49 protein-coding genes, 1 tRNA gene and 1 pseudogene (2 of these 51 cut by a window edge) are annotated in these 57,671 nt (G+C 63.9%); 27 read left to right on the forward strand and 24 right to left on the reverse strand.

Annotation, left to right across the window (positions count from 1 at the left end; all coding sequences use genetic code 11):
- On the reverse strand, positions 1–1,335 hold the 5' portion of the coding sequence (gene pafA / locus RHP72_RS15285) for a Pup--protein ligase (protein ID WP_007729869.1). 24 nt of this gene lie to the left of the window's left edge; only the first 1,335 of its 1,359 coding nucleotides appear in the window; it begins with the start codon at positions 1,333–1,335; the stop codon falls past the left edge of the window.
- A gap of 144 nt (positions 1,336–1,479) precedes the next feature.
- On the opposite strand from pafA, the gene RHP72_RS15290 reads away from it, so the two are divergent.
- Positions 1,480–2,898 (forward strand): bifunctional phosphatase PAP2/diacylglycerol kinase family protein, encoded by a 1,419-nt coding sequence (locus tag RHP72_RS15290; RefSeq protein WP_007729871.1) that lies wholly within the window; start codon positions 1,480–1,482, stop codon positions 2,896–2,898.
- Between the two features lie 37 nt (positions 2,899–2,935).
- Here the strand turns inward: RHP72_RS15290 and prcA are convergent, their stop codons facing one another.
- The 4 genes from prcA to dop form a co-directional block, all read right to left on the reverse strand.
- Positions 2,936–3,703 (reverse strand): proteasome subunit alpha, encoded by a 768-nt coding sequence (gene prcA, locus RHP72_RS15295; RefSeq protein ID WP_003945006.1) that lies wholly within the window; start codon positions 3,701–3,703, stop codon positions 2,936–2,938.
- Positions 3,700–4,578 (reverse strand): proteasome subunit beta, encoded by an 879-nt coding sequence (gene prcB / locus RHP72_RS15300; RefSeq protein ID WP_030536341.1) that lies wholly within the window; start codon positions 4,576–4,578, stop codon positions 3,700–3,702. Before prcB ends, prcA begins: the two co-directional genes overlap by 4 nt.
- On the reverse strand, positions 4,575–4,769 hold the full coding sequence (locus RHP72_RS15305; protein WP_003944925.1) for a ubiquitin-like protein Pup: 195 nt from the start codon (positions 4,767–4,769) through the stop codon (positions 4,575–4,577). The genes prcB and RHP72_RS15305 overlap by 4 nt, the downstream gene beginning before the upstream one ends.
- Before the next feature lie 148 nt (positions 4,770–4,917).
- Positions 4,918–6,417: a depupylase/deamidase Dop gene (dop, locus tag RHP72_RS15310; RefSeq protein WP_003944852.1), complete on the reverse strand. Its 1,500-nt coding sequence runs from the start codon at positions 6,415–6,417 to the stop codon at positions 4,918–4,920.
- Between the two features lie 58 nt (positions 6,418–6,475).
- Between dop and RHP72_RS15315 the strand changes: the two genes are divergently transcribed.
- Positions 6,476–7,033 (forward strand): NUDIX domain-containing protein, encoded by a 558-nt coding sequence (locus tag RHP72_RS15315; RefSeq protein WP_054828098.1) that lies wholly within the window; start codon positions 6,476–6,478, stop codon positions 7,031–7,033.
- A gap of 51 nt (positions 7,034–7,084) precedes the next feature.
- On the opposite strand, the pseudogene RHP72_RS15320 reads toward RHP72_RS15315, so the two are convergent.
- Positions 7,085–7,762, reverse strand: a pseudogene (locus RHP72_RS15320) (TIGR00266 family protein).
- 118 nt (positions 7,763–7,880) lie between these two features.
- Positions 7,881–9,656: a proteasome ATPase gene (gene arc / locus RHP72_RS15325; protein ID WP_003944870.1), complete on the reverse strand. Its 1,776-nt coding sequence runs from the start codon at positions 9,654–9,656 to the stop codon at positions 7,881–7,883.
- Positions 9,657–9,851: 195 nt separating this feature from the next.
- Between arc and RHP72_RS15330 the strand changes: the two genes are divergently transcribed.
- Positions 9,852–10,376, forward strand: a complete 525-nt coding sequence (locus RHP72_RS15330) for a hypothetical protein (RefSeq protein WP_003944789.1) — start codon at positions 9,852–9,854, stop codon at positions 10,374–10,376.
- Positions 10,377–10,440: 64 nt separating this feature from the next.
- Here the strand turns inward: RHP72_RS15330 and RHP72_RS15335 are convergent, their stop codons facing one another.
- On the reverse strand, positions 10,441–11,364 hold the full coding sequence (locus RHP72_RS15335; RefSeq protein WP_007729892.1) for a tRNA (adenine-N1)-methyltransferase: 924 nt from the start codon (positions 11,362–11,364) through the stop codon (positions 10,441–10,443).
- Between the two features lie 138 nt (positions 11,365–11,502).
- Here RHP72_RS15335 and RHP72_RS15340 point away from each other — a divergent pair, with 138 nt between their 5' ends.
- Both RHP72_RS15340 and RHP72_RS15345 read left to right on the forward strand, forming a co-directional pair.
- The gene (locus RHP72_RS15340; RefSeq protein WP_397517587.1) at positions 11,503–12,393 is read left to right on the forward strand and encodes a RecB family exonuclease; all 891 of its coding nucleotides are present in this window, start codon (positions 11,503–11,505) and stop codon (positions 12,391–12,393) included.
- Position 12,394: 1 nt separating this feature from the next.
- Entirely contained in the window at positions 12,395–13,204 is an 810-nt protein-coding gene (locus tag RHP72_RS15345; RefSeq protein ID WP_003944950.1) for a thioesterase family protein, read from the forward strand.
- 46 nt (positions 13,205–13,250) lie between these two features.
- Here the strand turns inward: RHP72_RS15345 and hisG are convergent, their stop codons facing one another.
- The 6 genes from hisG to metH all read right to left on the reverse strand — a co-directional run bounded on the left by hisG (position 13,251) and on the right by metH (position 20,574).
- Positions 13,251–14,102: an ATP phosphoribosyltransferase gene (gene hisG / locus RHP72_RS15350; protein WP_003944905.1), complete on the reverse strand. Its 852-nt coding sequence runs from the start codon at positions 14,100–14,102 to the stop codon at positions 13,251–13,253.
- A 97-nt stretch (positions 14,103–14,199) separates the two neighbouring features.
- A complete protein-coding gene (locus tag RHP72_RS15355; RefSeq protein WP_003944933.1) occupies positions 14,200–14,463 on the reverse strand; it encodes a phosphoribosyl-ATP diphosphatase in 264 nt (87 codons plus the stop codon).
- Between the two features lie 59 nt (positions 14,464–14,522).
- Complete coding sequence (locus RHP72_RS15360; protein WP_047270562.1) at positions 14,523–15,383, reverse strand: pseudouridine synthase; 861 nt, start codon at positions 15,381–15,383, stop codon at positions 14,523–14,525.
- Between the two features lie 57 nt (positions 15,384–15,440).
- Entirely contained in the window at positions 15,441–16,301 is an 861-nt protein-coding gene (locus tag RHP72_RS15365; RefSeq protein ID WP_311093564.1) for a rhodanese-related sulfurtransferase, read from the reverse strand.
- Between the two features lie 12 nt (positions 16,302–16,313).
- A complete protein-coding gene (locus RHP72_RS15370) occupies positions 16,314–17,012 on the reverse strand; it encodes an HAD family phosphatase (protein ID WP_042450985.1) in 699 nt (232 codons plus the stop codon).
- Positions 17,005–20,574: a methionine synthase gene (metH, locus tag RHP72_RS15375; protein WP_047270513.1), complete on the reverse strand. Its 3,570-nt coding sequence runs from the start codon at positions 20,572–20,574 to the stop codon at positions 17,005–17,007. Before metH ends, RHP72_RS15370 begins: the two co-directional genes overlap by 8 nt.
- 168 nt (positions 20,575–20,742) lie before the next feature.
- Between metH and RHP72_RS15380 the strand changes: the two genes are divergently transcribed.
- From RHP72_RS15380 to RHP72_RS15405, 6 genes are all read left to right on the forward strand, one after another.
- Positions 20,743–21,597, forward strand: coding sequence for a PAC2 family protein (locus RHP72_RS15380; RefSeq protein WP_223257810.1), 855 nt, complete (start codon positions 20,743–20,745; stop codon positions 21,595–21,597).
- Positions 21,594–22,754, forward strand: a complete 1,161-nt coding sequence (locus tag RHP72_RS15385; protein WP_397517588.1) for an MFS transporter — start codon at positions 21,594–21,596, stop codon at positions 22,752–22,754. Before RHP72_RS15380 ends, RHP72_RS15385 begins: the two co-directional genes overlap by 4 nt.
- A 146-nt stretch (positions 22,755–22,900) precedes the next feature.
- A complete protein-coding gene (locus RHP72_RS15390) occupies positions 22,901–23,986 on the forward strand; it encodes a hypothetical protein (RefSeq protein ID WP_081557899.1) in 1,086 nt (361 codons plus the stop codon).
- A gap of 33 nt (positions 23,987–24,019) precedes the next feature.
- Positions 24,020–25,525 carry a TIGR02677 family protein gene (locus RHP72_RS15395; RefSeq protein WP_007733760.1) on the forward strand — a complete coding sequence of 502 codons (1,506 nt, stop codon included), beginning with the start codon at positions 24,020–24,022 and terminating at the stop codon, positions 25,523–25,525.
- Positions 25,522–26,964, forward strand: coding sequence for a TIGR02678 family protein (locus RHP72_RS15400; RefSeq protein ID WP_063316380.1), 1,443 nt, complete (start codon positions 25,522–25,524; stop codon positions 26,962–26,964). Before RHP72_RS15395 ends, RHP72_RS15400 begins: the two co-directional genes overlap by 4 nt.
- Positions 26,961–31,136 carry a TIGR02680 family protein gene (locus RHP72_RS15405; protein WP_209908718.1) on the forward strand — a complete coding sequence of 1,392 codons (4,176 nt, stop codon included), beginning with the start codon at positions 26,961–26,963 and terminating at the stop codon, positions 31,134–31,136. Before RHP72_RS15400 ends, RHP72_RS15405 begins: the two co-directional genes overlap by 4 nt.
- A 57-nt stretch (positions 31,137–31,193) precedes the next feature.
- On the opposite strand, the gene mshC is transcribed toward RHP72_RS15405, so the two are convergent.
- Together mshC and RHP72_RS15415 are read right to left on the reverse strand one after the other, a co-directional pair.
- A complete protein-coding gene (gene mshC / locus RHP72_RS15410; RefSeq protein WP_063316379.1) occupies positions 31,194–32,435 on the reverse strand; it encodes a cysteine--1-D-myo-inosityl 2-amino-2-deoxy-alpha-D-glucopyranoside ligase in 1,242 nt (413 codons plus the stop codon).
- Positions 32,436–32,445: 10 nt separating this feature from the next.
- Positions 32,446–34,536: an MMPL family transporter gene (locus tag RHP72_RS15415; protein ID WP_225320402.1), complete on the reverse strand. Its 2,091-nt coding sequence runs from the start codon at positions 34,534–34,536 to the stop codon at positions 32,446–32,448.
- A 127-nt stretch (positions 34,537–34,663) separates the two neighbouring features.
- Here RHP72_RS15415 and RHP72_RS15420 point away from each other — a divergent pair, with 127 nt between their 5' ends.
- On the forward strand, positions 34,664–35,125 hold the full coding sequence (locus RHP72_RS15420; RefSeq protein ID WP_003946187.1) for a MarR family winged helix-turn-helix transcriptional regulator: 462 nt from the start codon (positions 34,664–34,666) through the stop codon (positions 35,123–35,125).
- Here the strand turns inward: RHP72_RS15420 and RHP72_RS15425 are convergent.
- Genes RHP72_RS15425 through RHP72_RS15440 form a run of 4 tightly spaced genes read right to left on the reverse strand, consistent with a single transcriptional unit; the run spans position 35,122 to position 38,187 of the window.
- Positions 35,122–35,928, reverse strand: a complete 807-nt coding sequence (locus RHP72_RS15425) for an SCO1664 family protein (RefSeq protein ID WP_030537533.1) — start codon at positions 35,926–35,928, stop codon at positions 35,122–35,124. The two genes, RHP72_RS15420 and RHP72_RS15425, sit on opposite strands and share 4 nt — an antisense overlap.
- Before the next feature lie 4 nt (positions 35,929–35,932).
- Complete coding sequence (locus RHP72_RS15430; RefSeq protein WP_003946200.1) at positions 35,933–36,532, reverse strand: DUF3090 domain-containing protein; 600 nt, start codon at positions 36,530–36,532, stop codon at positions 35,933–35,935.
- 55 nt (positions 36,533–36,587) lie between these two features.
- Positions 36,588–37,283 carry a histidine phosphatase family protein gene (locus RHP72_RS15435; RefSeq protein ID WP_003946173.1) on the reverse strand — a complete coding sequence of 232 codons (696 nt, stop codon included), beginning with the start codon at positions 37,281–37,283 and terminating at the stop codon, positions 36,588–36,590.
- Between the two features lie 58 nt (positions 37,284–37,341).
- Positions 37,342–38,187 carry an undecaprenyl-diphosphate phosphatase gene (locus RHP72_RS15440; RefSeq protein ID WP_030537531.1) on the reverse strand — a complete coding sequence of 282 codons (846 nt, stop codon included), beginning with the start codon at positions 38,185–38,187 and terminating at the stop codon, positions 37,342–37,344.
- A 228-nt stretch (positions 38,188–38,415) separates the two neighbouring features.
- Between RHP72_RS15440 and RHP72_RS15445 the strand changes: the two genes are divergently transcribed.
- From RHP72_RS15445 to RHP72_RS15465, 5 genes are all read left to right on the forward strand, one after another.
- Entirely contained in the window at positions 38,416–39,351 is a 936-nt protein-coding gene (locus RHP72_RS15445) for an aldo/keto reductase (RefSeq protein WP_003946175.1), read from the forward strand.
- Between the two features lie 92 nt (positions 39,352–39,443).
- On the forward strand, positions 39,444–40,130 hold the full coding sequence (locus RHP72_RS15450) for a heme oxygenase (biliverdin-producing) (protein ID WP_192712386.1): 687 nt from the start codon (positions 39,444–39,446) through the stop codon (positions 40,128–40,130).
- Positions 40,127–41,134 (forward strand): hemin ABC transporter substrate-binding protein, encoded by a 1,008-nt coding sequence (locus tag RHP72_RS15455; protein WP_042450998.1) that lies wholly within the window; start codon positions 40,127–40,129, stop codon positions 41,132–41,134. Before RHP72_RS15450 ends, RHP72_RS15455 begins: the two co-directional genes overlap by 4 nt.
- A gap of 63 nt (positions 41,135–41,197) precedes the next feature.
- The gene (locus RHP72_RS15460) at positions 41,198–42,295 is read left to right on the forward strand and encodes an iron ABC transporter permease (protein WP_030537529.1); all 1,098 of its coding nucleotides are present in this window, start codon (positions 41,198–41,200) and stop codon (positions 42,293–42,295) included.
- The gene (locus tag RHP72_RS15465; protein WP_007733386.1) at positions 42,292–43,155 is read left to right on the forward strand and encodes a heme ABC transporter ATP-binding protein; all 864 of its coding nucleotides are present in this window, start codon (positions 42,292–42,294) and stop codon (positions 43,153–43,155) included. Before RHP72_RS15460 ends, RHP72_RS15465 begins: the two co-directional genes overlap by 4 nt.
- Here RHP72_RS15465 and RHP72_RS15470 read toward each other — a convergent pair.
- On the reverse strand, positions 43,136–43,558 hold the full coding sequence (locus RHP72_RS15470) for a hypothetical protein (protein ID WP_007733387.1): 423 nt from the start codon (positions 43,556–43,558) through the stop codon (positions 43,136–43,138). The genes RHP72_RS15465 and RHP72_RS15470 overlap by 20 nt on opposite strands.
- Positions 43,559–43,741: 183 nt before the next feature.
- Between RHP72_RS15470 and RHP72_RS15475 the strand changes: the two genes are divergently transcribed.
- From RHP72_RS15475 to RHP72_RS15485, 3 genes are all read left to right on the forward strand, one after another.
- Entirely contained in the window at positions 43,742–44,767 is a 1,026-nt protein-coding gene (locus tag RHP72_RS15475) for a hypothetical protein (protein WP_064444622.1), read from the forward strand.
- Positions 44,767–45,015 (forward strand): DUF5703 family protein, encoded by a 249-nt coding sequence (locus RHP72_RS15480; protein WP_003946171.1) that lies wholly within the window; start codon positions 44,767–44,769, stop codon positions 45,013–45,015. The genes RHP72_RS15475 and RHP72_RS15480 overlap by 1 nt, the downstream gene beginning before the upstream one ends.
- A 75-nt stretch (positions 45,016–45,090) precedes the next feature.
- Positions 45,091–46,161 carry a quinone-dependent dihydroorotate dehydrogenase gene (locus RHP72_RS15485; protein WP_311093565.1) on the forward strand — a complete coding sequence of 357 codons (1,071 nt, stop codon included), beginning with the start codon at positions 45,091–45,093 and terminating at the stop codon, positions 46,159–46,161.
- A gap of 58 nt (positions 46,162–46,219) precedes the next feature.
- Here RHP72_RS15485 and RHP72_RS15490 read toward each other — a convergent pair whose 3' ends face one another.
- Positions 46,220–46,756 carry a YbhB/YbcL family Raf kinase inhibitor-like protein gene (locus tag RHP72_RS15490; protein ID WP_054827756.1) on the reverse strand — a complete coding sequence of 179 codons (537 nt, stop codon included), beginning with the start codon at positions 46,754–46,756 and terminating at the stop codon, positions 46,220–46,222.
- A gap of 65 nt (positions 46,757–46,821) precedes the next feature.
- Positions 46,822–48,174 (reverse strand): M20/M25/M40 family metallo-hydrolase, encoded by a 1,353-nt coding sequence (locus tag RHP72_RS15495; RefSeq protein ID WP_003946170.1) that lies wholly within the window; start codon positions 48,172–48,174, stop codon positions 46,822–46,824.
- 118 nt (positions 48,175–48,292) lie between these two features.
- Between RHP72_RS15495 and RHP72_RS15500 the strand changes: the two genes are divergently transcribed.
- The 7 genes from RHP72_RS15500 (at position 48,293) to RHP72_RS15530 (ending at position 57,250) form a co-directional block, all read left to right on the forward strand.
- Positions 48,293–48,378, forward strand: a tRNA-Leu gene (locus tag RHP72_RS15500).
- 108 nt (positions 48,379–48,486) lie between these two features.
- Positions 48,487–50,028, forward strand: coding sequence for an SDR family NAD(P)-dependent oxidoreductase (locus RHP72_RS15505; RefSeq protein ID WP_074447104.1), 1,542 nt, complete (start codon positions 48,487–48,489; stop codon positions 50,026–50,028).
- 157 nt (positions 50,029–50,185) lie between these two features.
- Positions 50,186–50,617, forward strand: coding sequence for a universal stress protein (locus RHP72_RS15510; protein WP_003946198.1), 432 nt, complete (start codon positions 50,186–50,188; stop codon positions 50,615–50,617).
- A gap of 44 nt (positions 50,618–50,661) precedes the next feature.
- A complete protein-coding gene (locus RHP72_RS15515) occupies positions 50,662–51,912 on the forward strand; it encodes a trans-acting enoyl reductase family protein (protein WP_042924714.1) in 1,251 nt (416 codons plus the stop codon).
- Between the two features lie 152 nt (positions 51,913–52,064).
- Positions 52,065–54,248: a malate synthase G gene (locus RHP72_RS15520; RefSeq protein ID WP_007732004.1), complete on the forward strand. Its 2,184-nt coding sequence runs from the start codon at positions 52,065–52,067 to the stop codon at positions 54,246–54,248.
- Positions 54,249–54,407: 159 nt separating this feature from the next.
- Positions 54,408–56,102: a VWA domain-containing protein gene (locus RHP72_RS15525; RefSeq protein WP_311093566.1), complete on the forward strand. Its 1,695-nt coding sequence runs from the start codon at positions 54,408–54,410 to the stop codon at positions 56,100–56,102.
- A complete protein-coding gene (locus RHP72_RS15530; RefSeq protein WP_311093567.1) occupies positions 56,102–57,250 on the forward strand; it encodes a metallophosphoesterase in 1,149 nt (382 codons plus the stop codon). Before RHP72_RS15525 ends, RHP72_RS15530 begins: the two co-directional genes overlap by 1 nt.
- A gap of 22 nt (positions 57,251–57,272) precedes the next feature.
- Here the strand turns inward: RHP72_RS15530 and gcvP are convergent, their stop codons facing one another.
- On the reverse strand, positions 57,273–57,671 hold the 3' end of the coding sequence (gcvP, locus tag RHP72_RS15535; protein WP_058226778.1) for an aminomethyl-transferring glycine dehydrogenase. Its footprint extends 2,460 nt past the window's final position; the window shows 399 of its 2,859 coding nt (coding positions 2,461–2,859); its start codon lies beyond the right edge, outside the window; it ends in the stop codon at positions 57,273–57,275.

The raw sequence follows: 57,671 nt of genomic DNA on the forward strand, positions 1-57,671 counted from the left end.
GACACGCTCGTCGACGGAGCGGAACGGGTCCTTGCACAGCACCGTTCTCTGCGCCTGATCGTTGAGCTTGAGGTGAACCCAGTCGACTGTGAAGTCCCGGCCTGCTGCCTGGGCTGCGGTGATGAAGTCGCCCCGCAATTTGGCGCGCGTGGTCTGCGGCGGATTCTCGACGGCGTCGTCGATCGTTTCGTCCTCGGTGACCCGCTTGACCAAGCCCTTGCGCTGGAGAACGTCGAAGACACCCCGGCCGCGTTTGATGTCGTGGTACGCCAAGTCGAGCTGCGCGATCTTGGGATCGGACAGATCGAAACCGTGACGGTCCTGGTAGCGCTGGAACAGCTTGCGCTTGATGACCCAGTCGATCTCCGTGTCGACCTTCGCAAAATCCTGAGCTTCGACGGCATCGAGGGTGCGACCCCACAGGTCGACAACCTGCTCCACCTGCGGGTCCGGTTCGCGGTTACGCAGATGTTCGACTGCCTTGGCGTGGTATTCGCGTTGAATATCGAGGGCACTGGCCTGACGTCCACCAGCAAGGCGAACCGGCTTTTTACCGGTCACGTCGTGACTGACCTCGCGGATGGCACGAATCGGGTTGTCCAGCGCGAAATCGCGGAACGACACCCCGGCTTCGATCATCTCGAGCACCAGTGCGGCAGAACCGACCTTGAGCATCGTCGTCGTTTCGGCCATGTTCGAATCGCCGACGATCACGTGCAGGCGGCGGTACTTCTCGGCGTCCGCGTGCGGTTCGTCGCGGGTGTTGATGATCGGACGCGAGCGAGTGGTAGCCGACGAGACGCCCTCCCAGATGTGTTCCGCGCGCTGCGAGAGGCAGAACGTCGCGGCCTTCGGAGTCTGCAGTACCTTTCCGGCGCCGCAGATCAACTGGCGCGTGACGAGGAACGGCAACAAGACATCCGAAATGCGGGAGAACTCACCGGCGCGCGCGACGAGAAAGTTCTCGTGGCAGCCGTACGAGTTTCCGGCCGAGTCGGTGTTGTTCTTGAAGAGATAGATGTCGCCACCAATACCCTCCTCGGCGAGTCTCGCCTCGGCGTCGATCAGCAGTTCTTCGAGCACACGCTCACCGGCACGGTCGTGATTGACCAGCTGGATGAGGCTGTCGCACTCGGCCGTCGCGTACTCCGGGTGCGAACCCACATCCAGGTACAAGCGAGCTCCGTTACGGAGGAAGACGTTGGAGCTGCGACCCCACGACACGACACGACGGAAGAGGTAACGAGCAACCTCGTCGGGGCTCAGTCTCCTGTGCCCGTGAAAGGTGCAGGTAACGCCGAATTCCGTCTCGATACCCATGATTCGTCTCTGCACACTTCGACAGTACAACCAGAATGCGAGGTTCACCCGTGTACTTCGATCGCGTCGTAAGTCACGACTCGACAACGTCGGGCGGCAGCATAGTGTGACGGTGTGAGCCTTATTCGCCGAAAAGTTGTCCGAAGCGACGTCAAAGTCATGGAAAGCACTGGAGCACTGCGCCCTTCCGTGCTCGACCCGACCATGCGGTTTCTCTCCAGAGCCGCCGATCACGGCGTTTTGTGGATGGTTGTCGCCGCCTTGCTCGCGATGATCGGCGGGCGGCCCCGTAGGGCAGCAGCACGCGGGCTGCTCGCACTGGCCGGTTCCAGCGCGCTGGCCAACGGCATACTCAAGCCCCTCTTTCCCCGCCGACGCCCACCGGCACGCGTCTGGCTGAGCCCGAAGCGAGGCGTCGACATACCGACGTCGTCCTCGTTCCCCTCCGGACATTCGTCTTCGGCCGCGGCATTCACCGCGGCAGTGGCCATGGAGTCCCCGGTTGCTGGAGCTGCTCTCGCACCACTGGCCGCAGCAGTGGCGTACTCACGCGTCCACAACGGAGTCCACTGGCCGTCCGACGTCTTCGCAGGCCTCGCGGTCGGCGGTGCTATCGCTGCCGGCACGCGTCGTTGGTGGGCGGTACGCGACGAAGAGCCCGCCGAACTCGGACCCGAGTGCGTGGTTCCCGCGCTCCCGCGCGGAGAAGGCTTGTTGGTCTTCACCAATCCTGGTTCAGGCTCCGAGGACGACGGGATCGTGGAATCGATTCGAGAACTACTACCGGAAGCGATCGTCTACGAGTTCGACGCGGACATCGACTTCGACATGCAGATCGATGCCAAGATCCCCGAGCTCTCGCCGAAAGCGTTGGGTGTATGCGGCGGCGACGGAACAGTGGTCACGGTCGCGACCGCGGCGACAAAGCACGAGCTACCACTTGCGGTTTTTCCCGGCGGAACATTGAACCATTTCGCCCGCGACGTCGGGGCGGTGAATGTCGAGGAGACCGCACAGGCAGTCGAGTCCGGTCAGGCGGCATTCGTCGACCACGCGGTGGTGCGCACGGATTCCGGAGTGACTGCACGGTTTCTCAACACAGCCAGCCTCGGTGGATACCCGGATGCTGTGCGCCTGAGGGAAAAATGGGAACCACGATTCGGTAAGTGGCCGGCCGCAGGAGCCGCGATGATCCGGGTTCTCGCAGCGGCGGAGCCGATGACGGTGACCATCGACGGGAAGCGGACCACAATCTGGATGCTGTTCGTCGGAAACGGGCGATACTCCCCCGCCGATCAGGTGCCGATGTCGCGTCCGGAGATGAACCGTGGACTACTCGACGTCCGCTATCTGCGCGCGGACAAGAAATTCTCGCGCTCACGTCTGCTGTTTGCGGCTGCCACAGGAACATTGGGCAGCTCGCGGGTCTACGTTCGCGAACTCGTCTCGTCGATGTCGGTTCGAGTCGCCGATTCACCGGTAGCCATCGCCACCGACGGTGAAGTGGTGGCAGACGCGCGCCGGTTCGATTTCGACACCGAACCGGGCGCGGTGGCCGTCTACCGAGTCACTCAGTAACTCCAGACCTGCAGTAACTCCCAGACCTACGGAGTATCTACGAGGGTGCGTCGCCGTTTGCCGGCGGCGCATCCTCGACTGCTGCCGGAGCTGGAAGCATCTCTTCCAAAACCGTTCCAGCGATCCGTTTGAACGCACGGCGTGGACGATTGCTGTCGAGTACGGCAACCTCGAGTGCACTCACATCGAGAGTTCGTGGTTCCGCCTCAGTGGTTCCGGCCGGTGCCGGGCCGCCCTTTTGGAGCGCCCCGACTGCAATCCGCACTGCGGATTCGAGGTCGAGGTCTCGCTGGTACGACTCGCGCATCGCCGTCACGATCGGTTCGGTCGTGCCGCCCATGACCACGAATTCCTGCTCGTCCGCGATGGATCCGTCGTACGTGATCCGGTAGAGCTGAGCCGGCGTACTGCTTCCGAAGCGACCGATCTCGGCAACACAGATCTCGACCTCGTACGGCTTGGGCTGCTCGGTGAAGATCGTTCCCAGGGTTTGTGCGTACGCATTGGCGAGAGAACGCCCGGTTACGTCCCGACGGTCGTACGAGTACCCACGCATGTCTGCGTGGACGATGCCCGCGCGGCGCAGATTCTCGAACTCGTTGTACTTGCCCACTGCCGCGAATCCGAGACGGTCGTACAGTTCGCTGACCTTGTGCAGAGCACGCGACGGGTTCTCGGCGACAAAGAGCACTCCGTCGCGGTAGGTGAGAACGACGACGCTGCGCCCGCGGGCAATTCCCTTGCGCGCCAATTCCGAACGATCGCGCATGATCTGTTCGGCTGATGCGTAGTACGGCATCGTCATAGCGCAGACTCCCCTTCCGGACTCGCGGTCGCCGTGCGAGCCGCGACGATCTCCCGGGCGATCTCGGCAGCCCTGCTGGGCGACAACTCCACAGCGCCGGCCGAGGTGATGGTGACCGCCGTCGGATAGATCCCTCGTGTCAGATCAGGACCACCGGTAGCCGAATCGTCATCTGCCGCGTCGTAGAGCGCCTCGACGGCGAATCGAAGCGCGGTGTCCTCGTCGATTCCCGGTGAATACAGCTTCTTGAGCGCCGATTTCGCGAACAGGGAGCCGGATCCGACTGCGTGATAGCCCGCGCGCTCCTCGTATCGCCCACCGACGACGTCGTAGGAGACGATGCGACCGGCGGTGGACGGATCGACCGCGTCCAGGTCGTAACCCACGAGCAGTGGCACAACCGCCAAACCTTGCATCGCTGCTCCGAGATTTCCTCGAACCATCGACGAAAGTCGATTGGCCTTGCCGTCGAACGTGAGTGGGACGCCTTCGATCTTCTCGTAATGTTCGAGCTCGACCGCGAAGAGCCGGACCAGTTCGATTGCGATCCCGGCCGTACCGGCAATACCCGCAGCCGAGTAGTCGTCCGTGACGTACACCTTCTGCACGTCACGGCTGGCGATGAGATTGCCCATCGTCGCTCGGCGATCACCCGCGAGCAGAACACCACCCGCATAGCTGATCGCGACGATGGTGGTGCCGTGCGGAGCTACGTCTCCCCCGCCCATGACAACACCTCCTGTGTCGGCGAAGCGGTTCTGCGGAAGATGCTCCGGTGCATGCACCCGAAGGTATTCCGAGAATGACGACAGATTCGAGCCGAAGCTCAACCGTGTGTCCCCGTCTGTGATCCGGGGCGCGCGATCCACCGTCACTGGCCGCCCTTCTGGACGTAGGCACGGACGAAGTCCTCGGCGTTCTCTTCCAACACGTCGTCGATCTCGTCGAGCAGGTCGTCGGTTTCTGCAGCGAGCTTCTCGCGACGTTCCTGGCCGGCACTGCCGTCGCCACCAGTGGTTTCGTCGTCTTCGCCGCCACCGGCACGCTGCGTCTGTTCTTGAGCCATCGCCGTCGACCTCCTTGTGTGAAGGGAGCTCTCGCGAGCATCCTGTTCGGCCCAGCAGAGTCGGTAACTGATCCCGCTCGGACCTTCACCCTACCGAGCGGCACCGTCAGGTGTGGAGAGACGCGACGGCGAGCCGCATCGGCTGATTTCAGTGAGTGAGCTGATCAACCAGTTCCGCGGCGCTGTCCACGGAGTCGAGCAACGCTCCGACGTGCGCTTTGGTACCTCGAAGCGGCTCGAGGGTGGGGATACGGATCAACGATTCACCGCCGAGATCGAAGATGACCGAATCCCAGCTCGCGGCCGCGATATCGGCCCCGAATCGGCGTAGGCACTCGCCCCGGAAGTATGCGCGAGTGTCGGTGGGAGGGTTCGTGACCGCGTCGAGAACCTGCTGTTCGGTGACAAGCCGCTCCATGGAGCCGCGAGCAACCAGGCGGTTGTACAGGCCCTTGTCGAGTCGCACGTCGGAGTACTGCAGATCCACCAGATGCAATCGCGGCGCCGACCACGCGAGTCCCTCACGATTGCGGAACCCTTCGAGCAGACGCAGTTTGGCCGGCCAGTCGAGGATGTTCGCGCACTCCATGGGATCGCGCTCGAGGAGATCGAGAACCATCGCCCACTTGGCGACGATATCGTCCGCTCGCGGATCACGATCGGTCTCACGGTCGAGGAACTTCGAGACACGTTCGAGGTAAATGCGTTGCAGCGCAAGCCCTGTCAGTTCACGTCCGTCGGCCAGCGCAACGGTCTTGCGCAGAGTGGGGTCGTGACTGATGTGGTGGACGGCCGTGACCGGACGCGCCAGTTGCAGATCGGTGAGGTCGACACCTGCCTCGATCAGGTCGAGTACCAGCGCCGTTGTTCCAACCTTGAGGTACGTCGACATCTCCGCGAGGTTCGCGTCACCGATGATGACGTGCAGGCGGCGATACTTGTCCGCATCCGCGTGCGGTTCGTCGCGGGTGTTGATGATTCCGCGCTTGAGAGTGGTCTCGAGGCCTACTTCGACCTCGATGTAGTCGGATCGCTGCGAAAGCTGGAATCCGGCCTCGTCGCCGGACTGACCGAGACCCACACGACCGGAACCGCAGATCACCTGCCGGGACGCGAAAAACGGCGTCAATCCGGTCACGATCGAGGCGAACGGGGTCTCACGTGAGCAGAGGTAGTTCTCGTGCGTGCCGTACGAGGCACCCTTGCCGTCGACGTTGTTCTTGTACAGCTGCAGCCGTGGCGCACCCGGCACGCTGGATGCGTGCCGCGCAGCCGCTTCCATGACGCGTTCGCCGGCCTTGTCCCAGATCACGGCGTCGAGCGGGTCGGCGACCTCGGGCGCCGAATACTCCGGATGGGCGTGATCGACGTACAACCGTGCCCCGTTGGTGAGAATCATGTTCGCGGCGCCGATCTCGTCCGCGTCGATCACCGGCGCGGGACCGCTCATTCGCCCCAGATCGAAGCCTCGGGCATCTCGCAGCGGAGATTCGACCTCGTAATCCCAGCGTGTGCGCTTGGCCCGTGGCACGCCCGCTGCGGCGGCGTAGGCAAGCACCGCCTGGGTTGAAGTGAGAATCGGATTCGCCGACGGCTCACTGGGTGAAGATATTCCGTATTCGACCTCGACACCGATGATCCGCTGCATGACACAAGAGCCTATGTGATTGCGGCGCGGCACCCACAGGCGTGGCACAGTTGGAGGAATGCACCAACCTCTCACCGCAGACCTGAATCCCGCGGACGAGGTAGTCGCCGTGTACGACCGGACGGGTAATCCGATCGGCCGAGCACCACGTTCCGTCGTCTACTCGGGTGGGCTCTGGCACGCGAGTGCGGGCGTCCTGGTTCGTACCGGGGACGGCTCCCGCATCTACGTCCATCGCCGAACCGACACGAAAGCGGTGTTCGGGGGCTATCACGACTGTCTGGCCGGAGGTGTCGTCGATCCAGGTGAGACGCCGCAGGAAACTGCGATCCGTGAAGTCGGTGAAGAACTCGGAATCTTCGGAACGGCAGACCAGCCACTCCAACTGACGGAGATCGCTCGAAAATCCTGGGACGGCGAGTGGAACAACTCTCCGTTGCGCTGTCACCTGTTTGCGTTCGAACTCAGATACGACGGGCCGATGGCACATCAGCCCAGCGAGATCGCCGAAGGTTGGTGGTGGACGCCGAAAGAACTCGGCGCCCACCTGCAGGACCCGTCGTGGCCGTTCGTTCCGGACTCACGCGCGCTGCTGGCCGACTATTGCTGGAGCTGAACACCGCTGGGACTGAACACCGCTGGGACTGAACACTGGTGGGACCTGTGATCAGCCCGGGGTGATCGCCGAGAGCCACGCAGCGAACGCGCTGGGGTTGCGGGTCTGCGCGAGAACGCGTCCTGGGCCGGTGAAGTCGAAGACAAATCCTTCACCGGACTTCATCGACTGAATGGTGCGCCCCTGAACGGCGCGCCGCATGTTGAAGTTCATCCCGAGGTCGTAGGCGACCACGTGACCGGTATCGATCGTGACCGTCTCGCCTGGCTGCAAGTCGATGACGTCGATCGCGCCGTAGACGGCCAGCACTACTTCACCGTCGCCACTTGCCCGCAGGCCGAAGCCGCCCTCACCGCCGAAGAGGTTGGACATGCCGCCCCACTTGGACTCGACCGTCACACCGTAGGAGTTGGCCAACCAGGTTCCACGGTTGAGGAAGAACGGGCGATCAGAGGTGATGGTCAGCGGGATCAGATCTCCGGGAAGCACGCCAGTCACGTCGACTCAACCACCTTGCGGCGGAGCGGTATACGTCGTGACGAAAAATGATTCGCCGCTCAGCATCGACCGCTTGAGTCCCTGCAGGACGCCGCCCTGCGCCTTCGCTTCGAGTACTACGCCGGCAGAATGCGCGAGCATCGCCCCGCTCTCCACGCGCAGCGGTTCGCCGGGCGCGAGGTAGCAGCGAGCGACTGTGGACGACGGATTGTGTCGAAGATGTATCTGCACGGCGGGACTCTAAACCAGCGCGACCGACCGGTCCAATCGCAACGAAGTCAACGGCAGCGACGCAGAGATCGGGCCGACAACTCTCGCGGAGTGGCCGGCCCGATCGATGTTCGTTTCGCTACAGGTACTGGCCCGTGTTCGACTCCGTGTCGATCGCGCGGCTTGCACTGGCGTTCTTGCCCGTGACGAGAGTGCGGATGTAGACGATCCGCTCCCCCTTCTTGCCCGAAATACGTGCCCAGTCATCAGGATTGGTGGTGTTGGGCAGATCCTCGTTCTCGGCGAACTCGTCGACGATGGAATCGAAGAGGTGCTGCACACGCAAGCCCGGAGCACCGGTGTCGAGCACAGACTTGATCGCGTACTTCTTGGCGCGGTCGACGATGTTCTGGATCATCGCCCCCGAGTTGAAGTCCTTGAAGAACAGAACTTCCTTGTCGCCGTTGGCGTACGTGACCTCGAGGAAACGATTCTCTTCGCTCTCCGCGTACATGCGATCGACGACGCGAACGATCATCGCCTTCAAGCAGGCAGTGCGATCTCCACCGAACTCTGCCAGGTCGTCTGCATTGATCGGCAGACCGTCCACCAGGTACTTCGAGAAGATGTCCTGAGCGGATTCCGCGTCGGGGCGCTCGATCTTGATCTTCACGTCCAGTCGGCCCGGACGCAGGATGGCCGGGTCGATCATGTCCTCACGGTTGGAAGCGCCGATGACGATGACGTTCTCGAGCCCTTCCACACCGTCGATCTCGCTGAGCAGCTGCGGAACAACCGTTGTCTCGACGTCGGAGGAGACTCCCGAACCACGGGTACGGAAGATCGAGTCCATCTCGTCGAAGAAGACGATCACCGGAGTGCCCTCGGACGCCTTCTCACGAGCACGCTGGAAGATCATCCGGATGTGACGCTCGGTTTCGCCGACGAACTTGTTCAGAAGTTCCGGGCCCTTGATGTTCAGGAAGTAGGACTTGGCGTCCTTGCTGTCCTGACCGCGGGCTTCGGCGATCTTCTTGGCCAACGAGTTGGCGACGGCCTTGGCGATGAGCGTCTTGCCGCAACCAGGCGGACCGTAGAGCAGTACACCCTTCGGCGGCCTCAGCGAATACTCGTGGAACAGATCCTTGTGGAGGAACGGGAGTTCGACGGCATCACGGATCTGCTCGATCTGACGCCCGAGACCACCGATGTCGTCGTAGTGAACGTCCGGAACTTCTTCGAGAACCAGATCTTCGACCTCGGCCTTCGGGATGCGCTCGAAGGCGTACCCGGCCTTGGTGTCGACGAGCAACGAGTCGCCCGGACGCAGTTTCCTGGTCGGAGAATCGGCGTCGTACGCGATGATGTCGGCTTCGGGGTCGGCGAAGACGGCTGCCAACGGCGCTGCGAGCCAGACGATGCGCTCTTCGTCGGCATGACCGACCACCAGTGCGCGCAAGCCGTCGTCGAGTACCTCACGGAGCGTGCTGATCTCACCGACCTGCTCGTAGGTGCCGGCCTCGACGATGGTGAGTGCCTCGTTGAGGCGAACCGTCTGCCCGAGGGCGAGGGTGTCCGTGTCGATGTTCGGTGAGCACGTCAACCGCATCTTGCGACCCGACGTGAACACGTCGACGGTCTTGTCCTCGTGTACCGAGAGAAGGACTCCGTAACCGCTCGGCGGTTGACCGAGTCTGTCGACTTCTTCACGAAGCGCGATGAGCTGCTGACGGGCCTCTTTGAGGGTGTCCATCAACTTGCTGTTTCGGATGGACAACGAGTCCACCTTCGACTCCAGCTCACGCACCTGCTCCGGCGATTGTGCAAGTTGTCGGCGCAGTACTTGTGCTTCCACTCGTAGCGCGTGGAGTTCTTCTGCTGCCGCAACCGAATCCGGGTTCTCTGTCGAGCTCATGTGCGTCTCCTCCCAGTGCGATCCATCAACGCTACCGGCATAAGGCCCCAACTGTCGCCAGACACGGTGCGCGAGTGCGAATTCACACCTGCGCGCGGACCGTGCCGACTGGTCTCGAGCCAGAATTTGGTCATGTTAGCCTTGCCTACAAGATGGAGACAGCGCCTGTCTCTCTTTACAACGAAAGGTAACGCTGTGATCATCCGCAAGACTCTCATCAGCGCTTGTGCTGTCGCTGCCGTCCTGACCATGGGTGCATGCAGCTCGGACGACAACAAGGATTCGACGGCTGCAAGTTCGACTTCCGCCGCCGCCTCGAGCACCACGGCGAAGGCCTCGGCTTCCGCCACGACGTCAGCTGCCGCTGCCGCAGCGGCTCCGACGGCCGAGGAGCTCAACGCTTCGCTCGTCGCTCTGATCGATCCGGCCAAGCCGATCGAGGAGAAGACCGCTCTGGTGGTCGACGGAACCAAGCGTCAGGCCAACATCGAGACGATGAGTGCTGCGCTGGGCGGTAACCCTGCCTACGCGATCACGTTCAACGTGGACAACGTCAAGGTCGACGGTCAGACCGCAACCGCAGACGTCGCCGTCGTCAGCCCGCACGGCGCCGCCCCGGCCACCCCGTGGACCTGGGAGCTCGAAGACGGCTCCTGGAAGCTGTCCGACACCTCGGCATGCGTGCTCCTGGAAATGGGCCGCGCTTCCTGCACCGCATAACTTCCAGCTACTACAAGAGCGGCGATCCGGATACCGGATCGCCGCTCTTGTTGTTTTCGTGTGACTACTTCGCCGCGGTGTTCGAGCCCTTGCCCGCACGCCGCTGCGGCTTCGGGGTGACAGTTCCTTCGGCGAGACGACGAGCGCTCACGAGGAACGCGGTGTGGCCTTGCATCCGATGTTCGGGCCGCACCGCCAAACCGACGACGTGCCAACCGCGCACGATCGATTCCCACGAGCGGGGCTCGGTCCAGCATTCCTGCTCCCGCATCGCCTCGACGACCTTCGAGAGCTGAGTAACGGTCGCGACGTAGACGATCAACACGCCGCCCGGCACGAGTGCCTTCGAGACGGCGGGCAGGACGTCCCACGGGGCCAGCATGTCGAGGACGACGCGATCGACCTTGCCTCCGTGCGCTTCCGGATCGAACTCGGCGAGATCGGCGATGGTCAGTTCCCAGTTCGGCGGACGTTCCCCGAAGAAGGTCTCGACGTTGCGAACCGCATGTTCGGCATGATCGTCGCGGACCTCGTAGGAGATGACCTTGCCCTCGGGTCCGACGGCACGCAGCAGCGAACATGTCAGTGCGCCGGAGCCGGCTCCGGCCTCGAGCACGCGTGCTCCTGGGAACACGTCGCCTTCGTGGACGATCTGAGCTGCGTCCTTCGGGTAGATGACCTGGGCACCGCGCGGCATGGACAGCACGTAGTCCACCAGCAGGGGGCGCAGTGCTAGATAGGGCGTGCCGTTGACCGACTTGACGACGCTGCCCTCGTCGGCACCGATCAGATCGTTGTGAACGATTCCGCCCTTGTGGGTGTGGTATTCGCGGTTCGCCTCGAGAACGATCGTGTAGTGGCGTCCCTTGCCGTCGGTCAGCTGTACTCGGTCGCCGACGCGGAACGGACCTGACGGCCGCTTGCCCGGCGCAGTGAGATCAGCTTCTGGAAGCTCTTGTTCGGGAATCTCGGCGACAGCGGACTGCACAACCTCATCCACTTCGGTCGTGCCTTCTTCTGGTTGCAGCTCGTTCGCCATGCGCAGATGATCCCTGTTCGCTTGTTTCCGGTGTCCTCGCCACCGGCTCCGACGGAGTTGTCGGACCAACCGCATAGCCTGCCAGGTGTGAGCTCTGTCGAATTGCCAACCCCCACTCCAACGGGTGCAACATCACACGAGCGCCCGCGTAGTCGGCCGGCGCTCTCTCCGTCTCGGGCGGGTGACTACAAACAATGCCCCCTGCTCTATCGCCTCCGAGCAGTCGACAGAATTCCGGAAACGCCAACCAGAGCCCAGGTCAGAGGCACCGTCGTACACGCGGCACTGGAAGCACTGTTTGCACTCCCGACCGGTCACCGGGTTCCCGATCGCGCAGCCGAACTCGTCCGTCCCGCGTGGGAACGTGTCAGTGCCGAGTCTCCCGAGGCCGCTGACCTTGTTCCGGAGGGCGAGCTGGATTCGTTCCTCGACGAAGTCGGCAAGCTCGTCGCGACGTACTACACGCTCGAAGATCCCACTCGATTCGATGCCGAGGCGTGCGAGGTCTACGTCGAGACCGAATTGGAGAACGGCGTTCGACTCCGCGGCTTCGTCGACCGGATAGACGTTGCACCGACGGGTGAGGTGCGGGTGGTCGACTACAAGACCGGAAAAGCGCCTCGCGAGTTCACCGAATCCAAGGCGCTCTTCCAGATGAAGTTCTACGCGCTCGTACTGCTGCGCACTCGCGGAATCGTTCCCGCACAACTGCGCCTGATCTATCTGGCCTCCGGCTCGATTCTCACGTACGCCCCGGATCACGACGAGCTCATCCGATTCGAGCGAACCCTCTCCACCATCTGGAAAGCGATCCTCGCAGCAGGTGCGACCGGAGACTTCAGACCCAAGCCTGGCAAACTGTGCGACTGGTGCGATCACAAGTCGCTGTGCCCCTCGTTCGGCGGAACACCTCCGCCCTATCCAGGTTGGCCGGACCTGCTGAGCACCGAACCTGTTGCCGCAAAGGAGAATTCATAACATGACGGACAGTTCGTACTACCGCTACCTCGGAACGACGGAGGAAGGGCACGAGCGGTTCGCGAGCACGCAGGCAACTGTCAGCATCTGGGGCCCGACACTGCAGCACGGCGCTCCCCCGTCGGCGCTGTTGGTACGAGCCCTCGAGCGGTGCGGTGCGCGCGACGAAACCCGTCTGACGCGCGTCGTCGTCGAGATTCTCGGACCGATTCCGATTGCCGACCTCGAAGTCCGGTCCTGGATCGAACGACCCGGTCGCCGAATCGAATTGATCGTCGCCGAACTGTGGGCAACCACCGCCGACGGATCTGCACGCGCGGTTGCGCGCGGTACGGCGTGGCGGATGGAGACGGTGGATACCGGCGACGTCGTCCACGTAGTCGATCCCCCGCTCGAACCCCGCGACAGCGGCACCCCGGGCGTTCTCGAGGGTCTGTGGAGCGTCGGCTATCTCAAGACCCTCGACTGGTCCTGGATTGCTCCGATCGGGTGCGTGGGAACCGGCAAGGTATGGGCGCGCCCCAAGCCAGAGCTGGTCGAGGGTGAGAAGATGTCTGCTCTCGAGCGTTTGTTCGCGGTGGCCGACATCTCAAACGGGGTCGGCGCCAAGCTCGACCCGGAGCACTGGACGTTTCTCAACACAGATCTCACGGTGCATATCTTCCGTGTGCCCGAGGGAGAGTGGGTCGGTGTCGCCGCCGAAACCACAACGGGTCCGGACGGCGTCGGCATGTGTGCGGGCGTGCTCTACGACGAGCAGGGTGCCGTGGGCCGTATCGCCCAGACTTTGCAGATTCGCGCCCGTTCCTGATTTCCAGGAACGGGCGCGAATGCGCGTAAATCTATTCAGGCAGTGATCAGAAAGCGCGTACCGAGCGGATGTTCGACGCGAGGATGGCCTTGGCACCGAGTTCGGCCAAGGCATCCATCACCTGGTTGTGTCCCTTGATCGGGACCATCGCGCGAACCGCGACCCAGTCGGGATCGGCCAACGGTGAGAGGGTCGGCGATTCCATACCGGGAGTCATCTTGATGGCGTCGTCGAGGATGGTGCGCGGGCAGTCGTAGTCGATCATCAGATTCTGCTGCGCGAAGACAATTCCGCGTACGCGTTCGATGAGCTGGTTGCGGGCGGGATCGTCCTGCGGAGCGCCGGTGCGCTCGATCAGGACACCTTCGGAATCGCAGAGCGATTCACCGAAAGCCACGAGGTTGTGTTGGCGGAGAGTACGACCCGATCCGACCACGTCGGCGATCGCGTCGGCGACGCCGAGCTGAATCGAGATTTCCACTGCTCCGTCGAGACGGATGACGGTGGCGTCGAGTCCGCGATCTGTGAGGTCCTTACGGACCAGGTTCGGGTACGACGTTGCAATGCGCAGGCCGGACAGATCCTCGACGGCCCAGTCCTTGCCGGCAGGTGCTGCGTAACGGAACGACGAACGGCCGAAGCCCAGTGACAGACGCTCGGATACGGGAGCACCCGAGTCGCCGGCGAGATCACGACCGGTGATGCCGAGATCCAGCTCACCGGAGCCGACGTAGATCGCAATGTCCTTGGGGCGCAAGAAGAAGAACTCGACCTGATTGGCCGGATCGAGGACTGTCAGATCACGGGAATCGGTGCGTCGACGGTAGCCGGCCTCGCTGAGAATCTCGGCGGCGGACTCGGACAGTGAGCCTTTGTTGGGAACTGCTACGCGCAGCATGGTGGATGTCCTTTCGGAAGGTGTGGGTGACGTGAGACGACATGAATCGGAAGCCCTGGACGAGCGAGACGGAGTACATCTCGCTGGTCAGCTCCGATCACAGATGTCGGTACACGTCCTCGAGGGTCAGTCCGCGACCGACCATCAACACCTGCGTCCAGTACAGCAGCTGGGAAATTTCCTCGGCTAGCTGCTCATCGCTCTGGTATTCCGCAGCGATCCACACTTCACCGGCTTCCTCGATGACCTTTTTGCCCTGAGCATGCACACCGGCGTCGAGGGCGGCGACAGTGCCGGACCCCTCGGGGCGAGTAGCAGCGCGCTCGGTCAATTCGGCGAACAAGGATTCGAAGGTCTTCACGGGTAGCTATTCTTTCACGAGGACGGAAGCGGTTTTCACACGCCCACGAACAGCGGTGTTCACAGGCCTGCGTCGAGGCTGCGCGAACTCACGAACCTGCGGGTCTGCCCGGTGATCGGATCCGGGTACTCCAACGCTCGCGCCAACAATCGCAACGGAGTCGAGAAGTCACCGGGCACTGCGGGCAGATACTCCGGATAGTAGTTGTCACCGACGATCGGGACGCCCAGCGAGTTGAGGTGCAGCCGAAGCTGATGGGTCCGGCCGGTCCGTGGGAGCAACCTGTATCGCCCGAGCGTCCGGCCGGCCGAGTCGGTGATCACCTCGATCAGTTCGATCGACGTCTCACTGTTCGGCTCGCCCGCGATTTCGGTAGCCGTCATCTCGCCGTGAACTTTGTTGATGCGGCTGCGCACCGTGCGAGGGAAAGTCAGTTCCGGATCGAAGCCCGCAATCGCCTCGTACTCCTTGACGATCCGCTGCTCGGCAAAAAGTTCCTGGTACGGCCGTCGTAGGTCCGGTGTCACGGTGAACACGATGACACCCGCCGTCATCCGGTCGAGGCGGTGAACTGGCGCAAGATCCGGAAGGTCCAGGTCACGACGCAGGCGCACGACTGCGCTTTCGACGATGTGCGCTCCCCGTGGAATGGTCGCCAGGAAGTGCGGTTTGTCGATCACGAGAATCGAGTCGTCGCGGTACAAGATCTCGATCTCGTGCGGAACCGGAATCTCGGGGGCCGGCTCGCGGTAGAAGTACACGAACCGGGTCGGCTGATAGGGCGTTCGGCTCGTGATCTTCCGCCCGTGCTCGTCGACGACGTCCCCGGCGCTGACGAGGTCCGCCCACAGGTCCCGCTCCCCGGGATGCTCGCCGACCAGGTGCTCGAGGACGGTCCGCGCCGACGACTCCGCCGGCATCCGCAGCCGGTCAGGTCCGAGACCGTTTCGGATCGGCAACGGAGCCTTGGGCACAGCTCAGTCCTGCTCGAGGTCTGGTGAACAACTCTCGCAGAGCAATTCGAGGGTTCGGCCGTCGCCGTCGATCCGGTTGCGGTACCGCGGGGTCGCAGTACCACAATCGACACACACGCCGAGTGTCTTGGCTTCGGATGAGAACTCGATGTTCATCCGCTTGTCGAACACGTACAGGGAACCGTCCCAGAGGCCGCGGTCGCCGAAAGTCTCGCCGTAACGGACGATTCCGCCGTCCAACTGATAGACCTCGTCGAAGCCACGTGAGCGCATCAGCGAAGACAACACCTCACAGCGCACTCCGCCGGTGCAGTACGTGACCACGGCTTTGCCCTTGAGATGGTCGTATTTGCCACTGTCGAGTTCGTCGACGAAATCCCGAGTGGTGGCGACGTCCGGAACTATCGCATCTCGGAAACGGCCGATCTCGGCTTCGAAGGCATTGCGCCCGTCGAAGAACACGACGTCGTCACCGCGAGTGTCGACGAGTTCGTGTAGTTCCTTGGGCACCAGGTGAACTCCTCCGCCGACCACACCGTTCTCGTCGACTTTCAGCTCGTCGGGGGCACCGAACGTCACGATCTCCGAGCGCGCCTTGACACTCAGACGAGGGAAATCGTTCCCGAGGCCGTCCGACCACTTGATGTCAGCGGTACGGAAGGGTTCGTAACCACGCGTACCACGGACATATCGCTTGACATCCTCGATGTCTCCGCCGACCGTCGCGTTGATCCCGTGCGGCGAGACGATGATCCGGCCCGTCAGGTTGTTGGACTCGGCCAGGCTGTGCTGCCACAGCTTGATCGCTTCCGGGTCCGCCAACGGCGTGAACTGGTAGAAGAGAACAATTTTCGGAATAGCCACAGCAAATCCAGCCTAACGTGCCGCGCTCGAGTGAACGTCGTGAAGATCGTGAATGGACAAGTCCACCAGAGACTCTCGAAACACACGTCCAGGGCCGGCCGGGACGTCGACCTCACACGGAACGACGAGCACCGCGCAACCCGCAGCGCTGGCCGACGCCGTGCCGGTCGGCGAGTCCTCGATCGCAAGGCACTGCGCAGGCTCGAGTCCGAGCAGATGCGCGCCGCGCAGGTACGGATCCGCTGCCGGTTTCCCGTTGGGGACCTCGTCGCCACACACCGAATGGTCGAAGAACTCACGGCCGAGCATGCCGAGTGCCCGATCGACCAGAACTCGCTCGGTGTTGGTGACCAGTGCAGAACGCAAACCACCGTCACGCACGGTCGACAGTGCGTCGCGAGCACCCGGCCGCCAGGTCACGCCGTCCTCGAACAGATCACCGACGCGGGTGTACATCCAGTCCTTCGCCTCGGCGATGGCATCGGGATGCTTCTCCAGGCCGAGCGCGTCGAACACCGTCGCAAGGGCGAAGGGACTCGACGCACCGATGACGGCAACGCGTGTCGCTTCCGTCATCGGTCCGCCCAGGCGTAGGGACAGCTCACGAAGCGCGATGTCCCACAGCTTCTCCGAATCGAGCAGGGTGCCGTCCATGTCCCACAGGACACCACCGAGCGTTGATTCGGATACTTCGGTCAACAACTCAGACATTGAAATACTTTGCTTCCGGGTGGTGCAGGACAAAAGCGTCCGTGGACTGCTCGGGATGCAGCTGCAGCTCCTCGGACAATTCGACGCCGATTCGTTCGGGTTCGAGCAACGCAACCAACTTGGCTCGATCCTCGAGATCCGGGCACGCGCCGTATCCGAACGAATAACGAGCGCCGCGGTACTCGAGATCGAAGTAACCGGCAACCTCGGTGGGATCCTGCTCCGCGACGGTGTGACCCTCGGGAAGCACTAGCTCTTCACGGACGCGTCGATGCCAGTACTCGGCCAGAGACTCCGTGAGCTGGACACCGATTCCGTGAACCTCGAGGTAATCGCGGTACGAGTTCGATGCGAACAACTCGTTGGCGAAGTCCGCGATCGGCTGACCCATCGTCACCAACTGGAACGGGAGTACGTCGACCTGCCCGGTGGCCTCGGCGTCCTTGCGCGAGCGAACGAAGTCCGCGATGCACAGGAAGCGGTCGCGGTGCTGGCGCGGGTAGGTGAATCGGAACCTTTCGGGTGCATCCGGTTTCGGCTCGGTGAGCACGATGACGTCGTCGCCCTCCGAGATCGCCGGGAAGTACCCGTACACGACCGCGGCATGCGCGAGGATGCCCTCGGACGTCAGCCGATCGAGCCAGTACCGAAGTCGCGGACGGCCTTCCGACTCGACCAGTTCCTCGTACGTCGGACCGTCGCCCTTGCGCTGACCGCGAAGGCCCCACTGGCCGAGGAAAAGAGCGCGCTCGTCGAGCAGCCCCGAGTACTCGGACAGCGAGATTCCCTTGACGATGCGCGAGCCCCAGAAGGGAGGTGTCGGCACCGCGATGTCGGTTGCGACATCGGAACGCTCCGGCAGGACCACGGGAACCGCTGCAGCCTTACGCTTTTCGGCGATGCGCTTGGAACGCTCGTGACGTGCCTTACGCTCGGCAGCCTTCTCGCGAGCAGCGATGGCCTCCGGGCTGTCCGGCGCCGGGCCGCCACCACGCTTGGTCGTCATGATCTGGTCCATCAAGTTCAGACCCTCGAAGGCGTCGCGGGCATAGCTGACGTCGCCCTCGTACACCTCCTGCAGGTCGTTCTCGACGTAGGAGCGCGTGAGCGCCGCACCACCGAGCAGAACCGGGAACTTCTCGGCGACTCCGCGTGCGTTGAGTTCCTGGAGGTTTTCCTTCATCACGACAGTGGACTTCACGAGCAGTCCGGACATGCCGATCACGTCGGCTTTCTTGTCCAACGCGACGTCGAGGATGGTCGCGATCGGCTGCTTGATACCGATGTTGACGACCTCGTAGCCGTTGTTGCTCAAGATGATGTCGACCAGGTTCTTGCCGATGTCGTGAACGTCGCCCTTGACGGTCGCGATCACGATGCGACCCTTGCCGTCCTCGTCGCTCGCTTCCATGTGCGGTTCGAGGAATGCCACGGCAGCCTTCATGACCTCGGCCGACTGCAACACGAACGGCAACTGCATCTGTCCGGAGCCGAACAGCTCGCCGACGGTTTTCATGCCCGAGAGCAAGGTCTCGTTGATGATGGCCAGCGGAGGCTTGATCGTCATCGCCTCGGTGAGGTCGTCGTCGAGGCCGTTGCGCTCGCCGTCGACTATGCGGCGTTCGAGCCGGTCGAACAACGGAAGTCCCGCCAGTTCCTGCGCACGGGACTCACGCGCCGACGCTGCCGAAACGCCCTCGAACAGAGCCATCAGCTTCTGCAGCGGGTCGTACCCCTCGCTACGACGGTCGTAGACGAGGTCGAGTGCGGTTTCACGCTGCTCGTCAGGAATTCGGGCCATCGGCAGAATCTTGGACGCGTGAACGATCGCCGTGTCCAGACCTGCCTCGGTGCACTCGTGCAGGAACACCGAGTTGAGGACCTGCCGTGCGGCCGGGTTCAAACCGAACGAGATGTTCGAGATACCCAGGGTGAAGTGGAGTTCCGGGTACGCAGCCTTGAGCTGACGGATGGCTTCGATGGTCTCGATGCCGTCGCGTCGCACCTCTTCCTGACCGGTGGAGATGGGGAAGGTCAAGGCGTCGACGATGATGTCGGACTCGGCGAGTCCCCAGTTTCCCTTGATGTCCTCGATCAGACGCTTGGCGATGGCGACCTTCGTCTCGGCGGTGCGAGCCTGGCCCTCTTCGTCGATGGTCAGGGCGACGACCGCCGCGCCGTGCTCCTTGACCAGAGTCATGATCTTGTGGAAACGCGATTCGGGGCCGGCGCCGTCTTCGTAGTTGACGGAGTTGACGGCGCAGCGGCCACCGAGGTGCTCGAGGCCGGCCTGCAGCACGGCAGGCTCGGTGGAGTCGAGCATGATCGGCAGCGTCGAGGACGTCGCCAGGCGGCTGGCAAGTTCCGACATGTCGGCGGCACCGTCGCGGCCCACGTAGTCGACGTTGAGGTCGAGCATGTGTGCGCCGTCGCGGGTCTGGTCCTTGGCGATGTCCAGGCACTTCTGGTAGTCCGCGGAGAGCATCGCCTCGCGGAAAGCCTTGGAGCCGTTGGAGTTCGTGCGTTCGCCGATCATCAGGATGCTGGCGTCCTGCTCGAACGGCACTGCCGAGTACAGCGAAGAGGTGCTCGGCTCGTGGATCGGCGTGCGCTGGGCCTTCTCGACCTGACGAACCGCGTCGGCGACCGCGCTGATGTGCTCGGGCGTCGTACCGCAGCAGCCACCGACGAGGCCGAGTCCGAACTCGGAGACGAAACCACTGAGGGCTTCGGCCAATTCGTCGGCAGTCAGCGGATACTCGGCACCCTTGGGGCCGAGCTGCGGCAGGCCGGCATTGGGCATGACCGACACCGGCAGCGTGGAGTACTTGGACAGATGACGGAGATGTTCACTCATCTCGGCCGGCCCGGTGGCACAGTTCAGACCGATCATGTCGATACCGAGTGGCTCGAGTGCCGTCAGCGCCGCACCGATCTCACTGCCCAGGAGCATCGTTCCGGTTGTCTCGACCGTCACGTGCGTGATGATCGGCAACCGCAGTCCGAGTTGCTCCATCGCACGCTGGCTGCCGAGGATTGCAGCTTTCACCTGAAGCAGGTCCTGGCAGGTTTCGACGAGGATGGCGTCGGCGCCACCGTCGATCATGCCGAGCGCAGCTTCGGTGTACGCGTCACGCAGGACTGCGTACGGTGCGTGTCCCAGGCTGGGGAGCTTGGTTCCCGGTCCCATCGAGCCGAGTACGAATCGGGCCATGCCGTCGCGGCCTGGTCCCATCTCGTCCGCTACTTCACGGGCGAGAGCAGTGCCTTTTTCCGCGAGTTCGCGGATCCGGTGAGAGATGTCGTAGTCGGCGAGGTTGGGCAGGTTGCAACCGAAGGTGTTGGTCTCGACGGCATCGGCACCAGCGGCGAAGTACGCACGGTGGATGTCTTTGAGCACGTCGGGACGGGTGTCGTTGAGGATCTCATTGCACCCCTCGAGGCCGAGGAAGTCGTCCAGGGTGAGGTCCGCGGCCTGCAACATGGTGCCCATCGCTCCGTCGCCGATGACAACGCGCTGTTTCAGCGCATCAAGCAGGGCAGAGTTAAATGGGGCAGACATGCCGTCCAGAGTAGTGGGCGCACCGACAAGCTCTGGCCGTAGGCTGGGTGGGTGAGTCCAAGTGAGTTCCCCGTCACTCCCGACGGCCCGGTCGATTTCGATGATTCCGCGGCCTTCGAGAGCCCTGACGGCTTTGCCGTCGACAGCAGCGACCGCCTCGAGGGCGACATCCCTGTCCTACGTGATCCCATCCTCGTTGCAGCTTTCGAGGGCTGGAACGACGCCGGTGACGCAGCCAGCGGTGCGGTCGAACATCTCGAGCTGATCTGGGATGCCCAGCCGCTCGCCGAACTCGATTCAGAGGACTACTACGACTATCAGGTCAACCGCCCCACAGTCCGGCAGGTCGACGGTGTCACTCGCGAAATCGTTTGGCCGGCAACACGTTTGTCGGTCTGTTCGCCTCCTGGCAGCGAGAGCGACATCGTCCTGCTTCGCGGGATCGAACCCAACATGCGGTGGCGCAGTTTCTGCGAGGATCTGCTCGAGCTGATCGACCAACTGAACGTCAAGACGGTCGTCATCCTCGGCGCCCTGCTCGCCGATACTCCGCACACCCGACCGGTCCCGGTGACGGGCACGGCCTACAGCAGTGAATCCGCCGCCCGATTCAACCTGGAACAGACGCGGTACGAAGGCCCGACGGGCATCACCGGGGTTCTTCAGGACGAGTGCGTTCGTGCTGGTGTACCCGCCATTTCGTTCTGGGCGGCGGTTCCGCACTACGTCTCGCAGCCACCCAACCCGAAGGCCACAGTGGCCCTCCTTCAACGAGTCGAGGATGTTCTCGACATCGAGGTCCCACTCGGGGAGCTCCCGGCTCAGTCGGAGGATTGGGAGGAAGCGGTCAACGAAATGACCGCGGACGACGAGGAAATCGGCGAATACGTGCGCACCCTGGAAGAACGGGGAGACGCCGAAACCGACATCAGCGAAGCAATCTCCAAGATCGACGGCGATGCCATCGCCGCGGAATTCGAGCGCTACCTCAGACGGCGAGGCCCCGGCAGCTTCGGACTGTGAGCAAGAACACTCCAGAAGGAGGCGGAAGTACACAGCGCCCACTGCGCCTCCGGCTTCAGCTGATCGCGCTGTACGCCGGCGGGTTCCTCGGCCCGTTCGGCGGCGGCGTGGTTGCTTCGATCCTTCCCGAGATCGGTGACGATCTAGGGGTCGGTCCGTCGGCGGCCGCCTCTTCCCTCACCGCGTACCTGCTCCCCTTCGCCGCTCTGATGTTGGTGTCGGGGACACTCGGGACGCGGTGGGGCAAGGTTCGGACGGTGCGCATCGCTTACGGCGTCTACGTCCTCGCGTCGTTGGCATGCTTCCTCGCCCCGACACTCGAGATCTTCCTTGCCGCCCGGGTACTGCAGGGCTCCGCGAACGCATTCACCACGCCGCTACTGCTTGCCTCGTTGGCGGCCGCAACACCGCAGGCACGGCTGGGTCGAGCCCTCGGAGCCTTCGGCGCTTTCCAGGCCGCAGGGCAGTCGTCGGCTCCGTTGATCGGTGGACTGGCGGCCGAATTCGACTGGCGTCTGGCCTTTCTCGTCATCGCAGTGGCCGCGGGCATTCTGGGAGCCGTCGGACTTCCGAAGTCCGAAGCACCGGCAGCGACCACTCCCGCCCGTCTCCGCGATGCATTACGCCCCGAAGTGCTCCGCATCGGTATCGCTGCATTGCTCGGCTGGGGCGCCCTCGGTGGACTGAGCTTCCTGCTCGCCTTCCGCTTCGAAGACGAGTTCGGGCTGTCCCCCACCGTCCGCGGCCTACTGCTCACCGTCTTCGGCGTGGCCGGCATCCTCTCGGCCCGGCGCATCGGAATCCTCATCGATCGCATCGGCGCACGCTCCTCCGTGATGATCGGCGCCCTGGGCGGAGCAGTTCTGGTCTCCGTAGTCGGCCTTGCCGGCTTGGTGCCGGTGATCGCGATCGCATGGTTTGCCGCAGGCGTCGCGAGCCAGTTCGTGCTGGTCGGCGTCAACGCAGCGGTCCTCGGATCCGCGGGGCCGAACCGTGGCGGCGCCGTGTCCGTCGTCCAAGCGATGCGCTTCGGCGGCGCCGCTCTTGCTCCCCTGGCCCTGACACCGATTTACGACTCTTCGCCTGCCGCGAGCTTCCTGATCCCCGCACTACTGCTCGCCGTCGTCGCTCCCCTGATCATGCCGAAGCAACGCTGATCGGTCTCGGCAATTTCGAATTCGAAGTTGTGTAGGTAGTGAGTTTCTCGGCGAAAGCGACCACCGTTGTCGCGAGGCTGTCGGGGCGAACATTATTCGGAAAATCTTGTGTTTCCGTCGTCGACAGATATTGATACCATTGGAACATGAGCGATTCTGAGTCGGAACCGGAACGGCCGATCGACATTTTTCGGCGATCGGTTGCCGTCATCGAAGAAAATTTGCCTCCTACCTGGTCTTTGTCGACACAGCGCTCCCCCGACCTGTCCGAGGCGCCACTCCGACTCGACCTCCGCTCCCCTGACGGTGCGGTGGCCAAATTCGGCGTCTACGCCGCGCACGGTGTCCTGAGCAGCGACGTTCCCGGTATCGCCGATCGCTTCCCCACCGGTCAACCCGGCTTCGTGTGCGCAAAATATCTGTCCGAGCCGGTCCGCCGGCAGCTCGATTCCCACGCGATCTCGTACGCAGACGCCACGGGCAACGTGTCGTTGACCGCTGATCGACCCGCCGTCTGGGTGCGTGGACGCGGAGCCGACGCCGATCCGTGGCGGGGGCCCGGACGTCCTTCCGGACAGCTGACGGGCGATCCGTCAGCTCGCGTCGTGCGTGCGCTTGCCGATTTCGCGGCGCCACTGGCGATCACTGCCTTGGTGCGCCTGGCCGGTGCGTCGACGGGAGCAACCTATCGGGTGGTTCAGACACTGTCGGATCGTGAACTGGTGACCAGGCTCCCCCGCGGTGGGATCGGTGACGTCCGCTGGCCGAAGATGCTTCGTGAATGGGCGGCTGAGGCCGGGGCCAAAGCGCCGACGCCTCACGGCTTTCACGCGCCGGACGGGTTGGAAGCACTCTTCGATCAACTGCGTCAGCTCAGCGGTCACATCTACGCCGGTACCGCCTCGGTGGCCGCCGCACCCTTTGCTCGGTACGCGCCCACTCGACGTGCCCACTTCCATGCCGACAACGTCGATCAGTTCGCCGACGCTCTCGGACTACGGCGGGTGGAATCCGGCGGTGACGTGTGGATCACCGCTCCCCTCTCACCGTCTGCCTTCGACCGATTGCTCACCCGCGACGGCATCCGCATCGTCGCCCCCAGCCAAGCGTTCGCCGATCTGCTGGTCGGCCCGGACTCCGACGAGGCGGCGGCCGAGCACCTGCTCACATGGATGATCGAGAACGAATCGCAGTGGCGACGCGCCGCATCCCCTGCTACGGATCGCCCGTAGGAAAAAGAGGGGGCGTCTCTCGCCTACCCTGTCATGGTGGAAGAAACGAGTGCGCCCGATTACGCCGCGTACGCCGACACCAATCGACTGAAGCTGTTTTCGTTCACGATCGCGGAAAAACGGGCCGAGTACCTCTGGGTACTTCGTGCCTTCGACCATGCTCGCGCCAACTACACCGTCCTGCTGCATGCCGGAGCCGTCGCGCACATCCTCGAGAAGATCGGTGGATCGGATCCGGCGGCCGATCTGTCGGCAGCAGAGGTCACTCCCCTGTTGGATCAGCTCCACGTGTGGGAGATCCTCGAGCGCAGCTACGACGGCACCCGCGCGGCCACGCTGGCCGAGTACCGCAATCGCCACTTCGTCTACCAGTTCGGTCAGGCCGGATACCAGGTCTATCGATCAGTCGAAGACGTTCTCGCCGCACGCCTGGACTCGGCGTCGCTCTCGCGTCTCGCTCTGCCGGACCTGCTCGCAGACATGTCCGAACTCGCCGAGGCCAACCGAAGCTCCGACGGCGATCTGATCTTCCGCAAGCTCAAGCGCCTCGACTCGACACTCTCCGACATGGCCGATCGAGCCGCGCACTTCTATCTGACCCTCGGGGACCTCGTACGGACCACGGAGATCACTCCGCAGGCTTTCCTCACGCACAAGGACGCTCTGCTCACGCACATGCGGGAGTTCAGCTCCGATCTGGCGCGCTACGCCCCCAAGCTCAAGGAAGCGATCGAGCACGTCGAATCCACCGGGGTCGATCGCATGATCCGCCTCGCCGCCGCCAGTGACGAACGGGTGTTCGTCCCGATCACCGAACGCGAAGACGACTGGGCTGCGCGTTGGCGAGGATTGACCGCCTGGTTCGTCTCCGCGGAATCGGGGATCAGCGAGTCCGAGCGTCTACGTGAGGGCACGATGAGCGCGATCGCCGCGGTTCTGGCGCTACTTCGCCGCGTCACGGAAACCCGTCGCGGCGGCGTCAGCCGTGAGAGCCAGCTCCGGCACCTCGCCGGCTGGTTCGCCGCCACGCCGTCCGAAGACGCAGCTCATGCTCTGTTCCAGGCAGTGTTCGACCTCGGTCGTCCACGCCATCTCTCGATGGTGCATCCGGACGCCGACATCATTTCGCACTCGCGCTCGTGGTGGGAGGCACCGCCGGTCGAGATCGCGCGAACACTCGCCGAAACCGGCCGCCCGCCCTCACCCGGCTTGCCGAGCAAAGTCGCCCGCAACGACGGCAGCATCCGCCGCCTGCGCGAAGAGCAGTTGGCGGCGCAACGTACGCGCAGCGCCGCGGCGCAATCACTCGCGTCGAACGGTGTTTATCAGCGCGAACTCAACGAGCAGGAGACCGAAGTTTTGCTGAGTCTGCTCAATGCAGCACTGACCGCGCGCGTTCCGGTGGTGGGACGCGTCAAGAGCTCCACCGGTAGCGAGAACGGGGTGAAGCTGACACTCAGTCCCTCGGACGGTTCGACCACCATCAAGACTGCTCGCGGACGAATGCATCTCGACGGCATCGAGGTCAGTGTTCGATGAGAGCTCGCGAGATCACGCCCCTTGCCCTCGACTCGTATCAACGCGCGGCGCGAGTGATCCTGTCCAACCACCTGATCACCTCGACGTACCCGGATCGAATTGCGTTGCCGCTCTTGCGCCGTTGGGCCACCGAACTGCGTGACGACCTTCTCGAACTGTTCGGCTACCGCCTCGAGGTGACGGAGACCACCGCGCGCCTGTTCACGGTGTCGGATCGGCTCAACCCGTCGGCACCGGCCAGAACTGCCTCCGAGCGAACCTTCGATCGCACGCGCTACGCGTACCTGGCGTTGTGCCTGGCCGCATTGGGCCGCGCCGGAAACCAGATCACGTTGTCAGAGTTGGCCGATCACGTGGCGGCCGACGCCGCGCAGGTCGACGGCGTCGAACTCTCCACCGATCGTGCGTCCGACCGCGACGCCTTCGTCGACGCAGTGGGCTGGCTCGGAGTCAGAGGCGCCATCGCCCTCGCCGACGGTGACGCAAACGGCTGGGCGTCCAATCCCGAAGCGGGAGAAGCGCTCTACGACATCGATCGTTCCGTCGTCGTAGCGCTGTTCCGTCCACCGCGCGCCCTGCAGCACCTTCACTCCATCCGCGGACTCCTGGCCGCCGAGACCTCGAGCGCCTCCGAGGACGACGGAATTCCCGTGGACGCGAAAGAGATCGGACGCCGAGTACGTCGGGCACTCGTCGAGCGCCCGGTCGTACTGGCCGGTGAACTCGATCAGCACGAATTGATCGCGTTGGCGCAGCCCAAGACCGCGTCGGAAGTCGAACTACTGACGGGGTTGGTGGCCGAGCGTCGCGCCGAGGGAATCGCGATGATCGATCCCACCGGCCGACTCTCCGACGTCCGCTTCCCGAGCACCGGAACGATCGCTCAGGTGGCACTTCTCCTGGCCGGCGAGATTGCCGACCGCGTACTCGACGTCGACGCTCCCGAACTGCCGATACTTCCGATCCCGCACGTGTCGGACGATCACCTGATCGAACAACTCGATGCCGCCATCCCCGAGGCCGGGATCTTCGAGGACCTCGCCGACGAGGACGACGACTTCGTGCTGCCCGCCGGCGAACCGGCCGAGCCACCCCCACCCGTCACGTACCCGAAAATCGACGACGACTGGCTCGCTGACAAGGTCACCGAGTTGGTGGACCAGTTCGGGCGAACTTTCGCGGCGCAGTGGCAGGCCGATCACAACGGGCTGCGCAAGCAGGCGCTCGGGTTGCTGCAACGTCTGCGCCTGACGCATGCGGTCGACGGCGGCGTACTGGTGTTGCCCGTCCTTGCCCGGTACCGCGACGTCGTGGTCTCCGTGCGCGAACGCGATCCTCAGATCGACTTCGCGGTGGACAACTCCGCACCGGATCCGGTCGACGAATTCGGCCCCGAACCTTCCCCCAACGGCGAACTATCAGAGGTAGAGAACGTATGAGCAACGCCCGCTTCCGACCTACTCGGGCTGGAATCATCAACCTCTGGGATTACCGAGACCAAGAGTTCTCGTTCGCCGACGGTCGACTGGTTCTGCGGGGACCCAACGGATCCGGCAAGACCAAGGCCCTCGAGGTCCTGTTCCCGTTCGTCTTCGACGGCCGCATCGAACCGCGGCGCCTCAACCCGTTCGCCGGTGAAGAGCGCACGATGAAGTCCAACCTGCTCTACCGGGGTCAGGACAGCGCGCACTCCTACGTGTGGATGGAGTTCTGCCGCGGCTCCCTCGAAGATCCCGAGTCGGTGACCGTGGGCATCGGCATGCGCGCAACACGCACCAACGACAAGGTCACCCGCTGGTACTTCGTCGCCGACGGCCGCGTCGGAGTCGACTTCTCGCTGATCGGCAACGACGATCGTCCTCTCACCAAGAAGCAGTTGGCCGAACAACTCGGCAGCGATTCCATCACCGACCGTCCCCTCGACTACCGCACAGCCATCGACGCGCGAATGTTCGGTCTCGGTGTGCAGCGCTACGACCAGCTGATCAATCTCATTCTCACGCTTCGCCGCCCCCAGCTCGCGAAGAACCTCGACCCGAAGGGCCTTTCGCAGGCACTCACCGACGGTCTCCGTCCACTCGACGATCAGTTGGTCCTCGAAGCTGCGCGTTCGTTCAGCGACATGGAGGAAGTCGGCCGCGCGCTCGAGGGGCTCGCGGCCGCCGATCAGGCAGCCCAGAGTTTCATCGGGGTCTACACCAAGTACCTGCGTCAGCAGTCTCGCGGAGAGATCGAACAGGTCAGCACCCGCCTCGCAGCGGTCACCAGAGGTGTTGCCGCCATGGACGAGTCGTCGCTCGCCCAGACCCGCAGCCGTGAGGCGCGGGCAGCAGCCGAGGAGCGCTTCAACCAGGCCGAGCAGGCACTCGAGAACGCGCGCGCCAATGTCGAAGCACTGCAACGCTCGAGCGCGTACGAAGGCAAACAGCAACTCGACGACCTCGCCCAGGCCGTCGCGACGCTCAAGCTCTCGACCGAGCAGCAGGCAGACAAGTCCCGGAAAGCGCAGGCCGCACTCGCTCAACGCGGCGACGAAGCCGACAAGGCTGCATCGTCGGTCAAGCGTGCGGCCGAAGCACTCTCGCGCGCCGAGGACGAACTTCAGGCAGCAGCCGAGGACGCCGGCATCGTCTGGACTCCCCTGCCCGACGGCTCACGCAGTGACCAGATCACGGCAGCCGTCCGTGGCCATGCCGAGGAGCGTGACGGTGACGTACGCGTCGTCCGCACCGCACTGGCGACCGTCGAGAAGGCGGCGACCGAACGAACCCGGGCCGAAAACAGCTCTCGCCGTGGACAAGAGCTGCTCGAAGCGTCCAAGGCCGCGGTACTCGAGGGCGAAGCTGCCGTGGAACTCGCACGCAGTCAGTGCGCCAGCGGGCTGCGCGCGTGGTGGACCGATCACTCCTCCCTGTTTTCGGCTGTCGGCGCCGACACGTCGCTGTTCGAAGCTCTCGACGCGGCGCTCGCCGAGGTCGGCGACGAAGACGCTCCGGCGCTGTCCGCAGTTCTCGCCGAGCACACCGTGGCCGGCACCGAGACGCTGCGCGAGCGTCGACGTGAGGCCGAAGCTGAAATATCTGCATCACACGCCTCCATCGCGGCTCTCAAATCCGAGCGCAAGGCCGTCTCGGCGGAACACGACGACGCTCCGCCTGCCTTCCACGCACGCTCCGACAACCGCAGTGAACTGGGTGGTGCACCGCTGTGGCAGTTGGTGCGCTTCGCCGATTCCGTCGAACCAGAGGTGGCCACGGGAATCGAATCCGCACTCCAGGCGGCAAATCTGCTCGACGGCTGGGTCTGCCCGGACGAGAAGATTCCCGAGCACGTCAGCGAGCAGTTCCTGACGGCTCTGCCCGTCAAGCAGCGTCCGAAGGGACGAACGCTGGCCGACGTCCTCGAGGTCGAAGGCAATGCCGACGTACCCGACGCTCGGGTACAGGACATTCTCGCGTCGATCAGTCTCGTCGAGGCGCCAGGCGACTCCGATGCAAGCGTCGCGATCGGCGTCGACGGCCGCTTCTGGCAGGGCGTCGCGCGTGGCCGGCACGTCAAGGCCGATGCCGAGTACATCGGCACCACAGCACGGGCGCGTCGACGCGAGGCTCGGATCACCGAGATCGATGCGGCTCTGGAAGAACTTGCCGCGGCAGTCGATACGGCCAAGGCACTGGTGGCGCAGACCAACGAGCAACTGAGCCGGATCAACTCTGCGGCAAAGGAATTGCCGAAGACAGGTTCGATCCTGCGCGCACTCAAGACGGTCACCGAATCTGCCGGCGCACTCCGTACTCGCTCGGAGGCCACGGAAACGGCACAACGCGAACTCGATGCGGCGATCGCTGATCTCGCGGCGAAGGAAAAGCAACTCCGAGCGACGGCGTCGCAGCACCGGACGCCGCATATCGGCCGTGAACTCGATTCCCTCGCGGCGGCGATCCGTCATTTCGAGAAGCAGGGCGAACTGGCGCTGCGCTGCCGACGGGAGCATGCCAAGGAAGTCGAACTCGAACGCGAGTCTCGCGACCGTCTCGACGAATCACGCGCCAATGCGGAGGAATTCGCCGAGGAAGCCGCCATCGCCGAGGAGAGTCTGCTCCAGCAGGTGCAGCGTCTCGAGACGCTGCGCGACACCCTCGGTGCCAGCGCCGAGCAGATCGACCTGGACCTGGCAAAAGCCCGCGCGAAGATCGAAGAATGCAAGGTCGAACAGCGTGCGGCGCGAAAGGCATACGACGCCGCCGTCCTCCAGATCGGCACGGCGGAGGGTGCGTACAACACCGCCGTGGAGACCTTGCGTCACACCCTGACCGAAACCCGCAGTGATGCAGAGCGACTCGCACCCTACGCGCGCCCGGACCTTCTCGAGTTGTTGGGCGTCAAGGATCACCTGAGCTGGCCGGCCAGTTCAGCGGCGTGGATGAGCCCCGATCAGTTGGTCTACCGCATCCAGAACGAAGATCGCAGCGAGGACGCGGCCCACCCGCCTGTCCTCCCCGAAGACGTCGACAAGTTGTACCGAGCGCTCGAGGCTGCGACCTCGGCAGTCCGAGTCACCGACGGCGCCCGAAAGGCAACCCGCACGGCACTGACCTCGGCGCTGCAGGACTTCGACGCGCAACTCGCAGCAGCCGGACAGGACTACCGTCTGCAGTGGGATGCACCGGATGGGCTGACCGTCGTACGAGTCCAGGACGATCAGGGCTATTCGTCGATCGGCGAGTTCGCAACGCGGATCCACGACGCTCGCGGCGATCAGGAGCAGTTGCTCACCGAATCCGAGCGTCGCATTCTCGAAGATGCCCTGTTGACGGGATTGGCTCAGCAGATCCACGAGCGCACGGTCGACGCACGCGAGTTGATCGCACAGATGGGCACCGAGATGCGTGAGCGTCGGATGTCCTCAGGCAATACCATCGGCGTTCACTGGGTGCTCGCCGACAACCTCGACGACAGCTCGCGGGCGATCTCCAAGCTGCTGGATCGAGACGCGTCGGCCCTCGGCGTCGATGAACTGGCAACTCTGCGAGCACATTTCGCGACGCAGATCCGTACCGCCCGCGCGGCGCACCCCGAACGCTCGTACCCGGAGATTCTGTCCTCGGCGCTCGACTACCGTCAATGGCGCGTGTTCTCGTTCACCCTCATCAGCGGTGAGGGCAAGGAAGACCGTCTTACCGTCGCGCGGCACAGCGCGCTGTCCGGTGGCGAGCAGTCCGTCTCGCTGCACCTTCCGCTCTTCGCGGCGGCGCACGTCATGTTGGACTCGGCCGACCCGCACGCCCCGCGTCTGCTGGCACTCGACGAGGCTTTCGCCGGTGTCGACGACAACGGTCGCAGCGAGCTTCTCGGCTTGAGCGTTCAGTTCGACCTGGACCTCTTCATGACCGGCTACGACCTGTGGATCACATACGCAGACGTCCCCGGGTGTGCGCACTACGACCTCGCGCACTCCACGGCCGAACAGGCTGTCAGCGCCGCGCTGCTGGTCTGGTCGAACGGTGAGCTGCTCGCCGAGCACGACGGAACGGATCTGGCGAGGGCATTGGGCTCGCCGCTACGGCGCCGGGTACCGACACCAGCCGAAGGTGCGTTGGACTACGCCTAGAAACTGCTGTGCGCCTTTATTAACCGCGGGCGGTTAATAAAGGCGCACAGCAGGGGTTCAGCGAAGCGAAATACCCAGTAGGGCGTCGACGGCATCGGCGAACTCGCCGGGTGCCTGCGTGTCGGATCCGCCGCCCTCGATGGCGCGGCGGGCCCAACCGTCGAGCGCGTCGAGCGCCTTCGGGGTGTCGAGATCGTCGGCCAGGTGCTGACGCAAACGCGCAACAGTGTCAGTGGCTGACGGCGCAGAACCGAGAGCCGCGGCCTCGCGCCACACCTTCAGGCGCGACTGAGCATCCGCGAGGACCTGATCAGTCCACGCGCGATCCTGGCGGTAGTGGCCGGACAGCAGTCCGAGACGGATTGCCGCTGGGTCCACCCCCTCACCGCGCAGCTTGGAGACGAAGACCAGGTTTCCGCGACTCTTCGACATCTTCTCGCCGTCGAGACCGATCATGCCGGTGTGCACGTAGTGCCGCGCGAAACGGCGATCACCCGTTGCCGATTCGGCATGCGCCGCCGAGAACTCGTGGTGCGGGAAGATCAGATCGCTGCCACCGCCCTGGACGTCGAAGCCGGAGCCGATGCGGTTGAGTGCAATGGCCGCGCATTCGATGTGCCAGCCGGGGCGCCCCGGTCCGAAGGGCGAGGGCCACGAGGGCTCGCCCGGACGCTCCGCACGCCAGACGAGAGCGTCGAGCGGATTGCGCTTTCCGACGCGTTCGGGATCTCCGCCGCGTTCGGCAAAGAACTTCTCCATCGTCGCGCGGTCGTAGCCCGACTCGTAGCCGAACTGCTCGGTCGCGTCGGCACGGAAGTAGACGTCGGGGAACTCCGCGTCGTCGACGATGTACGCGGCGCCGGACGCCACGAACTTCTCCACCAACTCGACTACTTCGTTCACCGATTCGACGGCGCCGATGTAGTCCTTCGGCGGAAGCACACGCAGCGCTTCCATGTCCTCGCGGAAGAGAGCCGTCTCACGCATGCCGAGGACGATCCAGTCCTCGCCGTCGCGATTGGCTCGCTCGAACAGCGGGTCGTCCACGTCGGTCACGTTCTGGACGTAGTGGACATCGTGTCCGGCGTCGCGCCAGATGCGGTTCACGAGGTCGAACGTGAGGTACGTGGCCGCGTGGCCGAGGTGGGTGGCGTCGTACGGGGTGATGCCGCAGACGTACATCGTCGCCTTCTCGCCCGGGGTGACGGGGCGAACCTGACGGTCGGCTGTGTCGTACAGCCGCAACGGCGGCCCCTGACCGGGAACGGACGGGAGTGCGGTATCGGACCAAGACTGCATGCTGCCGAGCCTAGTGGAGACTGCTCTGAGGCTGGGAAGGTGCTGGCTGATCCTGCTCCGGTTCGGGCGTCGACGCGAGCTTGCTCGGCCACCAGATCTTCTGACCGATGTCGTAGGTCAAGGCCGGTACCAGCAAGGATCGGACGATCAGAGCGTCGAGCAGGACACCGAACGCCACGATGAACGCGATCTGGGCGAGGAACAACAGCGGGATCACCGCCAACGCCGAGAAGGTTGCTGCCAGAACAACTCCGGCAGATGTGATCACCCCGCCGGTCACCGTGAGTCCCCGCAGAGCGCCCGCCCTGGTGCCGATCTTCAGCGCTTCCTCACGCACCCTCGTCATGAGGAAGATGTTGTAGTCGATTCCCAGAGCCACGAGGAACACGAACGCAAAGAGCGGGACCACCGGATCCGCGCCGGGGAAACCGAAGATGTGGTCGAACACCAGCGACGAAATGCCCAGTGTCGCAGCAAACGAGAGCACAACGGTGCCCATGAGAAGCAGCGGTGCGAGAAGCGAACGCAGCAAGAGCGAGAGAATCACGAACACCACGATGATCACCACGGGAATGATGAGTGTCCGGTCCCGTGTCGAGGTGGTCTTCGTGTCGAGGTCGGTCGCAGTGACGCCACCGACCAATGCGTCGGCGCCCTCCACTGAGTGAACTGCATCACGCAGTCGCACGATGGTGTCTTCGGCCTCGAGCGAGTCGGCAGCGTCAGTCAACGTCGCCTGCAGGGAGACTCGCCCGTCGACAACCAGAGGCGCTCCCCCGTTCTGCACGACGCTTACGTCGCTGACACCCTCCACGCGACTGGCTGCCGCAACGGCATCCACTTGGTCTGCATTCGCGATGACCACGGCCGGTGAACCCGAACCCGCGTCGAAGTGCTCGCCGAGAATCTCCTGGCCTGCAACCGAATCGACATCGAGCAAGAAGATGTCGGACGACGAGACACCGCTGGCTTTGAACTGCGGCATCATCATCGCGAAGATCACCAGCACCAGCGTCGACGCCACCCAGAAGCGGCGCGGATGCCTACCGATTCGAGCAGCGAGCCCGGCCCAGAACCGGTGATCGTTCGCCTCGTCGTGGTGCTCGCGGTCGGCATCGAACTTCGGCTTGGTCGGCCAGTACGCCGTCCTCCCGAACAGAACCAGGACAGCAGGTAGGAAGGTCATCGATGCGAGGAAGGACGCGGCGATACCGATGGCGGCCACCGGACCGAGTCCGCGGTTCGAGTTCAGGTCGGAGAGCAACAGGCACAGAACGCCCGCGATGACCGTTCCTGCAGACGCTGCGACAGGTTCGAGCGTCGCGCGCCACGCAGTGCGCATTGCTGCGTACTTGTCCTTCTCGATCCGCAATTCTTCCCGGTAGCGAGAGACCAGCAGTAGCGCGTAGTCGGTGGCGGCACCGAACACGAGGATGAACAGGATGCCCTGGCTCTGACCGTTCAGTGCGATGACGTCCGCGTCCGCGAGCAGATACACGAGCAAGCTCGACAATCCGAGTGCGAAGATCGCCGAGAAGATCACCACGAACGGCAGGATCGGGCTTCGGTAGACGATGATCAGGATCACGATCACGACGGATCCGGCTACCAACAACAGCAATCCGTCGATACCGGCGAATGCTGCCGACAGATCCGCAACCTGCCCAGCGGGGCCGGTGACCTTGACTGTCAGTCCGTCAGGGCTCGACTCCAGCGCCGCGCGCAGCGCTTTCACGCTGTCCTTGACTTCGAGGGTGCTGTCGACCGGCAGGAACATCTGGAGTGCCTGGCCGTCGGCCGACGGGATCGGCGGCGATGAGGCGTCGCCGAATCCTTCGGTACCGACAAACGAATCGACGGTCTGGGAAAGGAAGGTGGAGTCGGCGGGCTCGAGGCCACCCGGTCGTTCCGCCACGATGATGGCCGGCACGAAGCGCGTGTCCGTGAAGCTCTCTTGAAGCTTTGCCACCTCGGTCGCTTCGGCCGACGCGGGCAGGAACGACGTGTTGTCGTTCTGCTGCACCGTGCTGAGCTTTCCGGCGAACGGACCGCCGAATCCTCCGATTGCCAGCCAGCCGATCACGAGGAGAGCTGGCACAATCCATCGAAGGCGACGAACAGGACGATTTTGTACTGGTGTGCTCACTGGGTCTCCAGGGATCGGCAGCAGAGGACTTGCCGACTATTTTGTTCAGCATGCTGAGTAATTGCAAACGGAAGGCAGAAAAATGAGCAGCGACGGCCTGGACGACTGGCCCACCGGCCGGCTGTTGTCCACCGCTGCACGCCTGGTGGAGCACTCGTGGGAGAAGGTCTTGCGGTCTCAGGACATGACGCACGCGGGCCTGATCGTGCTCCACTCGATCGCCGGTGGGGCGGCGTCTCAACGCGACATCGCGAAGAACGCCCGCGTCACCGATCAGACGATGAGCCGCACGATCGACCGTCTCGAACGAGCGGGTTACGTCACTCGTGACACCGATCCGAGGGACGAGCGTCGGCGCGTGATCGCGATAACCGACGCCGGAAGACTGACGTACGAGCGACTACTGACGCTCGAGAAGGAAGATGCGGCGTTGACCGTCGGCGTCGGGGATGTCGCCGCGCTGCGCGAACAACTACTGCGATTGGTTCGCTCACCCGGATTGAAGACGGCAACTCGCGAACAGCAGGAAACGTCTCGCGACTAGAAGGCCGGCCAGGGAATCGTTCGATGGCCGTTCGGCTCAGGCATCACCGCGGACTCGGCGAACTGCATCGCCCGCACCGCCAAAGCCACGATCTCTTCCTCGGTGATCAGTTCGGACAACTCGTCGCCGAGATCCCCGTCGAGAGTTGTCGCGAATTCGGCGACGTCGGCGATCAAAGCACCGGGTACGGGCTGCCCGGCCCACCCCCACAACACGGTCCGCAGCTTGTTCTCCGAGTGAAGACAGATTCCGTGATCAACGCCGTACACCGAGCCGTCGACGCCTTCGAGGGCGTGACCACCTTTGCGGTCGGCGTTGTTGATGAGGACGTCCAGAACGGCCATTCGCTGCAGCCGTGGATCGTCCGCATGGATCAGGGAGACTGGTTCACCCTCCGAGTCGAAGGCCTGCAGGACCTCGAACCACCCCGGCGGAACGTTGCCGGGACTGCACAGGTCCACCATCTCGAGTCCGCCAGATCCATCCGCGCGGCGATCGACGGTGTCGATCCATCGCTGCACCATGCCTGGACCGAAGGGGCCGTCCCGCAACACTGTTCGCGGAATCACTCCCCAACCCAGCGCCTCGGACACGCGGTACGACGCGACCTCACGCCCCGCCAGAGTGCCGTCCGGGAAATCCCACAGTGGGCGTTCACCCCGGACCGGCTTGTAGACCACGCGGGTGGACTTCTCCCCCAGAGTCGACTCACATACCAGCGTGGCGTTGCTCGCCGTGGTGATCTGACCGATCAGAGTCAGATCACCCTCGAGCAGCACGTCCGGCACACCAGGTTCGGACACGACGTCAGACCTCGTCGTCGTCTGCGTCGTCGATCGCAAAACCGAAGGACTCGCCGCGTCGGTACCCATTGGTGCGGATGCAGACGTGTCCCTCGGGCGCCAACGGTTCACCACACAGCGGGCACGGCGCGCGTCCCGCCGCGATGACGCGTTCGGACCGCAGCGAAAACTCGCGCGCTTGCTCCGGAGTCAGGAACACACGGACCGCGTCCGGACCGTCGTCGGCGTCGTCGAGGACAACCGATTCGTCGAACTCCGTCTCGCTGACGGCAAGCAGCTCCACGACGACCGCCCCGGCATCGGCGTCCCAACCGAGCCCCATCGTGCCGACCCGGAACTCCGCGTCGAGTGGTGTGACCAGCGGGCTGAGGTCGGAGACGTCGTCGGCTTGTGGCGGAACCTCGGTTCCGAAGCGTCGATGCACCTCTTCGAGGAGTAAGCCCATGCGATCGGCGAGAACCTGAACCTGCTGCTTCTCGAGCAGCACACTCACCACCCGTGATTCGTGCACGGCCTGGAGATAGAAAGACCTGTCACCGGGTTCGCCCACCGTTCCTGCGACAAATCGGTCAGGAGTGCGAAATACGTGAATCGCGCGCGACATTGCACCTCCTCGAGTTCGAGCAGAACATCACTGAATACCCATTATCCGTCACAGCTCACGCACCGACCTCTCCGCCGGGGACGGACTCCTGCGCGGGAGCCGAACCGTTGGTCGCGGCCTTCGCCGCACCGATCGCGGCGAGCACGTCTCCGGTGTCGTTGACGCGAAGAACGAACGGCAGTGTCGCCGTGTAGCGAATCACACTGACCGAGGCGGGCTCGGCGACGATGCGCTGGAACGAATCGAGATGCATCGCAAACGCGTCGGCGAGAACCGATTTGATGACGTCACCGTGCGTGCACGCGATCCAGACGACGTCCTTGCCGTGTTCTTCGGCCAGCCGTGCGTCGTGCTCTCGGATCGCGGCAACGGCTCGCGCCTGTACCTGGGCCAGCCCTTCACCGCCGGGAAACACTGCACCGGAAGCGTGGCGCTGCACCACTTTCCAGAGCGGTTCTTCCAAGAGTTCCTTGAGCGGGCGACCCGTCCAGTCGCCGTAATCGACCTCGATGAGGCGATCCTCGACCACCGGCGTCAGACCACGGTCGACGGCAATGGGGCCGACCGTCTGCTCACACCGCAACAGCGGCGAGCGGACGATCTCCGCGATGTCCAGACCGACCAGCCGATCGACGACGCCTTCGGCCTGTTTCCGGCCGTGGTCGTCGAGTTCCACACCCGGCGTTCGACCGGCCAGGGTATGGGCAGTGTTGGACGTCGACCGCCCGTGCCGCAGTAGGACAACTGTCATTCCACAACCCTAATGGGGCGGTGGCCGCACGGACGGGTGGTCGACGTCGAAACGGGCCCTATGTCGCGGACACGACCCCTGTGGCCAGCAACGCAAGGACGACTACGCCGAGAGCGATTCTGTATCCGACGAACCAGTACATGGAGTGATCGACAACAAATCGAAGCAGCCAGGCGATCGCTGCGTAACCGACTGCGAAGGCGATGACGGTTGCCACCAGCAACTGCGGACCGCTCGCGTTCAGACCCTCACCGGCCGGCTCGAAGGCATCGGGGAGGCTGAACAAACCGGAGGCGAGAACTGCCGGAATCGCCAACAGGAACGAGTAACGGGCTGCGGCCTCACGGGTGAGTCCGAGGAAAAGGCCGGCACTGATCGTGCCACCCGAACGTGAGACACCCGGGATGAGCGCGAGTGCCTGAGCCGAACCCATGATGATGCCGTCGCGCGCTGTGAGCGATTCGATCGGGCGCGTCTTGCGTCCGTAGTACTCGGCAGCAGCGATGACGAGCGCGAACACGATCAGCATCGTGGCAATCAGCCACAGATTGCGTGCGCCGGTACGGATCTGGTCTTTGAAGAAGAACCCGAGGATGCCGACCGGGATGGTGCCGATGATGACATACCAGCCCATCCGGTAATCGAGATCGCCCCGGTGCTCGGCATTGAACACACCTCGGAACCAGGCAGTGATGATCCTCACGATGTCGCGTGCGAAGTAGATCAGGACCGCCAACTCGGTGCCGAGCTGCGTCACCGCGGTGAACGACGCGCCGGCGTCACTGCCGAAGAATATCTCCGACACGATTCGCAAATGTCCGGAAGACGAGATGGGCAGGAACTCGGTCAAGCCCTGCACGAGGCCCAGGATCACGGCCTGGAGCCAGGTCATCGCTTCGCCCATCACTCACCGATCCCGGCTGATTCGAATGGGGTTACTGCACACAGGTTTCGTGTGTCGGGTTCACGTTTCACCGGCGCCACGCTACCGGGGCCCACGGCGCCGCGCCGCGCCCGGCACGTCCGTGTCCGAATACCCCGACTCGAGGCGAGCGCCTACTAGTCTGCACGTGGTGAGATCTCTCGGGTGCCGCACTTGCGCACACGAGTCGGGCGCGAGATGCAGGCGGTTATGAAGCACAGATCTGTCGGAACGAGCGGACTTCGGGTCTCGCGACTTGGGCTCGGCACACTGACATGGGGACGCGACACGGACGGCGACGAGGCTGCTGCGCAGCTACTCGCGTTCGCCGAGGCCGGCGGAACCCTGGTCGACACCTCGCCCGCCTACGGCGCCGGTGCGGCGCAACGAATCCTCGCCGAGTTGCTCGACGACGTCGTTCCACGTGACGAACTCATCATCAGCTCGAGCGCCGGCATCGACCCCACACCGATCGGCACCGACCGCGTCGACTGCTCGCGGCGCGGATTGCTCCGCCAGCTCGACGCGACTCTTCGTGAACTCGGAACCGACTTCCTCGACATGTGGCAGGTCGCAACCTGGGATCCGCTCACGCCCGTCGACGAGGTTGCAGCAACCCTCGACTATGCCGTCTCGAGCGGCAAGGTGCGGTACGTCGGAGTGCGCGGCTACCTCGGCTGGCAGCTCGCGACGGCCGTAGGAGCCGGTGGCGCAACAACACTCGCCGCGACGCAGGCCGAGTACTCGTTGCTCGCACGCGGCGTCGAGGAAGAATTGTTCGCAGCGGCGGCCCATCACGGCGTCGGAGTGTTCGCCGCAGTACCCCTCGCTGGCGGTGTGCTGACCGGCAAGTACCGCGACGGCATTCCCGTCGATTCCCGCGGCGCCGACGAAGCACATTCGCAGGATGTGCAGAGCTATCTGACCGATTCCTCGATCCGGGTGGTCGACGCAGTCGTTACCGCTGCCGACGGTCTGGGTACTTCCCCACTGGCGGTGGCACTGGCCTGGGCGCGCGATCGCGCCGGGGTGGCCAGCGCCGTCGTCGGCACGCGTGATCTCGCCCAGTTGACAGGAGTACTGGCAACCGAAGAATTGGAACTTCCGAAAGCGATTGCCGCGGCTCTCGACGATGTGAGCGCTTGATCTGTCCCGCTGATCGAAATACCGGAGGTATCGTGTTGGCGAGGGCAGGCTAACCTAGTAGGCAACGCTTGACTACAGCCTCAGGAGAATCAATGACCACGCTCGACGTAGACAGCCTTTCCGCAGACGCAGGCCCAGCGTTCTCCGAACGAATCAAGACCGAGACGGACGCAGCACACCGCGAGACGGAGCAGTCGCGATTCGTAGGCGCACTACTCGGCGGTGAGCTGACCACGGCTGGCTACGCCGCACTTCTGGGACAGACGTACCTCGTCTACACGAGCCTCGAAGAGGCCGGCCGCACACACGCCGACAACGAGTTGGTCGCCCCGTTCCTGTCCGAGGATCTGTTGCGCGTGGCTTCACTCGAAGCCGATCTCGAGTTCCTCGGCGGACCGAACTGGCGCGACGAACTCGTGGCACTGCCGGCAACCGAGCGCTACATCGCCCGCCTGAAGGAGGTGGCGTTCGACTGGCCTGCCGGCTTCGTCGCACATCACTACCTTCGGTACATGGGCGATCTCTCGGGCGGACAGATCATCCGCCGGATGCTCGAACGCGCCTACGGATTCGAGACCGACGGACTTCGCTTCTACATCTTCGAAGGCATCCCCAAGCCGAAGCCTTTCAAGGACGACTACCGCTCGAATCTGGATGCACTGCAGATTCCTGCCGAGGAACAGCAGCGTTTCATCGACGAGGTGAATCTGGCGTACCGCCTCAACGGCGACTTGTTCGCCGACCTCGAAGTCGACATCGAGAGCTACCTCGTCAAATGATGAAGCGCTTGGCCGCGGCGGCTCTGGTCGCAGCAGCCGGTTTCGGTCTGGTGGCTTGCGGGTCCAGCGACACTTCGACGACATCTCAGGGTGCCAGGACCGCGGTACTCGAAGATTCCAGCCCGGTTCCCGTGTCCGACAACCCGACCGCGACACTGCCCGTGACGGTGAAGAGCTTCGACGGCGTCGACGTGACCATCACCGACAACAGCCGGATCGTTGCGGCCGACCGCTACGGGACGCTCGCGACGACGACGGTGGCGCTCGGCCTCGGTGACAATCTCGTCGGCCGCGACACCGCCGCCAAGTTCCCCGCAGTCGCGGACGTGCCGGTTGTCACGGTCGGCGGCCAATCGCTCAATACCGAGGCAATTCTCGACCTCAATCCCACCGTTGTTCTCACCGACACCAGTATCGGGCCCAAGAGCGTCCAGGATCAGTTGCGCGCCGCCGGTGTTCCCGTCGTCTTCTTCGATCCGACCCGAACACTCGAGGGTGTGCCGGGACAACTCCAGGCCGTCGCCGACGCGCTCGGCGTCCCCGCCCAGGGCGCAGCGCTGGTCGATCGGACCGAATCGGAAATCGCTGGAGCTCGCGATCTGGTCCCCACCGAGGGCGATCCACTGAAAATCGCGTTCCTCTACATGCGCGGATCGGCCATCACCATGATCGGCGGTGAAGGGTCCGGAGCAGATTCTTTGATCGAGGCACTCGGCGCCACCGATGCAGGAACCGCCTCGGGCATCACACAACAGTTCGTGCCCATCACCAGCGAAGCGCTCATCGCCGCAGCGCCTGACGCCCTGCTGATGATGACGGACGGATTGGCATCGATCGGCGGAATCGACGGCCTCGAAAAGGTCCCTGGCATCGCTCAGACGCCGGCTGGAAAGAACAAACGAGTAGTCGACATGGCGGACGGTGTACTGCTCAGCTTCGGGCCGAACACCGGACGCGTCATGGCGGCACTCGCCGAAGCGATCTACGAGCCCGGTGGATCGTGAGCAAAGATTCGTGAGTGCTGATTCGTGAGTACAGAGACAGGTAGTTCCGAAGCAGGTAAGACTGTGTCCGCAGCCGAGGATTCACACGACGTCGGGGGCGCCGACAAGTCGGCGTCTGGCCCCGCGTCACGGTCGCGGGTGAGTGCGGTTCTGGTCAGCTTGACTCTCGCCCTGGTGATCGTCGCGGTACTGTCGGCGTGCATCGGCCAAGTTCCGACGTCGCCTCTCGAGGTTTTGGGCAGCATCCTGCATCGCATCGGGCTCGACCTCGGTCCGATGCCCGCCCATCCCAGCGGTGAAGTGACTTTGTGGGAGGTTCGTTTCCCCCGCGTCGTGCTCGCCATCTGTGTCGGCGCGGCGCTGGGATGTTCCGGTGCGCTCCTGCAGGGTGTGTTTTCCAATCCGCTCGCAGAACCCGGAGTGATCGGAGTGTCTGCGGGCGCGGCAGTTGGCGCGAGTGCTGTCATCGTCGTCGGGGGAACGTTCGTGGCCGGCTGGGCCGTTGCTGCGGCTGCGTTCGTCGCCGGGCTGGTCACCACCGCGGCGGTCTACCTGCTGGCTCGGCACGAAGGCCGAACCGAAGTAGTGACGTTGGTGCTGACGGGCGTCGCGATCAACGCGTTCGCCGGCGGGCTCATCGCGTTCTTCACCTTCGTCGCCAGCCCGTCCGCTCGCGATCAGATCGTGTTCTGGCAACTCGGCTCACTCAACGGCGCTTCCTGGAACGCAGTCCTGATCGTGGCGCCGATGACCGTCGTCGGGATCGCCGCGACCATGATGATCGCCCCACGTCTCGACCTGCTGGCGCTCGGTGAACACGCGGCCCGTCACCTGGGCGTCAACGTCGAACGGCTGCGCCAGTTCGCGGTACTGATCGTCGCTCTCCTCGTCTCCGCAAGTGTTGCCTTCACGGGAATCATCCTCTTCGTCGGCCTGGTCGTTCCGCACCTGATGCGCATTCTCGTCGGACCTGGCCACCGCGCGCTGATTCCGGCGAGCGCCCTCGCCGGCGCACTGGTTCTGCTTGTCGCAGATCTGGGCTCGCGGTCGCTGATCGACAACGCAGACCTGCCCCTCGGAATGCTGACCGCTCTGGTGGGCGGCCCCTTCTTCTTCTGGCTTCTCCGACGCACGCGCGCGCAACAGGGCGGGTGGGCATGAGCAGCCTCGTAAGAAACTGGCGCGAACTGTTCGGCCGCGTCACCCCCGAACCGAAGAGCCCAGCCGTCGGTGATGTCACCCTCGAGGCGCGCGACATCACAGTCGAACGCGGTGGTCGGCAGATTCTGGAAGGCGTGTCCATCGAAGTCCGGGCAGGCGAGCTAGTCGTTCTCGTCGGACCGAACGGCGCCGGTAAGTCGACTCTTCTTGCGGCGTTGGCCGGTGATCAGCCCGTCATCGCTGGGCGGGTGGACGTTGACGGCACCGACCTCACTCAGTGGTCGCCGATCGACATGGCGCGCCGACGCGCGGTGCTCCCCCAGAAACACACCATCGGATTTTCGTTCAGCGCTCGCCAGGTGGTTCGTATGGGACGTGCGCCATGGACCGGAACTCGCCGAGAAGACCGCGACGGCGCTGCTATCACCGCGGCGATGAAGACCTGCGATGTCGAGGGGTTCGCCAATCGGCCGTTCGCCGTGCTGTCCGGCGGCGAGCAAGCGCGGGTCGCGCTGGCCCGGGTACTGGCACAGGAAACGTCGACCATCCTGCTGGACGAGCCGACTGCAGCTCTCGACCTCGGACACCAGGAGGCGGTGATGTCCGTGGCGCGCGCTCGCGCTGCGGACGGCGATGCCGTCGTCGTCGTTTTGCACGACCTCGCGTTGGCAGCGGCGTACGCGGATCGGATCGTCGTGCTCGAAAACGGCCGCATCGCCGCTGACGGTCCCCCGGAATCGGTGTTGCACGAAGAGCTTCTGACCCGCGTCTACGGTTATCCGGTCGAGGTGTTCCCGCATCCGACAACCGGAGCAACGCTGGTCATCCCGCGCCGAGAATTCACCGAACAGAATCGATGATCGATCCCAGCCTGTTCAGGACGGCTCTCACCGTCGGCAGGCTGCGGCCGTCGCCCTCACGAACTCCGTCACCGGGACCGGGCTGTGACCAATCAGCCTCCGTGGACAGAACTGCGTCGCGGACCACACCGGCGATGCTTCGCTCGTCGGTCAGATCGATGTCGGTCACCGATCGCTCCGCGGTGGCGACAACGTCTGCAGGGGTCGGCACACTGTGCTCGCAGTATTCGCCGTATACCTCGACGAACAGCATGCTCTTTCGTACGCGGAACGCGAAAGTTCGACCGTCGGACCTGCCGAAACCGTGTGCGTGAGCGCCGACGGTGAGGTCCTCGATCTCGAAGCCCGGCCGCGCCGGTTCGGGCGACTGCGCGCCGGAATCGGTGGGTTCTGTGGGAATCACAATGATCTCCTCGGTGATTGCAGCGTCAACCGCAACCGCTGTTCGTACGGTATCGCGTCAGGGGTGTGAGCGGAATGGTCGGTAGTTCCTCGACGCGATGAACGGCGCCCGACTGCGATCAGGGATGATCGATGACAGTCGCACTGCGTGAAGAACAGATGACAAGAAAAAGAGGAACTACACATGGCTCGCCTAGGGATCCGCACCACTGCAGCAGCAATGGGGGCGGCGGTTCTGCTGGTCACAGGATGTTCTTCCGGAGATGGCGGAGACGACCTCATCACGATCGATCCCGCAACGGCAGCGGTCTCACCGGCCACCACCAGTACCCCGGACGGCGTGGTTCACCCGTATTCAGGTCTGATCGATTCCATCACATTCGACCCGATCACGCGCAGGGCTGTAGTGGTTGCCAACGACCCCCGTTCGGTGCTGGTCGTTCCTTCGGACAGTTTGGCCGGCGCCGACCCCGCCTCTGCAGGTCGTCCAACAGCCCTGGATTCCGACGTACGCGACGTTTCGATCGGCTCTGACGGTAGCGCTCTTCTGTCGATGGATCGCCAGGTAGTGAAGCTGAATCTGACTTCGGGCGAACAGACGTCCATCCCGGTAGACGGGCAGGCGAATTCAGCGGTCGAACTCAACGACGGCCGCATCGCGATCGGCACGGACAATGGTTCAGTTCACATCGTCGACCCGAAGACCGATCAGTCACAGACGGTTTCGGGATTCGCATCCGTCGACGAACTCGCGGTCACCGGCGACAACCTGAGCGCCCTCGATCACCGTCAGACCTCGCTGACGGCGATCAACCTCGGAGACGGCAAACTCGGCGTCGCTCTCCGCGCCGGTGAGGGCGCAACTCATCTGGCCACCGATCGCTTCGGACGCATTCTGGTCACCGACACCACCGGCAACGAACTGCTCGTCTTCACTGCCGATCCGCTCCTGATGCACCAGCGCTACCCCGTCGGCGAGTCGCCGTACGCCGTTGCCTACGACGAGACCGCGGATCGGGTGTGGGTGACACTGACCGCGACCAATGAAGTGGTCGGCTTCGATCTGTCGTCCGGCATCCCCGTGGAGACCGGACGGTTCAAGACGGTGCGACAGCCGAATTCGTTGGCCGTAGACTCTTCCAACGGCAATCTGATCGTCGGATCGGCAACCGGTGACGGGCTGCAGGTCATCCCGTCACGGGAGAACTGATGGAAAAGCGTACGCGCGGGATCCCCGCGCAGTGGGAGACGTCGGACGACAAGTTCGACTATGTGCCCCTTCGACTACCGCCGAACGTTTCGCGGGTCACGGCGTCGATGCGTCTGGCGATCTCCGCCGAGTTCGGCGGATGGGAACTCTCCCGAGTCCGTCTCTACCCCGACGGCAGTCGTCGCGTGCTCCTCAAGCGAAAGAAGACGCCGCTGCACGTGACCGATCCGGACGGCATTCAGCACTGATCGTCCAACAGACGACCAGGGCCCGCCGCTGTCGAAACCGCTGACAAAATCACACCATCGAAGAGCTGGAGAATCGTGTACCAACTGCTGCTGAGCCTGATGTTCCGGGTCCCACCGGAACGCATCCACCACATTGCCTTCACCGCGATGAAACTGGTGACACGGTTCGCTCCCCTTCGCTGGCTGGTCGCAAAAGTCCTTGTCGTCGACGACCCGGTTCTGCGGAGTCAGGCATTCGGTCTGACGTTCCCGGCACCTCTCGGCCTGGCCGCAGGATTCGACAAGGACGCCACCGGAGTCGACGCCTGGGGCCCGTTGGGATTCGGTTTCGCTGAGGTCGGAACAGTGACGGCCCAGGCTCAGCCCGGTAACCCCGCGCCGCGTCTCTTCCGTCTTCCGGCCGACCGCGCTCTGATCAACCGGATGGGCTTCAACAACCACGGCGCTGGTCACGCGGCGAATTTCCTGCGACAGCGCCGCGTCACGGTGCCGATCGGTGCCAACATCGGCAAGACCAAGATCGTCGAAGCCGCCGACGCCGCTGCCGACTACACCGCCAGCGCGCAGCTTCTGGGTCCGCTGGCCGACTTCATGGTCGTGAATGTCAGCTCGCCGAACACACCTGGACTCCGTGATCTGCAGGCCGTCTTATCACTGCGCCCGATCCTGCAGGCCGTGCTCGACACCGTCAGCGTGCCGGTACTGGTGAAGATCGCGCCCGACCTCTCGGACGAGGACGTCGACGCGGTCGCCGATCTGGCAATCGAACTCGGACTTGCCGGAATCGTCGCGACCAACACCACGATCCGTCGCGACGGTTTGAAGACCCCGGACGCCGAGGTAGCTGCACTCGGCGCAGGCGGGCTGTCCGGTGCACCGGTCGCCGAGCGCTCACTCGAAGTACTTCGGCGCCTGTACGCCCGAGTGGGCGACAAGATGACCATCATCTCGGTCGGCGGTATCGAGACGGCCGATCAGGCGTGGGAACGGATCCTCGCCGGCGCGACGCTGGTGCAGGGATACACCGGCTTCATCTACGGCGGACCGTTCTGGGCTCGCAGCATCCACAAGGGGATAGCCAAGCGGGTCCGCGCAGCGGGTTTCTCGTCGATCGCCCAGGCTGTGGGAGCTGAGAACCCTCGCTAGAGAGTGCTGTGCGCCTTTATTAACCGCCCGCGGTTAATAAAGGCGCACAGCATAGTGACTATTCGACCTCGAACGTCCCGGTCAGGGTTGCACGCGCAATCGCGTGATGGAACACGTTGAAACCGAGGAACGCCGGCGACGAATCAGGGGTGACTCCGTCGAGCGCCTCCACGTCGAGGGCATGCACCGCGACGATGTAGCGATGCGGACCGTGCCCGGGAGGCGGGCCTGCACCGATGAAACCGAACCCACCACCGTCGTGGCGGAGGGTGACGGTTCCGGCGGGCAGGACATCGCTGTCCGCCGCGCCGGCACCGGCGGGGAGCTCGGTGACGGAAGCGGGGATGTTCGCCACGGCCCAGTGCCAGAACCCCGACGCAGTCGGTGCGTCCGGATCGAACACCGTCACGACGAAGCTCTTCGTCTCGGCCGGAAAGCCGGACCACGAGAGCTGCGGTGAGATGTCTTCGCCACCGGGGACACCGAAGGCTCCACTGGCCTGAGCAAGCTTCAGCGGCTGGCCCGCAGTGATGTCGTCACTGGTCAGCTCGAAACTCGGCAACTTCGGCAATGGTTCGTACGGATCGTGCGCCATGCGAATCCTTTCTGTGACAAGAGAGCTCGATGTGCGTCGAGCTCACGGATCTATCTACGTGCTCGTCAGGAATTGAGCAGGAAATGTTCCAGAACACGTGTCCCGAACAGTAGTGCGTCCACCGGAACTCGCTCGTCGACGCCGTGGAACAGCGCGCTGAAATCCAGCTCGGGCGGCAACTGCAACGGCGCGAAGCCGAAGCAGCGAATGCCCAGTTTCGCGAATGCCTTCGCGTCGGTTCCGCCGGAGAGCATGTACGGAACTGTGCGAGCCTCCGGATCGTGGGCGAGGATCGCCTCGTTCATGGCGTCTACGAGGTGGCCGTCGAACGTTGTTTCGTACGAATCCAGCTTGGTGATCCACTCGCGGGTCACGTCGGGACCGATCAGTTGGTCCACCGTGCGCTCGAATTCGGCCTGCCGTCCCGGCAGCACGCGGCAGTCGAAGACCGCCTCGGCAGTCTGCGGAATGACGTTCGCCTTGTATCCGGCCTTGAGCATCGTCGGGTTCGCCGTGTCACGGAACGTCGCCCCGATGATGTTGGCGATCGTCCCCAACTTCGCGAGAGTCCCGTCGATGTCGGGTGATCCCGGATCGAAGTCCAATCCGGTCTCCTCGCCGACGGCGGTCAGGAACTCCGCGACCGAATCAGAGATCACGATCGGGAACTGGTGGGCAGCAAGCCTCGAGACCGCGCCGGCGAGTGTCGCGACCGCGTTGTCGTCGTGGAGGAAGGAGCCGTGCCCGGCGCGTCCCTTGGCAGTCAGACGCATCCAACCTAGGCCCTTTTCCGCAGTCTCCACGAGGTAGAGCCGGCGGTCGGTTCCGTCAGGCCGCGGAACCGTCAGCGAGAAACCGCCGACCTCACCCACGGCCTCGGTCACTCCCTCGAACAGATCCGGGCGGTGCTCGACCAGCCACTGGCATCCGTACTTTCCGCCAGCTTCCTCGTCCGCCACGAAGGCGAACACCAGATCACGCGGCGGTACGACGCCTTCCGCCTTGAACTGTCTGGCGAGGGCCAGGATCATCCCGACCATGTCCTTCATGTCCACGGCGCCGCGCCCCCAGACGTAACCGTCCTGGACGGTGCCGGCAAAGGGATGGACGCTCCAGTCGGCGGGCTCGGCCGGAACTACGTCGAGGTGACCGTGAAGCATCAACGCACCACGACCAGACTCGGCTCCCTTCAAACGAGCAAAGACATTTCCTCGGCCGGGTGCTCCGGACTCGACGTATTCCGTCTCGTAACCGACTTCTTGAAGCTGCGCGGCAACCCACTCCGCGCACGCACGCTCGCCTTTGGTGGTTTCGAGTTCTCCCGTGTTCGAGGTGTCGAAGCGGATGAGGGAACTGACCAGTTCGACTACTTCTGCTTCGGCTCTGCTCGGATTCGGATTATTCGGGGTTGTGGTCATTCCACTTTCCTACCATCGAATCAAACGACGCGGGCGACCGGAATGCCCCGCAACCTGGCGATTTGGGGCAGCTCACCTAATCGGATACTCTTTCCCAGCACCGAGAAATCGGGGCCGAGTCCGAGTGGCGGAATGGCAGACGCGCTAGCTTGAGGTGCTAGTGTCCTATTAACGGACGTGGGGGTTCAAGTCCCCCCTCGGACACTCTGTGTTGAGACAGACAGGAAAAGCTCCGGTTCATCGAACCGGAGCTTTTCTCGTAATTGGCGAAGTTCCCGCACCAGGGAACAGTCCGCGCGAGCGGCGATCGAGATGGAACAGAAGTTCGAAGTGGATACAGACACCAAGAAGTCGGATGCACTGCAGGCAGATTCGCTGGAAACAGCCGATTCAGAATCTGCTCGAGCCGAACTCACCGGACTCGACCCCGCAGAACTCGAAATCTGCCTGAAGGTCCTTTCCGAAGCCGCCGAACTCGACGACGAGCATCCCGATTCGATCACCATGCAGCGCGCTGTCGGCCATCTGTTCAAGCGACTCAAGAAGAAGCGTCGCCTCGCCTCGCGCGCAGCCGTCAACGAAGCCGACCGCCAAGTGGTCGCTGCGACTGCCACCGGTTCACCCGATCGCATCGACGACGAGACCGCAGGCATTCCGATCAAGTCGAACACCGCGGGCGCTTCCGCCGGCACGCTCATCAAGGCGCGGCCGTGCTACATCTGCAAGCAGCGCTACACCGCAGTCGACGCCTTCTACCACCAACTGTGCCCCGATTGCGCTGCCACCAGCCGCAGCAAACGTGATGCCAGCACTGATCTCACCGGCCGACGCGCACTTCTGACCGGCGGCCGCGCGAAGATCGGCATGTACATCGCGTTGCGCCTGCTGCGTGACGGCGCACATCTGACCATCACGACGCGATTCCCCAACGACGCGATCCGCCGATTCAAAGCGATGGAAGACAGCAACGACTGGATTCACCGTCTGCGCATCGTCGGCATCGACCTCCGCGACCCCGCCCAGGTTGTTGCACTCGCGGATTCCGTTGCCGCACAGGGTCCACTCGACATCCTCATCAACAACGCCGCGCAAACCGTCCGACGCTCCCCCGGTGCCTACGGCGCTCTGGTCGACGCCGAGTCCGGTGCGCTTCCCGCCGGTGAACTGCCTGATGTCCTGACTTTCGGCAAGACGAGCGACGCCCACCCCGCGGCTCTGGCCGGATCGCTGTCGGACGTCGCAAGCATCACCTCCGGAAATCTGTCCGCCGACGCGGTCAGTTCACTCGCCCTCGTCGCCAAGTCGGCGTCACCCGATCGCATCGAGCAGGGCATCGCCATCGACGCGGGCGGGCTGCTGCCCGACCTCGCGCACACCAACAGCTGGGTTCAGACCGTCGAAGAGGTCGATCCAATCGAGCTTCTCGAAGTCCAGCTCTGCAACTCGGTCGCGCCCTTCATCCTCGTTTCGCGCTTGCGCCCGTCGATGGCTGCGGCCGCTGCGCGACGCAAGTACGTCGTGAACGTTTCCGCCATGGAAGGCCAGTTCAGCCGCGCGTACAAGGGCCCTGGCCACCCGCACACCAACATGGCCAAGGCAGCACTGAACATGCTGACCCGCACCAGCTCCAAGGAAATGCTCGACGACGGCATCCTCATGACCGCCGTCGACACCGGCTGGATCACCGACGAACGCCCACACTTCACCAAGATGCGGTTGGCCGACGAAGGTTTTCACGCACCACTCGACCTCGTCGACGGTGCCGCCCGCGTCTACGACCCCATCGTTCAGGGTGAACTGGGCGTCGACCTGCACGGCTGCTTCCTCAAGGACTACAAACCCTCGCCGTGGTGATGGGCGGCACCGCCGCGGTGGTGACAGGCAGCACCTAGCCGCCCCGATGTGGCGATCTCGTCACCCCCAAACCCCCGTGTCGAGTAGCTCATTTCAGGTAGAGCACAGCATTGCAGGCGATAATGGAGCCGACACTGCTCACCGACTCGGAGGAACCATGACGATCGCCGTCGTACACAAGGACAGCCCGGAAGGCCGTGCCGCAATCGTGGCCGCTGCACGGGAATCCGTGGGTCGAAGCGAGGAACTGCTGGTTCTGCACGTCCTGGACGACGTCAACATCGGAGGCACGGTCAACCTCGGAGACACCGAGGACGATCGGGCCGCTCTTCGCGGCGAGATCCAGTCAGCGCTCGACGCCGGTGGATTCTCGGAGACGAAGTGGGATCTGCGCACCACCGAGCACGACGGCGATCCGGTTACCGCGCTCGTCGACCTGGTCCACGACGCGGGTGTCGATCTCCTGATCGTCGGAACACGCCGGATGTCCCCCATCGGCAAGTTCCTCCTCGAACGCCCGCTGCAACGCCTGTTGCTCGAAGTCGAGGCTCCGATCCTCGTCGTCAAGGAGCCCCTCCCCGCCGAGTGACCGCGGTCACATCACTTTCGACTACTCGTTTGTAGGCTGGCTCCATGACTGGAACCTCGCCCGCCCGAGAACTCGACATCATCGTCTACGGAGCGAGCGGCTTCGTCGGTAAGCTTCTCGCCGACTACCTCGTCAAACATGCTCCCGAAGGCACGAAGATCGGCCTCGGTGGCCGCTCCCTCGAAAAGTTGGCAGCCACTCGCGCCGATCTGGGTACTGCCGCTGCCGATCTCCCCTTGATCATCGCCGACGCCGACGACGCAACCGCACTGAAGGCACTCGCCCAGCGAACCCGGGTCGTCGCCACCACGGTCGGCCCGTATGCCAAGTACGGCCACGCCCTTGTTCACGAATGCGCCTCCGCCGGAACTCATTACGTCGACCTGACCGGTGAGGTGCTGTTCCACCGCGAGAGCATCGACGACAACCATGAGCTGGCGGTCTCGACCGGCGCCAAGATCGTCCATTCCTGCGGATTCGATTCCATCCCTTCCGATCTCGGAGTTCACGTCCTGCACGAGAAGGTCGCCGCCGACGGCGCCGGCGAGCTCACCGACACCACCCTGGTGGTCACGGCCCTGCGCGGCGGCGTGAGCGGTGGCACCATCGATTCGCTTCGCAACCAAATCGACGTGTCGAAAGACGATGCGCGCCTGCGGAAACTTGCTGCCTCGCCGTACTCGCTGAGCCCCGATCGTGATCGGGAGCCCGAACTCGGACGCCAGAGCGACGTGAGCGTGGTCGACGGCAAGAAGATCGATCCGTCGTTGAAGGGGTGGAAAGCGCCGTTCGTGATGGCGTCGTACAACACACGAGTCGTCCGTCGCAGCAATGCGCTCCGAGAGTGGGCGTACGGCAAGAAGTTCAAGTACAGCGAGGTGATGAGCGTCGGCTCATCGGTGGTGTCACCGGTGATTGCGGGCGGCGTGGCGGTCGGCCTCGGCGCGCTGGTCGCCGGACTCGCTCTACCTCCGACACGTTTCCTTCTCGACAAGGTATTGCCGGCTCCCGGTGAAGGTCCGAGCGAGAGCACCCAGAAGAAGGGCCACTTCACGCTCGACGTGTTCACCACGACCACGACCGGCGCCCGATACACATCACGAGTGAAGGCGAAGGGCGACCCGGGATACAGCGCGACGGCGGTAATGCTCGGCGAATCTGCGTTGTCGTTGGCGAAGGACCAAAAGGCTCTTCCCCCGGCCACCGGCGTTTTGACTCCAGCGACAGCGCTCGGCGACGTCCTGGTCGAGCGTCTACGCGCGGCTGGTTTCGAGATTTCCGCGCGCAAACTCTAGACAGAACGAATTTCACTTGATCGTTTCAGCTCTTCGCGCCCGATTATCGCAGCTCAGGGCGCGGACAGCGGTGGGAATACTCCCAGGTAACATTGATGTTGGTTCATGGCATCCATATGTGATGCTCCGCTTTCGGAAAAGTGAGGCTATTCATGACTGAGCGCGTTCAGGTCGGCAGTCTTCAGGTTGCCAAGGTTCTCTACGACTTCGTGGTCGAGGAGGCTCTTCCCGGCACCGGTGTAGACGCCGAAACGTTCTGGGCCGGCGCCGACAAGGTCATCACCGAGCTCGCACCGAAGAACCGCGACTTGCTTGCCAAGCGTGACGATCTGCAGGCTCAGATCGATCAGTGGCATCGCGATCACGCCGGCGCTCCCATCGACGCCGCCGCGTACAAGGCGTTCCTGCAGGAAATCGGCTACCTCCTGCCGACGCCTGCCGAGTTCTCGGTCACCACCGCGAACGTCGACACCGAGATCACCTCGACGGCCGGCCCGCAGTTGGTCGTGCCGATCCTCAACGCGCGCTTCGCACTCAACGCGTCCAACGCCCGCTGGGGTTCGTTGTACGACGCGCTGTACGGCACCAACGCCATCTCCGAGGAGAACGGCGCCGAGAAGGGTTCCGGCTACAACAAGGTCCGCGGCGACAAGGTCATCGCCTGGGCGCGTGAATTCCTCGATGCGGCAGCACCTCTCGCGTCGGGATCGCATGCAGATTCAACCAAGTACGTTGTCGACGGCAGTGAACTGAAGATCACGTTGGCAGACGGTACTGTCACCACGCTCGCCCAGCCGGAGAAGTTCGTCGGCTACCTCGGCGAGAAGGACGCACCGACGAGCATCCTGCTGCTGAACAACGGATTGCACGCCGAGATCCAGATCGACGCCTCGTCCCCGATCGGCAGCACCGACGCCGCCGGCGTCAAGGACGTCGTTCTCGAATCCGCCGTCACCACGATCATGGACTTCGAGGATTCTGTCGCCGCTGTCGACGCCGACGACAAGGTTGTCGGCTACCGAAACTGGTTGGGTCTCAACCGTGGTGACCTGTCCGAGGAGATCAAGAAGGGCGCCAAGTCCTTCACCCGCACGCTCAACGGCGACCGTAAGTACACCGCAGTCGACGGCAGCGAACTCAGCCTGCACGGTCGTTCGCTCCTGTTCGTCCGCAACGTCGGTCACCTCATGACCAACCCCGCGATCCTCGACGCCGACGGCAACGAGGTCCCCGAGGGCATCCTCGACGCCTTGATCACCAGTGCCTGTGCAGTGCACGGCCTCTCGATCAGTGACGCCAACGGACCGCTCGACAACAGCCGCACCGGCTCGATCTACATCGTCAAGCCCAAGCAGCACGGTCCCGAGGAGGTTGCCTTCACCACCGAACTGTTCGGCCGTGTCGAGCAGGTTCTCGGGCTTCCGGAGAACACGCTCAAGGTCGGCATCATGGACGAGGAGCGTCGTACGACGGTCAACCTCGCCGCCTGCATCAAGGAAGCCAGCGACCGCGTCGTGTTCATCAACACCGGCTTCCTCGACCGCACCGGCGACGAGATCCACACCTCCATGGAAGCCGGCGCGATGGTGCGCAAGGCCGAGATGAAGAAGCAGAAGTGGATCGGCGCCTACGAGGACTGGAACGTCGACACCGGTCTGGCCTGCGGTCTGCAGGGCAAGGCCCAGATCGGCAAGGGCATGTGGGCCATGACCGAGTTGATGGCAGACATGCTCGAGCAGAAGATCGGTCACCCCAAGGCCGGCGCCAACACTGCATGGGTACCTTCGCCGACCGGCGCAACGCTGCACGCGACGCACTACCACCGCGTCGACGTATTCGCAGTTCAGGACAGCCTGAAGGGCAAGCCTCGCGCGAGCGTCGACGACATCCTGACCATCCCGCTCGCTCCCAGCACCGACTGGACGGACGCGGAGAAGAAGGAAGAGCTCGACAACAACTGCCAGTCCATCCTCGGCTACGTGGTCCGTTGGATCGACGCGGGCGTCGGCTGCTCCAAGGTTCCCGACATCCACGATGTCGCGCTCATGGAGGATCGCGCCACGCTGCGCATCTCGAGCCAGCTGCTCGCCAACTGGCTGCGTCACGGCATCGTCAGCGAGAGCGACGTTGTCAGTGCACTCGAGCGCATGGCCCCGGTTGTCGACCGTCAGAACGAGGGCGACGCCGAGTACCGCAACATGGCACCTGATTTCGATTCCAACATCGCGTTCCAGGCTGCCAAGGAACTCATCCTCGAAGGCGCGAAGCAGCCCAGCGGATACACGGAGCCGATCCTGCATCGCCGCCGCCGCGAGTACAAGGCCGCCAACGCCTGATTTCACCTTCTTCGAACTCGAAGCTGAACCCGAACAGCCTCGGCACCGCTCCCGGTGTCGAGGCTGTTCGCGTAGGCCCCGAAGTTTCGTCACTAGACTGGCCGAGGACACAGTCCGTTCAACAGACATTCTTCGAGTGACCAAGGTAGGGCAAGGTACGTGGGCGAACATCGCGGCGGGTCAGGCGCCAGAGGTATCAGTAAGGGGCCGATTCTCGTCGTCGTGCTGATCGTCTTGATCGTGGCAGGCTTCTTCGGATGGAAGGCCCTCAGCAACCGGATCGACGATCAGGGACAGCAGGCAGCCGGTACGTGCGTCGAGGGCAACAAGACACTCGACGTCACCGCGGATCCGTCCATAGCCCCACAGGTCGAGGAACTGGCGAAGCGGTACACCCAGACCTCGCCGGTGGTGCGTGATCACTGCATCGCCGTCGTGGTGCACGGTGCGCCGTCCGCGTCGGTCTCGACGGCACTCGAAGCCGGTCCGGCGGCCCCCTGGGACGACGCAGCATTGGGACCACGTCCCTCCCTGTGGATCCCGACGAGTTCGTTCGAACTCGCGCCACTGTCGGGCAAGGCCGTGATCAACGGTGATCCTCGCTCGCTCGCGAGTTCCCCGATCGTTCTGGCAGCCGGTCCCGAGACCGCGGCAGCATTGGCCGGCGCAGCATCGAGTTGGAAGTCTTTGCCTTCCGATCTGACGGTCGCCCTGCCGGTCGGAAGTACCGAAACCTCGATGGCTGCACAGGCGATCGCTGCCGGCGTCGCCGATGCGGGTGCCGGTCCGGTCACGACGGATCAGGCGAAGTCCGCTCAGGTCAACGCTGCGCTCAGTGCACGGGCGTTGCAGTTCCAATCCTTGCCGACTCCCCCCTCGTCCACCGCCGAAGCCCTCGGAGCACTGAGCGCCGGAACACCGGATTCGGTGAAAGCCGTTCCGGCCACGGAACAGTCGATAGCGCAGAGCGCGAACGCGGCGATGACGACGTACTCCCCCGCCGGCGCAACGCCAGTCGCGGACTATCCGGCGGTCATCGTCTCGGGCAGCGGGATCGACGAAACCGCGTCGCGCGCAGCGGCACAGTTTGCCGATTTCATGCGTGAGCCGAATCAGTCACAGTTGTTCGTCGGCGCCGGTTTCCGGGTCGAGGGCCAAGACCTTCCCGATCTCGGGGCGGTGTCCCCGGCCAAGATCTCGTCCACGTTGAAACCGGCTTCGGCGGAGACCGCAGCGGCGCTCGGTGACATAGTCGCCAACCCGGTCTCGCCGCGCAGTGCCACCATCCTGATGGACACGTCGGCGTCGATGGGTACCGACGACGGTGGCACTACCCGCTTGGCGAACGTTGCCTCGGCGGTGAATACCCAATTGGGTCGCAGCCCTGACGCTTCGGACATCGGCCTTCGCGAGTTCAGCACGGGCACCGACGGAAAACCGTCCGAGCGCATCCTGGTTCCGGGCGGTTCACTGTCCGAGCCGAATCGGCGTGCCACGATCACCGATTTCCTCAACGGGCTTCGGGCCGGCGGAAAGACCTCCAAGTACCCGGCGCTTGCCAGCTCCTACAAAGCCGCCGTGGACGGTTTCGACGCGGGGCGAGTCAACTCGGTGCTGCTGATCACCTCGAGTACGCCTGACGAATCCGCCACGACGCGAGCCGAACTGCTCAGCGCGATCGCCGCTACGGGCAATCCGTCGCGTCCGGTACAGGTCGACGTGATCGTCGTCGGTGCGGGCGACGACGTCTCCACACTCCAAGACGTCTCGGATCGGACGGGCGGAACATTGGTTCGGGTCGATTCGACGTCCGACCCCGCTCTCGCGGCCGCAGTGACCAAGATGCTGTCCTGATGGGGCGCGTCGCGGTTTTTGCAGTCCTTCTCGCCCTTCTGACCTGGTTCCTGCATCGCCGACTCGTTCGCGCCACCGGCATCCCGAGGCGATGGGCTCGTCTCGCCGACACTGCGCTTGTCGTCTTGGCGGTCTCGACGCTCATCGGGGTCGGCAGCGGCGAAGTCTTCTCGACGTCCTGGGCGCGACCGATCGGATTTGTCGGATGGGTCTGGCTGGCTTCGTGGCTGTATCTGATTCCCGGACTGCTCGTGATCGGCCTGTTCGCCGGGATCGGTCGACTACGTGCACGCCACACGGATACCACGACCGAAGTCGACCCAGCCAAGCGTCGTACGTTGCAGTTGGCTACAGCAGCAGTCACTCTCGCGGCGATCGGCACCGCCGGCTACGGCGTCTACGAGGCGTCGGGCCCCAAGATTTCCCGCGTCCGCGTGCCGCTCGCTCGTCTACCTGAGGGCTTCAACGGATACCGGATCGCCTTGATCACCGACCTGCACGTGGGACCGGCCCGCGGGGTCGACTTCACCCGCAAGGTGGTCGATATCGTGAACTCGCAGAATGTCGATCTGATCGCGATCGGCGGCGACCTCGTGGACGGAACCGTCGCGAAAGTTGCTCCCGATCTTGCTCCGCTCGCCGATCTTCGGGCGCCCGACGGAATCTTCGGAGTCAGCGGAAACCACGAGTTCTACGCCGACGACGGCGGCAAATGGCTCGACGTGTGGGAGACATTGGGGATCACCACACTTCGCAACAGCCGCACCTCGATCCAGCATGGCGGCGATACCATCGACATCGTGGGCATCCACGACTACACGTCGCCGGCCCCGTACGAGCCGAACCTGACTGCCGCGCTCGCAGGTCGCGATCCGAATACTTTCGCCTTGCTTCTCGCGCACGAACCGCGTCAAGCGATCGAGGCGTCCGAGATGGGTATCGATCTGCAACTGTCCGGGCACACTCACGGCGGTCAGATGTGGCCGCTGCGGTATCTTGTTCCGCTGCAGCAGCCTTCGGTGCAAGGCTTGGACAGGGTCGGAAACACAGTGCTGTACACGACGCGCGGCGCCAGGGCTTGGGGTCCGCCGGTACGCGTCGGCGCCCCGCCGGAGATCACTGTTCTCGAACTCGTACACGAGAGGTGATGATCTCCGGCGGGCACACGCCTTAGTTGCCTGCGAACGCTTCGATCGGCGGGCAGGAGCAGACCAGGTTGCGGTCGCCATGTGCACCGTCGATACGACGCACGGACGGCCACACCTTCGGGCGGGCCTTGCCACGCGGGAAGACGGCGATCTCACGCGAGTACGGGTGATCCCACTGCGCTGCAATGCTTCCGGCAGTGTGGGGAGCACCGCGTAGCGGGTTGTCCTCGACCGTCCACTCGCCGGCGCCGACGCGATCGATTTCGCCGCGAATGGCGATCATCGCCTCGCAGAACTCGTCGATCTCTTCGAGGTTCTCGCTCTCGGTGGGCTCGACCATCAGTGTGCCGACCACGGGGAAGCTCATGGTCGGTGCATGGAAACCGTAGTCGGCCAGACGCTTTGCGACGTCGTCGACGGT

Origin of the sequence: Rhodococcus sp. SG20037, assembly GCF_031763325.1 — a bacterium.
Classification (GTDB): Bacteria; Actinomycetota; Actinomycetes; order Mycobacteriales; family Mycobacteriaceae; genus Rhodococcus_F; species Rhodococcus_F qingshengii.

Excerpts from the sequence above, each read along its gene's own strand:
- RHP72_RS15290 (WP_007729871.1), top strand. The coding sequence starts at position 1,480 with ATGGAAAGCACTGGAGCACTGCGCCCTTCCGTGCTCGACCCGACCATG.
- prcA (WP_003945006.1), bottom strand. The coding sequence starts at position 3,703 with ATGACGATGCCGTACTACGCATCAGCCGAACAGATCATGCGCGATCGT.
- RHP72_RS15305 (WP_003944925.1), bottom strand. The coding sequence starts at position 4,769 with ATGGCTCAAGAACAGACGCAGCGTGCCGGTGGCGGCGAAGACGACGAA.
- dop (WP_003944852.1), bottom strand. The coding sequence starts at position 6,417 with ATGCAGCGGATCATCGGTGTCGAGGTCGAATACGGAATATCTTCACCC.
- RHP72_RS15315 (WP_054828098.1), top strand. The coding sequence starts at position 6,476 with ATGCACCAACCTCTCACCGCAGACCTGAATCCCGCGGACGAGGTAGTC.
- arc (WP_003944870.1), bottom strand. The coding sequence starts at position 9,656 with ATGAGCTCGACAGAGAACCCGGATTCGGTTGCGGCAGCAGAAGAACTC.
- RHP72_RS15345 (WP_003944950.1), top strand. The coding sequence starts at position 12,395 with ATGACGGACAGTTCGTACTACCGCTACCTCGGAACGACGGAGGAAGGG.
- hisG (WP_003944905.1), bottom strand. The coding sequence starts at position 14,102 with ATGCTGCGCGTAGCAGTTCCCAACAAAGGCTCACTGTCCGAGTCCGCC.
- RHP72_RS15360 (WP_047270562.1), bottom strand. The coding sequence starts at position 15,383 with ATGCCGGCGGAGTCGTCGGCGCGGACCGTCCTCGAGCACCTGGTCGGC.
- RHP72_RS15370 (WP_042450985.1), bottom strand. The coding sequence starts at position 17,012 with ATGTCTGAGTTGTTGACCGAAGTATCCGAATCAACGCTCGGTGGTGTC.
- metH (WP_047270513.1), bottom strand. The coding sequence starts at position 20,574 with ATGTCTGCCCCATTTAACTCTGCCCTGCTTGATGCGCTGAAACAGCGC.
- RHP72_RS15390 (WP_081557899.1), top strand. The coding sequence starts at position 22,901 with ATGAGCGATTCTGAGTCGGAACCGGAACGGCCGATCGACATTTTTCGG.
- RHP72_RS15395 (WP_007733760.1), top strand. The coding sequence starts at position 24,020 with ATGGTGGAAGAAACGAGTGCGCCCGATTACGCCGCGTACGCCGACACC.
- RHP72_RS15400 (WP_063316380.1), top strand. The coding sequence starts at position 25,522 with ATGAGAGCTCGCGAGATCACGCCCCTTGCCCTCGACTCGTATCAACGC.
- RHP72_RS15405 (WP_209908718.1), top strand. The coding sequence starts at position 26,961 with ATGAGCAACGCCCGCTTCCGACCTACTCGGGCTGGAATCATCAACCTC.
- mshC (WP_063316379.1), bottom strand. The coding sequence starts at position 32,435 with ATGCAGTCTTGGTCCGATACCGCACTCCCGTCCGTTCCCGGTCAGGGG.
- RHP72_RS15420 (WP_003946187.1), top strand. The coding sequence starts at position 34,664 with ATGAGCAGCGACGGCCTGGACGACTGGCCCACCGGCCGGCTGTTGTCC.
- RHP72_RS15430 (WP_003946200.1), bottom strand. The coding sequence starts at position 36,532 with ATGTCGCGCGCGATTCACGTATTTCGCACTCCTGACCGATTTGTCGCA.
- RHP72_RS15435 (WP_003946173.1), bottom strand. The coding sequence starts at position 37,283 with ATGACAGTTGTCCTACTGCGGCACGGGCGGTCGACGTCCAACACTGCC.
- RHP72_RS15440 (WP_030537531.1), bottom strand. The coding sequence starts at position 38,187 with ATGGGCGAAGCGATGACCTGGCTCCAGGCCGTGATCCTGGGCCTCGTG.
- RHP72_RS15445 (WP_003946175.1), top strand. The coding sequence starts at position 38,416 with ATGAAGCACAGATCTGTCGGAACGAGCGGACTTCGGGTCTCGCGACTT.
- RHP72_RS15450 (WP_192712386.1), top strand. The coding sequence starts at position 39,444 with ATGACCACGCTCGACGTAGACAGCCTTTCCGCAGACGCAGGCCCAGCG.
- RHP72_RS15455 (WP_042450998.1), top strand. The coding sequence starts at position 40,127 with ATGATGAAGCGCTTGGCCGCGGCGGCTCTGGTCGCAGCAGCCGGTTTC.
- RHP72_RS15465 (WP_007733386.1), top strand. The coding sequence starts at position 42,292 with ATGAGCAGCCTCGTAAGAAACTGGCGCGAACTGTTCGGCCGCGTCACC.
- RHP72_RS15475 (WP_064444622.1), top strand. The coding sequence starts at position 43,742 with ATGGCTCGCCTAGGGATCCGCACCACTGCAGCAGCAATGGGGGCGGCG.
- RHP72_RS15480 (WP_003946171.1), top strand. The coding sequence starts at position 44,767 with ATGGAAAAGCGTACGCGCGGGATCCCCGCGCAGTGGGAGACGTCGGAC.
- RHP72_RS15490 (WP_054827756.1), bottom strand. The coding sequence starts at position 46,756 with ATGGCGCACGATCCGTACGAACCATTGCCGAAGTTGCCGAGTTTCGAG.
- RHP72_RS15495 (WP_003946170.1), bottom strand. The coding sequence starts at position 48,174 with ATGACCACAACCCCGAATAATCCGAATCCGAGCAGAGCCGAAGCAGAA.
- RHP72_RS15505 (WP_074447104.1), top strand. The coding sequence starts at position 48,487 with ATGGAACAGAAGTTCGAAGTGGATACAGACACCAAGAAGTCGGATGCA.
- RHP72_RS15510 (WP_003946198.1), top strand. The coding sequence starts at position 50,186 with ATGACGATCGCCGTCGTACACAAGGACAGCCCGGAAGGCCGTGCCGCA.
- RHP72_RS15515 (WP_042924714.1), top strand. The coding sequence starts at position 50,662 with ATGACTGGAACCTCGCCCGCCCGAGAACTCGACATCATCGTCTACGGA.
- RHP72_RS15520 (WP_007732004.1), top strand. The coding sequence starts at position 52,065 with ATGACTGAGCGCGTTCAGGTCGGCAGTCTTCAGGTTGCCAAGGTTCTC.
- RHP72_RS15530 (WP_311093567.1), top strand. The coding sequence starts at position 56,102 with ATGGGGCGCGTCGCGGTTTTTGCAGTCCTTCTCGCCCTTCTGACCTGG.